Raw genomic sequence first — 57671 nt, forward strand, 5'->3', positions numbered from 1 at the left:
AATGGGTGATTTTGCTGACGTTGTCCTGATGCCAGGGGACCCGCTGCGAGCAAAATTCATCGCAGAAACCTTCCTGCAAGACGTGCGTCAGGTTAACAATGTGCGTGGCATGCTGGGGTTCACCGGTACTTATAAAGGCCGCAAAATCTCGGTAATGGGTCACGGTATGGGTATTCCATCCTGCTCAATCTACGCGAAAGAACTGATCACCGATTTCGGCGTGAAAAAAATCATTCGCGTGGGTTCATGTGGCGCAGTTCGTAACGATGTAAAACTGCGTGACGTTGTGATTGGTATGGGTGCCTGCACCGATTCCAAAGTTAACCGTCTGCGTTTTAAAGATCACGATTATGCGGCTATCGCTGATTTCGATATGGTGCGTAACGCTGTTGACGCCGCTAAAGCCAAAGGCGTTCCAGCACGCGTCGGTAATATTTTCTCCGCTGATTTATTCTATACGCCAGACCCACAAATGTTTGATGTAATGGAAAAATACGGCATTTTGGGCGTGGAAATGGAAGCTGCCGGTATCTACGGCGTAGCGGCAGAATTTGGTGCTAAAGCGCTGACTATCTGTACCGTTTCTGACCATATCCGTACCGGTGAACAAACTACCGCAGAAGAACGCCAAACGACCTTCAACGACATGATTGAAATCGCGTTGGAATCTGTTCTGCTGGGCGATAAAGAGTAATAGCCCGGGCTACAATTTCTTCTGAGCCGCACACTCCGCTGCGGCTCTTTTTTTATCAATACTTTCTGTTTCTTTCTATATGCGTCAACAGGTTCCAGATATCACCCCTGAACATTGGCTACAAGCGCAGCGTTTGGTTGAGATATTTTGGCTTCGAGTGGCTGATCATTCAGCTATCTGTTTGGAATTCAGTGCGATAGCATTGCCAAATGCAGGAAAAGTTGGCTCACTCACGCCACGTATCCAACGCATGGCCTGAACCTACTTTTTGACCTGCGATTCCTCGGTTCTTTCCGTAGATTTGCTGGCAGTTGAATCCGCATTGGATGATTCCCCTGATTCGCTGTCTTCTTCTACCGGCGTATTGGCAGTGAGCAGATAAGGCGATTGCTGCCAGCGGCTACGGCGATGCTGCAATAAGGTTCTGGCCAGAATAATACCGACCGCCAGCGCGACCAGAATCATTAAACGCAGTAAGTTGGTGGTGTTATCCACCTGCTTGGATTCGGTTGCCAGTACGTGGGTATCTAACGTCATGCGCAAAAAGCCGCTAGGCCCGTTCTTGCCGGGAATCATCTCCACAATCTGATGATTGAAATAACTGCCGGGGCGTTTGCCGTCCAGCGCCAACCGGTCACGCACTTTGACTTTTTCGCCAGAATCCGCGACCAAAGTGCCGTCAATCAAATACACACTGGCATCCAGTATGCGACTCGCCTGCGTCAACTGTTTCAGGACTTCATCGACCTTCTGGCTATCCACGTCGTCATTGTTGCTATCCATAATCGGAGACAGGCTAAAAGCCACCTGTTTCGCCAGCGTTTTCGCCAGCTCTTCCACCTGTTCGGAGCGTGCCAACTGGTGGCTGAGGCTGAAATAGGATGCGCCCTGCATAAGCAGTACAAGCAAAGCTAGACAAATCAGTACGATAGCAGTGCGATGCAGTCGAAATTTTAATTTAGCCCGGGCCATGCAGGTTCCTTACGCGTTTTGATGACTTTATGTTGCCAGAAGCAAGGACGATAGGATAGCTTGATGCATCGTTTTTACCCTTCATCTTTCTCGCTGCTGCGGTGTTGGCTGCTTTTGCTCACCCCAGTCGCTTAGTGGGCTAAGCTCCTGAGGATTCGCTCAGTCGCTGCTTGGCCGCAACGAGAAATTATTGGGCTTATATCGCAGCTTTGCTGTGATGTGAGGCTATTGGGTATATATTGCCGATTCTGGGTTTCTACAGGAGCTTTTCATGTCAAATAGTCTGACCTATTGCGATCTCCCCGCGGAGATTTATCAGTGGCCCGGTTTGCCGCTTTCTTTGAGTGGTGACGAGGTTATGCCGCTGGATTATCGTGCGGGCCATACGGGTTGGCTGTTGTACGGCAGAAAGCTGGATAAACAACGTATTACCGATTTTCAACGCCGTTTGGGCGCGGCGATGGTGATTGTCTCCGCTTGGTGCGTCGATGACTATCAGGTGATTCGTCTGGCTGGTAGCCTGACACCGCGGATTAAAACGCTGGCGGACGAAAGCGGGCTCGATGTGGCTCCGCTAGGCGCAATTCCTCATTTGCGTACGCCGGGTTTATTGGTTATGGATATGGATTCCACGGCTATTCAGATCGAATGTATTGATGAAATAGCCAAATTAGCCGGCGTGGGCGACGAAGTGGCCGCTGTAACCGAGCGGGCAATGCAAGGGGAACTCGATTTCTCTGCCAGCCTGCGTCAGCGGGTAGGTACGCTGAAAGGAGCCGATGCCAATATTCTGAAACAGGTACGCGATACTTTGCCGCTGATGCCGGGGTTGGTCACGCTCGTGAAGAAATTACAGGCGCTGAACTGGCATGTGGCTATCGCTTCTGGCGGGTTCACTTATTATGCGGAATATCTGCGGGATAAGCTGCATCTGGACGCGGTAGCCGCCAATGAGCTGGAAATCCGTGACGGCAAACTGACCGGTCAGGTGCTGGGCCCGATTGTCGATGCGCAATACAAAGCCGACACACTGATTAAACTGGCGGAAAAACTGTCTATTCCGATTCAGCAAACCATTGCCATCGGCGACGGTGCCAACGATCTGAAAATGATGCAGGCAGCCGGTTTGGGGTTGGCGTTCCATGCTAAGCCTAAGGTTTATGCTAAAGCGAAAGTGGCGATTCGGCACGGTGATTTGATGAGCGTGCTGTGTATTTTAAGCGGCAGTCTGAAGCACGAAGAACGCTAATTCCCTACGTTTCTGGCGTGCTCGCTCAGTTTGCCGTCACGCCAGTAAACCGTAGGAAAATAGGCGGTTACAACGCTAAAACCTATTGAATTTTAAATTTATTGTTAGATCGTAATACAGAGGAAAAGACGTGGCTAAAGCACCAAAACGCGCATTTGTTTGTAATGAGTGCGGCGCAGATTATCCGCGCTGGCAGGGGCAGTGCAGTGCCTGTAACGCCTGGAATACCATTACCGAAGTGCGTCTGGCTGCGGCAACGCCTTCTTCGCGTAACGATCGCCTCGGTGGCTATGCGGGCGAGGCGGGTATCAGTCGGGTACAAAAGCTGTCAGATATCAGTCTGGAAGCGCTGCCGCGTTTCACCACCGGCTTCCTTGAGTTCGATCGGGTGTTAGGCGGCGGCGTGGTACCCGGCAGTGCCATTCTGATTGGTGGCAACCCCGGCGCGGGGAAAAGTACCCTGCTGTTACAGGTATTGTGCAAGCTATCTGAAGGCATGAAAACCCTGTATGTCACCGGTGAGGAATCGCTACAGCAGGTGGCGATGCGAGCGCATCGACTCGGTTTGCCCACCGGTAATCTGAATATGTTATCGGAAACTAGCATCGAGCAGATTTGCCTGATTGCAGAGCAAGAACAGCCTAAGCTGATGGTGATCGACTCCATTCAGGTGATGCATATGGCCGATATTCAGTCCTCTCCCGGCAGCGTGGCGCAGGTGCGCGAAACCGCCGCTTATCTAACACGTTTTGCTAAAACACGCGGCGTAGCGATAGTGATGGTTGGTCACGTGACTAAAGACGGCTCGCTGGCCGGTCCGAAAGTGTTGGAACACTGTATCGACTGTTCAGTGATGTTGGATGGCGACGGCGATTCCCGCTTCCGTACTCTTCGCAGCCATAAAAACCGCTTTGGTGCGGTGAATGAGTTGGGCGTTTTTGCCATGACGGAACAAGGGCTACGTGAAGTCAGTAATCCATCGGCAATTTTCCTCAGCCGGGGTGATGAAGTCACTGCCGGTAGCTCGGTGATGGTGGTGTGGGAAGGGACACGTCCGCTGTTGGTTGAGATTCAGGCGCTGGTGGATCATTCGATGATGTCGAATCCGCGGCGAGTAGCAGTAGGATTGGAACAGAATCGACTGGCTATCTTGCTGGCGGTTTTACACCGTCACGGCGGCCTGCAAATGTCGGATCAGGATGTTTTCGTTAACGTGGTCGGTGGGGTAAAAGTTACGGAAACCAGCGCCGATTTGGCGTTATTAATGTCATTGGTATCCAGCTTGCGGGATCGGCCCTTACCGCAGGATTTAGTGGTATTTGGCGAAGTCGGGCTGGCCGGTGAGATTCGCCCGGTGCCCAGTGGCCAGGAGCGAATTTCCGAGGCGGCGAAGCACGGTTTTAAGCGAGCCATAGTGCCGCACGCCAACATGCCGAAGAAGCCTCTGCCGAATATGCAGGTATTTGGCGTGAAAAAACTGGCCGACGCGCTGGCGGTTCTAGAGGATCTTTAAGCTGCATTTAGTCGTGTTGTTTGAGCAGCATACTGTGTTATTTTTGTTTAGCGTGCTAAACAGGAGGCAGTATGCTGCAGTTCGATTATTTAAAAACGGCAATCAAACAGAAAGGCTGCACGTTACAGCAAGTGGCCGAAGCCAGTGGCATGACCAAAGGATATTTAAGCCAGCTACTTAACGATAAAATCAAAAGCCCCAGTGCGCAAAAACTTGAAGCCCTGCATCGTTTTCTTGGGTTGGAATTCCCTCGCCGCGAGAAAAAGGTCGGCGTAGTGTTTGGTAAATTTTACCCGCTGCATACCGGCCACATCTATTTGATCCAACGAGCCTGTAGCCAGGTAGATGAACTACATATCATTCTGTGCCACGACGAACCTCGGGATCGGGAACTGTTCGAGAACAGCTCCATGTCACAACAGCCAACGGTTAGTGACCGTTTGCGCTGGCTGCTGCAAACGTTCAAATATCAAAAAAATATCCGCATTCACTCATTTGATGAGCACGGCATCGAACCCTATCCGCACGGGTGGGATGTCTGGAGCCGCGGCGTAAAGGCCTTTATGGCAGAAAAAGGCATAGTGCCAAGCTTTATCTATTCCAGCGAAAGTCAGGATGCGCCGCGCTATCGCGAACAGTTTGGTATCGAAACCATCCTGATCGATCCGCAGCGTTCATTTATGAAGATCAGCGGCCGTCAGATCCGCCGTGATCCTTTCCGTTACTGGGATTATATTCCTACCGAAGTCAAACCCTTCTTTGTCCGTACGGTGGCGATCCTCGGCGGGGAGTCCAGTGGAAAATCGACGCTGGTGAATAAATTAGCCAATATATTCAATACCACCAGCGCCTGGGAGTACGGGCGGGATTACGTATTTTCCCATTTGGGTGGCGATGAGATGGCGTTGCAATACTCAGATTACGACAAAATAGCCTTGGGGCAGGCGCAGTACGTGGATTTCGCGGTGAAATACGCCAATAAGGTTGCATTTATCGATACGGACTTCGTCACGACTCAGGCATTTTGTAAGAAATACGAAGGGCGGGAGCATCCTTTCGTGCAGGCATTGATCGATGAGTATCGCTTCGATCTGGTGATTCTGTTGGAGAATAATACTCCGTGGGTGGCCGACGGTTTACGCAGTCTGGGGAGTACTTCCGATCGGAAATCCTTCCAAAGCCTGCTGGAAGATATGCTGAGAGCCAATAACGTTGAATATGTTCACGTGGAATCGGCAGACTACGACGAGCGCTTCCTGCGCTGCGTTGAATTGGTTCAGCAATTGCTGGCCGCCGATCCACTGCGATTATCCCGCTCACCGATCAGCGAGCGGAACAGTCTGCAGAATGATAATTAATAAGCGATAACCAGCTTGCCCTGCATGCGTCCAGTCAGTACTTTTTGGTGCGCCGCGTGCAGGGTGTCAGTCGTCAGGCCGTGTAAAGTATCACTCAGCGTGCCGCGCAGTTCTCCTGCGTCGACATATTGAGCGACCTGTTTCAATATTTCTCCCTGTTGCGCCATATCCGGCGTGTTGAACATGCTGCGGGTAAACATCAATTCCCAGTGCAGAGCGGCACTTTTCAGTTTCAACGCGCTTTGATCGAGGGGATGAGTATTTTCCACGATGGTGCAAATGTGGCCCATCGGTGCGATGAGGTCGCCGATCGTCGCCCAGTGACCGTCGGTGTCATTCAGGCAGAAAATATAATCCACCTTATCGATCCCATTACTGGCCAGTTCTCCTTTTAGATCGCGATAATCGACGGTGAGATCTGCGCCGCGATCCAGACACCAGCTTGCAGAGACTGGGTTCGAGGCTGTGGCGATCACGTTAACCTGACTACGCAGCGCCGCCAGTGAGATGGCTATCGATCCCACGCCGCCGGCACCGCCAATGATCAACAGGGTTTTCCCCGCTGGCGCTTCCTGAATTTTTAGATGCTCAAATAGCCCTTCCCAGGCGGTCAATGCGGTCAACGGCATGGCAGCGGCTTCTGCCCAGTTCAGGCGATTCGGTTTACGCGCCACGATGCGGGCATCGACCAATTGATGCGTGGCGTTGCTGCCAGGACGCGTCAGATCACCGGCATACCAGACTTCATCTCCAACGCTAAAACCCTGTGTCGAGCTACCTACGCCAATGACTACGCCGCTGGCATCCCAGCCGAGCACTCGCGGCTGCTGTAAGCCATTTTTTTGTAGACCGGCGTGGACTTTGGTATCCACCGGATTAACCGATGCGGCTTTCACTTCCACTAAGAGATCGAAAGCACTGGGCGTTGGCTGATCCCACGGGATCTGAATGAAATCGGCGGGTTTCTGCGGATTAACTGCAATAGCGTAATGAGACATAGCCTAGCTCCTTTTTAGGTAGACCTTGAGTTTAGATCCGATTGACTAGAGTGATAAGATGGACAATCAATAACGCAGTGTTCGTCTATGGTGAACAATTATGTTTAAGCAGCTACAGGATATGGCGCTGTTTGCGCGAGTGGCCGAATGCGGCAGTTTTACCAAGGCGGCGGCCATCGCCGGTTTACCTAAATCCAGCGTCAGTCAGCGGATTAGCCTGTTGGAACACCGGTTGGGTATCCGGTTGCTGAATAGAACCACGCGTCAGATCAGCCTGACGTTCGCCGGTGAACGCTATTTGGTTCACTGTCAGGAAATGCTACAGGCGGCGGAGCGAGCCGATTTAACCCTACAGCGCTTGCTGGATAATCCCAGCGGCCGACTGCGAGTTTCCAGTCCGGCAGGGCTGGCCGCCACTTTGCTGGCGCGGATTGCCACGGATTTTCAACGACAATATCCCGATGTTTCTCTCGAGGTATTGGTCTCCGACGTTAAAGTGGATTTGGTGGAAGAAGGCTTCGATGTGGCGTTGCGCACTGGAAAACCGCAGGATTCTTCATTGATTGGACGCCGCTTGGGCTATGCGCCCCGCAATTTACTGGCTTCTCCTGATTATCTGACTCAATTTCCGCCGATTTTACATCCGCGTCAGTTGGAGGAACATCGTTGGATTACCCACCGCGCTTGGCCAGAACTGGTATTAAATCATCAGGATGAATATTTCCGTTGGCAGTTACCTAAGCTACACGTCACCGATAATTTGCTCTACGCCATTGAGTGCACACTATCGGCGGGTGGAATTACCTTGCTGCCCGCTTTTCTTAGTCGCGAAAAGGTCGCGCAGGGAAAATTAGTGGAAGTGTTGCCGGAATGGCTGGCCGAAGGGAATGAACTGTATTTGGTTTATCCCAGCCGGAAATTAAATTCACCGGCATTGAGCTGTTTTATTGATGTGGTTATGGGGCATCCGGTATTTACCCATTATGCCCAAGGATTAACGTAATATTTTTGGTGCGTTGGCTAAGTGAGAGCATTACTTTGCGGCAGAAGTGGGAAGCGCAACAATATCGTTAAAATCGGTCCCAAACCAATAGACGCCATAATCGCTCCAGTGTGGGCCTTCAATAAAATCCATCAGCGAAACCTGTTCGGTGTAAAAAACCTGACCGGCCTGATTTTCAATTTTAATGTAGCCGCTGTAATGAGAGCCGTCGCCGGGCGAGCCAATAGAGGGAATCAATTGGGTAATCTTATAAAAGCGCATAACGTATTGATGATTGGGACTCCATTCTTCCCTGACCAGAGTGCCTTGTTGCCACCAAAAATAGACTGCTCCACCCAGAATAAACAAAAATAGCGTCCATCGGATTTTGCGGATTCTTATTAATTTTTTCAGTGCTTCAGAGATTGAATATAATTTCATTTGCTATCCATGCGTCAGGCTAAAAAAATACTGCCCACCAAGGTGAGCAGTATTTAGCAGTGAATGACGAATTACTTGGTCATTTTCTTGTACTTAATACGGTGCGGTTCTAAGGCATCAGCGCCCAGCGTCCGCTTTTTCCACTCTTCGTATTCAGTAAAGTTACCTTCGAAGAATTCTACTTTCCCTTCATCCTGATAATCGATGATATGGGTAGCAATACGGTCGAGGAACCAACGGTCATGGGAAATAACCATCGCACAGCCCGGGAATTCCAGTAAGGCGTTTTCCAGTGCGCGCAGGGTTTCAATATCCAGGTCGTTGGTGGGTTCATCGAGCAGCAACATATTGCCGCCAACCTGCAACAATTTTGCCAGATGGATACGACCACGCTCACCGCCGGACAGCTCGCCGATGCGTTTGCCCTGATCGACACCTTTGAAGTTAAAGCGACCAACGTAGGCGCGGCTTGGCAATTCAAAGTTACCGATCTTCATGATGTCCTGACCGCCGGAAACTTCTTCCCACACGGTTTTGCTGTTATCCATGCTGTCGCGGAACTGATCGACAGAGGCTAACTGCACGGTTTCACCCAAGGTTATGGTGCCGGAATCAGGCTGTTCCTGACCGGACAACATACGGAACAACGTAGATTTACCCGCGCCGTTCGGCCCGATAATACCGACGATGGCGCCTTTCGGCAGTGCAAAGGTCAGATCGTCAATCAGCAGGCGGTCGCCATAGGATTTGCTCAGGTTCTGAACTTCCAGCACTTTGTCGCCTAAACGTGGACCAGGTGGAATGAACAACTCGCTGGTTTCGTTACGTTTTTGGTATTCAACGCTGTTAAGTTCTTCAAAGCGAGCCAAACGTGCCTTGCCTTTAGCCTGACGGCCTTTCGGATTCTGACGAACCCATTCCAGCTCTTTCTCGATAGATTTACGACGAGCGGCTTCGGAAGAGGCTTCCTGCGCCAGACGAGCGTCTTTCTGCTCCAGCCATGAGGAGTAGTTGCCTTCCCACGGAATACCTTCGCCGCGGTCAAGTTCGAGAATCCAGCCAGCCACGTTATCCAAGAAGTAACGGTCATGGGTAATCGCCACAACGGTGCCTTCATAGTCGTGCAGGAAGCGCTCCAGCCAAGCCACGGATTCGGCATCCAGGTGGTTGGTTGGTTCGTCCAGCAGCAGCATGTCCGGTTTTTCCAGCAGCAGGCGGCAGATCGCCACGCGACGACGCTCACCACCGGACAGATTGGCAATTTTGGCATCCCAAGGCGGCAGACGCAGCGCATCGGCAGCGCGTTCCAACTGATTATCCAGATTATGGCCATCGTGAGACTGGATAATCGCTTCCAGCTCGCCTTGCTCTTTCGCCAGCTTATCGAAGTCGGCGTCTGGATCGGCATACAGCGCGTAGACTTCGTCCAAACGAGTCAGCGCGCGTTTAACTTCGCTAACGGATTCTTCTACCGCTTCGCGTACCGTTTGTTCCAGATTCAGTTGAGGTTCCTGCGGCAGGTAACCGATTTTCAGGCCTGGTTGAGCGCGCGCTTCGCCTTCGATGTCGGTATCTACACCGGCCATAATGCGCAACAGGGTAGATTTACCGGAACCGTTCAGACCCAATACGCCGATTTTGGCGCCGGGGAAGAAGCTCAGGGAGATGTTTTTCAAAATATGACGCTTCGGCGGAACCACTTTGCCAACGCGATGCATGGTATAGACGTATTGAGCCACGTTGCTCTAGCCTCTCTATATCAGTTTTTATTAGGATGTCTGGTGCGGAGTGTAGCCCGTTTCGATAACGGATCCCATACATCCTTGAAGATAACGGAGTATAACCTTTTTGCGGGAGCGGCGGGCTGACCGCCCCCACAGAATGGGCTTATTCAGGTATCAGGGCGCGGTGACGACCATTGCCACGCGACGGTTTTCGGCTCGGCCTTTGGCCGTGCGGTTATCGGCAACCGGATTTAGCTTACCAAGCCCGCGAACTTCGATATTGGCTTTCGGCATACCGATGGAAGACAGGGTATTTGCGACGGCGCTGGCGCGGCCATAAGACAGTTGGTTATTGTAACTATCTTCACCCATTGAATCGGTGTGTCCGTCCAGACGAATATGGCTGATACCAACGTCCATCAAGGCGTGGCCGATTTTCTCTACGGTTTGCTCTCCCTGAGCATTCAGTTTCCCAACGTTGCTGCTAAATAGCACCTTATCTGACAGGCCAAATTCCCAACCGTTGTCCGTTAGTTTGAATCCCTGTTCCTGTAGAGCCGCTATTTGCTCCGCTGTCAGACCCTGAGGCTTATTCTGACAACCCGCTAGCAGCAATAACCCCAACGCCATCAAGCCAATCCACAGGCTACTCCTCAACTTTTGCATTGTAAGACCTTATTCTTTTACGCTGTGTATGTCAGGCTTTGGGGCAGAATCACCCGGCCGCCTCCATGATAATTGTTCTTCGCCAAATACATGGCCTCATCCGCACGCTGTAACAGTTCTACTGGCGTTTGCGCGTGTTCCGGATAGAACGCAATACCAATACTGATTGATGTTGTGATATCCGTGCCGTCAGGCAGTGTAATTGGGTGAGCCATACAATGAATGATATTGTCCGCGATCGATAATACATCATAGCTATTGCCGATTGACGTCAGTAGCACGGCAAATTCGTCACCGCCCAGACGAGCAACAAAATCAGTTTCACGTAATTGCGAACGGATACGTTCAGCCATGGTGATGAGTACGACGTCACCGGCGGCATGGCCATAATTATCATTAATCTCTTTGAAACTATCGGCATCGAGGAACATCAATGCCACCATATCCTTATCAGCGCATTCATTGAGCGTGCGGTTCAGGCTGACTTCAAAAAAGGCGCGATTGGCAAGCCCGGTCAGGCTGTCATGAGTCGCTCTATGGGTCAGGAAATCATTTTCCTGCGTTAAATGTGCCTGCCAGACTTCCAGCTCTTCCAGCAGCCCATTGAAATCGTTACTTAACTCATTAAGTTCTTTGATATGAGCCGATGGAACTCTTTGGCCAAAGCTACGATGCAGGCTCACATCGTGCGCCACTTCGGTTATACGGTTCAGCGAGCCGACAATTCTGCGGAGCATTCGGCGAGAAAGGAACAGGGCGACTAGCGTGCTGGCAATGATACCGGCTAGCATGGCAATCACCCCGCGCAACAGGAAACTGAGCAGGCTGCCGCCGTGGCCGACAATAATAATGGTACCTATGCGTTCACCGCTGTGCATGATAGGCAGTTCTACCGGGCCACTCAGTGCCCAATGGGCAACGCTTTGCTCCAGCTGGTGGAACGGGCCGTGGGCGGGTAGCGACCAACTGGCTATTAGCTTGCCATTGGCATCAACTATTTTAGCTTCGGCCACTTCTTCGCTGGCTGCAATCAACGCCAACGATTCATTGGCGGCAATATTATCGCCGAAAACTACGGCGGCTTCGGTGGTATAGCTAATTGAGCGGGCGATCAAATGCAGGTTGTGGTCGGCGTAAACACGCAGGGAAAAAATGGCAACCAGAGTAATAAAGATACCAGCCATCCCCACGGCAACCAGAGCCACGGTTAAATGTATGCGTTGAAGTATTTTCCCTAAGCTAGGTAATTTTACACGACGTTTATTTATTCTTTTAATCAGTCTCATAAACCATCAGCCTTCTTACGGGCGAGTTGCAGTACGCTCGGATGAACACGAACTCCTGTACGTGCTAACGCATCCATATTAACCTTAAAAGATGCCTGGTTATCTTCCACTAACAGACAAAAGGCGCTGCCGGTGGCGCATTCAGAATAATCCTCACTGATTGTCAGTATCGGATGACCTTGAGTGCGATTAATTAACTCCAACCGCTGCTCTGCAGTGGCACTTCCCAAATAAATAGCATCGCATTGGCTTGAAATAGCCGGGCTGGCAAACGGGAATCGCTCGACTTTAATTGGATGTTGCGTTGCCATTAACGCCGGGTTAAACAGGCCTTCTGCATAGTTGGTCGGGGCGACAACACATAACCTAATGACCTGCGGAGTCACCGGCCAGCGGGCATAGCTGATAATCCCCAAAACCATTTTGGTTGCGGCATCTGTCCGCGCCTGTATCACGTTCGCATTGGCAGGTTCTTCCGCCGATCTGGCGCCGGTAGAAAATACGAACGTAAATACAATCAATAGATACTGACAAATACGCCCAAAATGCCAGGGAGGCATAACGTATTGATCATTCTTACTGACGCCGTTGATTGCGCAAGTCGAGGTGGTCATTTTTGCGCTTCCTGTGGATCGGCCCCGGAAATATAAACAGGCAACATAGTCAGTGAGAAAAAGTCATTTTATTATCGGCGCTTAGATTTACCGTTTTTATTCTCTCTGATTGTATTACAAGATCACATTGTTGCAATGCTCGTCATGGTATCGGCAGGGCAGGGAATTTTCTTAAATATTTTCATTTCAGGGAAAAACCGCCCGGTTTTAACACCGGGCGGAGAAAGAAAGCGGGAAATGGTCAAACAGACTTTATGGAAGGTTTAAAACGCTGGATAACCCATTTCTCTATTTCAACAATAATGAAGATGGCAAGACCCACCAGTAATGTCAGGCCCCAGTAATAGGCTGGCAGAGGTTCGGTTCCAAAGGCTGTGTTCATAAACGGCAGATAGATAATTGCCAGTTGCAGCAAGATTAGAACGCCGGAAACCAGCCACAGACCTTTGTTAACGAACAACTCTTTGTTCAGCGGGAAGCGATCCGCCACGCGGCAGTTAAACATGTAAATCCACTGCGCGGTAACCAGCGTTTGCATGAGCACTGTACGGATAAATTCGGTGCTGTAACCTCGAGGTTCCAGATAAGCTTCCAGAATAAAGGCACTGATAGCAATCAAAGTACCGACAAAGGCGATACGCCAGATAGCGTGGCCGTCCAGTACATGGCGCGAAGGATCTCGCGGATTGCGGTTCATGATGCCTCTTTCTGCCGGTTCAAATGCCAGACCGAAAGAAAGCGTAGTAGAGGTCGCCATATTCATCCACAGAATTTGCAGCGGCGTTAACGGAATGACCGCCCCGGCAAGAATGGCAAAGATGATTAGCAGCCCCTGCGCCAGGTTGGTTGGCAGGATAAACAGGATGGTTTTCTTCAGGTTATCGTAAACCCGACGCCCTTCTTCTACCGCACTGGCGATGGTGGCGAAGTTATCATCAGAGAGCACCATATCGGCAGCTTCTTTAGTCACTTCGGTTCCTTTGATCCCCATCGCGATACCCACATCCGCCTGTTTCAGCGCCGGTGCATCGTTGACGCCATCGCCGGTCATGCCAACGATTTCACCTTTGGTTTGCAACGCTTTTACCAGACGCAGCTTATGCTCCGGGCTGGTTCGGGCGAAGATATCGTAACGAACCGCGGCTTCGGCCAGTTCCTCATCGTCCATATGTTCCAGCTGACTGCCGGTAATGGAATCCGTGCCGTTGCCTATTCCCAGTATCGCGCCAATTGCCATGGCGGTTTCCTGATGGTCGCCGGTGATCATTTTCACGCGAATACCGGCCTGCTGGCAGGTGGCTATCGCATCAATGGCTTCAGGGCGCGGCGGATCCATCATGCCGGCAATACCGACAAACACCATACCCTGTTGAATATCGGCATGATCCAGGTTGCTAATGCCCTCGTCAGTAGGTCGGAACGCCGCAGCCACCATACGCAAGCCCTGCTTGGCATAGCGAGCCATTTCAGCTTCCCAGTAATCGCGGCGGAACGGAGCGACGCCGTTTGCCGTCAGTTCCTGCTGGCAGAAGGTAAATAGTACGTCCGGCGCGCCGGTCAGGAAGATGCTGTTTTCCGACTGAATCTGATGGCTGGTGGCCATATATTTATAAGCGGAATCAAAAGGAATTTTACCGAGTTGATTAACCTGACCCAGCTCAATGCCGGATTTCGCCGCCAGTACTTTTAGCGCCCCTTCGGTTGGGCCGCCGGTAATCACCCAATGACCCTGATCGTTTTTCTGGATCTGGCTGTCATTACATAAATTCACCGCAGTGATGAATGTTTTCAGCGTTGGGTTTGCAGCTAAATCGGCCTGCTGGTCGCTGCCTTCCTGATAAATATTGCCAACGGGCTCATAGCTTTCACCTTCAACGCGATAGCAATGGTCGGCCAAAATTACCGCTTTCACGGTCATTTCGTTCATTGTCAGGGTGCCGGTTTTATCGGAACACACCACCGTCATTGCACCCAAAGTTTCTACCGTTGGCAGCTTACGGATAATCGCCCGTTTACGCGCCATGGACTGAACGCCCAGCGACAAAATAATTGAGATAATCGCCGGTAAGCCTTCCGGAACCGAGGCCACGGCCAGACTGATCAGCGCCAGCAACAGTTCATCAACCGGCAGGTCGCGTAGGATAAAGGCAAAAACAAACAGTACGGCCATCATCACCAGAATCAGGATGAAGATAGCTTTACCGAGGCGATCCATTTGCTGCAGTAGCGGAGTTCGGGTCGATTCAACGGTAGACATCATCTGGTTGATATGACCCAGCTCGGTGTCACCACCGGTGGCAATAACCACGCCTTTGGCCGTACCGGCGCTAATGGTGGTACCGGAAAACAGCAGATTTTTACGATCGCCAATAACGGATTCGCTTTCTATGACTCCGGTTTGTTTTTCCACCACCGTCGATTCGCCAGTAAGAATAGCTTCTTCGATCTGTAGGTTGTGGCCCTCCAGCAAACGCAGGTCAGCAGGAATTTTGTCACCGGGTTTCAGGGTAACGATATCGCCCGGCACCAGATCTTTTGCATCAATGGTTTGCGTAATGCCATCGCGAATAACCACGGCTTTACTGGAAAGCATGTTCTGAATGCTTTTCAGGGATTTCTCGGCCTTATTTTCCTGAACAAAACCGATCAGGGCGTTAATGACCGCGACGCATAAGATGATTATGGTATCGACGGAATGCCCCATCAGTCCTTTAACCAAGGCTGCGGCGAGCAGGATATAAATCAGAACATCATTAAAATGGGCAAGGAATTGGAGGAGGGGATGCTTGCGTTTCTTTTCTGGCAAGGCATTAGGCCCGTGCTTTTTTAGGCGTTTTGCTGCCTCCTGCTGGCTCAGACCTTCTGTAGTGGTATTGAGCTGCTCTAAGCTCTCATCCGTCGTGAGCTGATACCAGGTTTTGCCCGATGGGGGCGGCGAGGCTGACTTTTGGTTTGGTGTGTTATGCATTGAAGGAACCTTCTCCAAAGAATTAATAAATCTAAAATTAGCCGTCCTTGTGTCCTTTATTTACCGGAAAATAATGCCGGTTTAACGTCAAGCCAAAATACCTTTTGCCTTACGCTGTGAACACCTATAAGTTAATTATTTGATTTTTAAATAAAAATTAAATGCTAATGGGTTGAACAGAAACAGTGAAACAGCATAGTTATAGTGAGGAAGGATAGTAGATAATTATCAGTTTACTGCCTTGATCTGAGATAATAAAAATTAAGTAACAGAATGTTCCTATAGGCGCAGAACCTGAGTTTAGGCGCGATTTTTGCTACTGATATCTCTACAGTTACTTGCGTTATCGCTAAAAAATTTAACACCCAATCTCTCAGCTTCATTGGTAATTTATTTCGTTCAGCGGATAAGATGAATATGAATAGCCACTATTATAAAAAGGTTATTATTCCGTTCGTATTCCTAATTATGTGCTTATCTTCATTAAGCAAAACGTGGATTCTTCATAATAAGAATATCTGCAAAAGTGGGTAAAGACGCTGGAACATAGTGGCATATCGAGCGAAACTCTCAGCCAGCCTGAATTTGAAGCTCTGAACTAATTATGACTATGCTAATCAGAAGATCCGGTGAATATGACGTACAGCCAACAACCAGTGAGGAAACAGTAAGTATGGATAAGTGGCGATACCTGGCGATTGGCGTGTGTCTGGTGACAGCATCAGGAGCGGCGTCAGCAGATTCTCTTGATGCCCAACGGCAGCGCTATCAACAAGTTAAACAGGCGTGGGATAGCAACCAGATGGCAACGGTGGAACAGCTGTTACCAACGCTGCGCGATTATCCTTTGTATCCCTATCTGGAATATCGTCAGTTGACGCAAGATCTCGGCCAGGTCAGCGCGGCACAGATCAGTGATTTCCTTAACCGTAATCCAACGCTGCCGCCAGCGCGTTCGTTATCCTCGCGTTTTGTTAACGAGCTGGCGAACCGTGAAGATTGGCGTGGGTTATTGAGCTTTAGCCCACAGCCACCGAAGCCGGTAGCGGCTCGTTGTAATTATTACTATGCCAAATGGGCGACCGGCGAGCAGCAGGTCGCCTGGGACGGTGCCAGCGAAATCTGGTTGAACGGCCAGTCTTTACCGGGTAGCTGCGACAAGCTGTTTACGGTTTGGCAGCAGGCAGGGCACCAAACACCGCTGGCAACGCTGGCGCGGATGCGTTTGGCGCTCAAGGAAGGGAATGCCAGTCTGGTCAACTTCTTGCTGAAACAATTACCGAGTGATTATCAAACCATGGGGACGGCGCTGGCGAAGTTGCAAAGCGATCCGGCCAGCGTGGAAAGCTTTGCCCGCACCGTAGGGCCGACAGATTTTACCCGTTCTGCCACCATTATTGCTTTTACTCGCTTAGCGCGTCAGGACGTGGAAAACGCCCGCGCCATGATTCCCACGCTGACACGACTACAGAAGATGAGCGAGAAAGATAAACTGGAGCTGGAAGAGGCGGTTGCCTGGCGTTTGATGGGCAATGATGCCACTTACGAGCAGGCGAAATGGCGTGATGAAGTCACGTTGCGCAGCCACGCCACGCCGTTGCTTGAACGCCGTATTCGCATGGCGTTAGGCACCGGTGACCGTAAAGGGTTACAGGCATGGCTGGAGCGTTTACCTGCGGATGCAAAAGATAAAGACGAGTGGCGCTACTGGCGTGCAACCTTGCTGATTGAGCAGGGAAATAAAGCCGAAGGCGAGGCGATACTGCGTGAGTTGACCAAAGCTCGCGGTTTCTACCCAATGGTGGCGGCACAAAAGCTGAATATACCTTATCCAATCATGGTTGAAGTGGCGACCAAACCCGATACCTCATTGGCGGACAGCCCGGAAATTGCTCGGGTTCGCGAACTGATGTACTGGAATATGGATAATCTGGCACGTAACGAATGGAGCTATCTGGTCGCCAGCCGTAGTAAACCGCAGCAGGAAGCTCTGGCGCGCTATGCCTTTAACCAAAAGTGGGCCGATCTGAGCGTACAGGCGACGATAGTGGCGAAACTTTGGGATCATCTGGAAGAGCGCTTCCCTCTGGCCTGGCCGCAAGAATTCCGTCGGGCAACGGAAGGCAAAGGCATTACTCCAAGTTATGCGATGGCTATTGCCCGACAGGAAAGTGCATGGAACCCGAAAGCGCAGTCTCCTGTGGGAGCCGCAGGTTTAATGCAGGTGATGCCACGTACCGCAGATCATACGGTAAAACTGAATAATATCAGCGGCTATGTGAACAGCAGCCAATTGCTCGATCCGGTCACAAATATCGAAATTGGCACCAGCTATCTGGAAGAGGTCTATCAGCAGTTTGGCCGCAACCGGATTCTCGCCAGCGCGGCGTATAACGCCGGGCCATCGCGAGTGAATACCTGGCTTGGAAATAGCGCGGGGCAGATCGATGCCGTTGCTTTCATTGAAAGTATTCCTTTCTCTGAAACGCGCGGCTATGTCAAAAACGTCTTGGCTTACGACGCTTTCTATCGTCACTTTATGCACCGTCCGGCAAAGGTGCTGAGTGATGCGGAGTGGCAGAGGCGTTATTGATTTTTGCCAGTTTATGCTATGCTGCTGTACTAGTTAAATAGTATGGCAGCATACCATGACCGAAAATGTCGTAATCGATCCCGCTCTTTCCGCTGAAGATAACCAGAACTGGTTAAGCTTTATTGCGCTGCTGCAACAGGCCGTTGCGCAAGATCTTCACCAACCGTTGTTGCAACTGATGCTGACGCCCGATGAGCGTGCGGCTTTGGGGACGCGCGTGCGTATTATTCAGGAGTTAATGCGTGGTGAATTGAGTCAGCGGGAACTGAAGAACCAACTCGGCGCCGGTATTGCTACCATTACCCGAGGTTCTAATAGCCTGAAAGCCTCGCCACCGCAGCTGAAAAGCTGGTTGGAAGCGCAATTACTCAATAACGAATCGTCGTCGCAATCCTGAAACGATTGAAACGTCAGGTAAAGATTGAGCCTTTGCCTGACGCTCTATTGCCTAATCAGCTTTCCAGATAGACCGAGTTATGGAAAGGAACTAAAGCAAGTACTAACGCTTGATGGTAAACGCTGGTGCGTGACAGTTTACCATCGGTAAAGACTCCAATCGCACCACCCTGACGTTTCACTTCCGCATTACCTGTCAAAAGTGCCATTTCGTCGCCTAGTTCACGACCTTGATTAATTCCTTGTAATATAATTTGCGGTAGCATCAAACTGGCTGAGCGGGATTCTCCCCGCTGCTGCAAGTGTTCAACGACTATCCAGGCAAAGGTCATATTATCTTCGATACCGGCTTCGACCCCGACCCAAAAATCTGCTTCCGGCTTTATCTGACGTGCTGCGGCGACCCGCTGGCGTGCTCCGGTGCGGGTTTCGTCACTGCCAATTGGCTGGAGGGATACGCCGCTATCGACGTTGATACCTTCGATATGGCAGGCGTCTGCGCCAAAAACATCGTTGAAGGCGAGAGTGATAGCCCTGATCTTTGCAGGGTTGGTAGTTGCGGCAACAACATGGTACATAATGAGCTTAAGTATCCTTTAGCTAATTTTACGCAGTATAACGGAAATCAGACATGTTACAGGTATATCTCGTTCGTCATGGCGAAACCGAATGGAACGCGGCCCGCCGTATTCAAGGGCAATCAGACAGCCCGCTGACCGCAATCGGTGAACATCAGGCTCGTCTGGTCGCACGTCGGGTGAGCAGTGAAGGTATCACCCACGTCATCACCAGCGATTTGGGACGTACGCGACGCACGGCAGAAATCATTGCCGATGCCTGTGGCTGTGACGTTATTGTTGAGCCGCGTCTGCGTGAATTGAATATGGGCGTGTTGGAGGAGCGTGGCATCGACGGCTTAAACGCGCAGGAAGAACGGTGGCGCAAGCAGATGGTCGATGGTACTCCTGATGGGCGTATTCCTCAGGGTGAATCCATGGCTGAACTGGCGGCCCGTATGCGTGGGGCTTTGGAAAGCTGCCTTGAGCTACCTCCGGGCAGCAAACCGTTGTTGGTTAGCCACGGTATCGCGTTAGGTTGCCTGCTCAGCACTATTTTGGGGTTGCCGCCCCATGCTGAGCGACGCTTGCGTTTGCGCAATTGTTCGCTATCCCGCGTGGATTATCAGCAAAGTCCGTGGTTGGCATCAGGTTGGATAGTTGAGACCGCGGGCGATATCACGCATCTGGATATGCCCGCGTTGGACGAATTACAGCGTTAACGTCGGATAGGAATCAGATATTCGCAGTGTAACACCTTCGGAGGCTGGTCTTGTGGCCGGCCCTGAGGGAAGAAACGTTCGATATCATAGCCTTTGCGGCGAGTCATCTCCGACAGCGGCAGGCAGGTACCATACAGTGTCAGAATAAAGTCCTGTAGCCCTTCCGCCGGCCCTTCATAGATAAACTTAACGTATTCACCGCCCTGCAAAATAACCGGCTGGCCTTCAGTTACGTTGGCTGGAGTATGTTGAGGCTCAATGGCCGTGGTGTAGAATATCTCCTGCTCATCATCTTTTTCCTGATTTGGCCGGGAATGATGCAAGCCGTACAGTACCGGCGGCAGCTTATCCGCACCGCCAAGATATTGATGCCAGAAATGAGAGCGCAACTCGGTTCGGAACGTGGAAATTTGTTCCAGCGTGCATGAATAGCTTTGGGTTAAACCAACCAAATGCTGTTCTGGCAAGGTAATAAACTCGGCCTGAGGCAGGGTATAAGACCCCAACCGAATAGGCGGGCAGATGCCTAAGGAATGCCAGTCTTCCGCTCGACGATAGAGCGCAGGCGTTTGCGCAAACTGTTTTTTGAATGCGCGAGTAAAGGTTTGCTGGGAGTCGAAACGGTATTGCAGTGCAATATCCAGAATGGGCCGACTGGTTAGACGCAGCGCAACCGCAGCTTTAGATAGTCTTCTTGCTCGGATATAGGCACCAATAGCGTTACCGGTGACGTCTTTAAACATCCGTTGCAAATGCCATTTAGAGTAGCCTGCCTTGGCGGCGACATTGTCCAGTGATAAAGGCTGGTCTAAATGACTTTCTAGCCAGCTAAGCAGATCACGAATGATACTGGCTTGATCCATAGATCTTCCTCATAAAGCGGCCTGGATTAAAGTAATAGCTTGAGAGCTGAAAATTAGCTCCGCCGCATAGTAGCAATTTTTTTTGTCTCAGACTGCTTAAGATTTTTATTAGCAACTGTGCTAAATAATGTTGTTAAGCTGGCGAAAGCTTATTTCCAATGAATATCTTATTATCAGTACAAAAATTTAACTTTGCGTAATCTATCGGGTGTAATGGAGTAAGTGTATGAAAAAAAATTGGATATTGCTTTGCGGACTACTTTCTTTTGGCGCCATGAGCGTGCATGCGGAAGAGGTTGGCTCGGTGGATACGGTATTTAAGCTGTTTGGCCCTGACCATAAAATCGTCATTGAAGCCTTCGATGATCCTGATGTTAAAAATGTAACTTGTTATATCAGCCGTGCAAAAACCGGTGGAATCAAGGGCGGATTAGGGCTGGCAGAGGATACTGCCGATGCGGCTATCTCCTGTCAGCAGGTCGGACCGATTGAGTTATCAGAGAAAATCAAGAAAGGAAAATCTAAAGGGGAGGTGGTCTTCCAGAAACGCACTTCGCTTATTTTCAAAAAGCTTCAGGTCGTTCGTTTCTACGATGCAAATCGTAACGCTCTGGTGTATCTGACTTATTCTGACAAAGTCGTTGATGGTTCACCGAAGAATGCTATCAGCGCCGTGCCGATTATTCCTTGGACGCACGCCAACCCATAACGAAGAATTATAAGCAAAAAAAAGCCAGCACTTCAGCGCTGGCTTTTTTATAAAGTTGATAACCGGTTGATTACTCTTCCAGATCGCCACAGAAACGATAACCTTCGCCATGGATAGTAGCGATGATTTCTGGCGTATCCGGAGTGGATTCGAAATGTTTACGAATCCGGCGGATGGTAACGTCAACCGTACGGTCATGAGGTTTCAGCTCGCGGCCGGTCATTTTCTTCAGCAATTCGCCACGGGATTGAATTTTCCCTGGGTTTTCGCAGAAGTGCAGCATGGCGCGGAATTCACTGCGTGGCAGTTTATAGTGTTCGCCAGCAGGGCTGATCAGTGAGCGGCTATTGATGTCCAGCTCCCAACCGTTAAATTTATAGCTTTCAACCAGACGACGCTCTTCGCCCACGCTACCCAGATTCATGGTGCGTGACAGCAAGTTACGTGCACGAATAGTTAATTCGCGCGGATTGAAAGGCTTGGTGATGTAGTCATCAGCACCGATTTCCAGACCGAGAATCTTATCCACTTCATTATCGCGGCCAGTCAGGAACATCAGCGCAACGCTTGCCTGTTCACGAAGTTCCCGAGCCAACAATAAACCATTCTTGCCTGGCAGATTGATGTCCATGATAACCAGGTTGATATCATTCTCAGACAGAATGTGATGCATTTCAGCGCCATCATTGGCTTCATGAACTACGTAGCCTTCCGCCTCGAAAATGCTCTTCAGGGTGTTACGAGTGACTATCTCGTCTTCTACGATCAGAATGTGCGGGGTCTGCATGTTTGCTACCTAAAATTGCCAACAAAATAGAAATAGGAAGTACAGAAGTCTTTGTTACATAGGAATTTTTATTGACTTGTAACTCGTCATCCTATTTATCACATGACTAAAGTACGTAAACGCGTTCTTGATGCACTTTCCATCAACGTCAACAACATCGCTAGCTTGGTCGGGGTGTTACTCCCTACAGCCCCAAAGGTGACAAAAGCGGCGCATATCCTAACCCTATTAACAGCAACATAACAGTGTGAGCCGAATCTACCACCCAACAAAACTACGCTTTGTTGACATATATCAAATTCAATTGTAGCACGTTAACACTTTTGTGAAAAACACTTACAAGAATACCAGCTTAAGTGATAGTTGGTTAAAATAACTGATCGTTTCAGTGTATTTAATATTAAAAAAATCGGTTTATGTATAGGTGAATAATTTAATTTGTAATGCATTGATTTTTATTGTTTAAAATCAACATATTCTGAGTATCAGCCGTCAGTCATGATTTTCAACGTTGGGCCTCTCTTTCACTCAATAGATAAGATAAATTACCGTAAATGTTATATAAATGTAAACGGCCCGTCCGTTATATTTACATCAGCAGCGTTGCGGTGAAAAACAGCTTATTCACGTCCCATGCTCCCCAGGGAGGTCACCCGTAGCCAAACGTCCTTATTGCCTCGCTTTTTCCCCCTTTGGCTCTATAGGAACGAAAGAAGGAACGAAACACGCTTTCTCATTATTTGACGAAATGTCACCGTCGGCTCGCACAGAAAACAGAAAAAATGCTGCTGTACATACTAGGGATAAAATTCGCCTGCCTGGCTATATATTCCTTAATTTGTGATTTTATCGGTTTTTACTGCTTTTAATTTCTTTTTTATAGAATTTAAATTCTTTGATACCGATGCTTAATTCCGCGAGCCAGTTAACAAAAAAGTTTGACTTGGGTCGACTATTGCTTTAACCAATAGAGGGACAGCTTCAATTATGAAATGAGACAGACAGAAAACATGCGATTCATCAGCCTGACTACAACGATTATTACCACCACCGAAACCACAGGTTACGGGGCGGGCTGACGCGTACAGGAAACACAGAAAAAAGCCCGCATCTAAACAGTGCGGGCTTTTTTTTCGGCATAAATTCAGGAGAGAATCAGAAATGCGAGTGCTGAAATTTGGCGGGACCTCAGTTGCAAATGCGGAAAGATTTTTGCGCGTTGCCGATATTATCGAAAACAATGCGCGTCAGGGACAGGTCGCGACCGTACTGTCTGCGCCAGCTAAAATCACCAATCATTTGGTTGCGATGATTGATAAGACCGTGGCGGGGCAGGACATCTCTCCTACCATGAGCGATGCCGAAGCTATCTTTGCCGATCTGTTACGCGGCCTGTCAGAAGCGCAACCGGGTTTTGCCTATGATCGTTTAAAGGCTCTGGTTTCCCATGAATTTGCGCAACTGAAACAAGTGCTGCACGGAATTTCCCTGTTGGGGCAATGTCCGGACAGCATTAATGCGGCGATTATCTGCCGTGGCGAGAAGCTATCCATCGCGATGATGGAAGCGGTATTTCAGGCCAAAGGTTACCCGGTGACGGTAATCAACCCGGTTGAGAAACTGTTGGCGCAGGGCCACTATCTGGAATCTACCGTTGATATTGCCGAATCTACTCGGCGCATCGCCGCCAGTGCGATTCCAAACGACCATATCATCCTGATGGCCGGTTTCACCGCCGGTAACGATAAAGGGGAACTGGTGGTTTTGGGGCGTAACGGCTCTGATTATTCCGCCGCGGTTCTGGCCGCCTGTTTACGCGCAGACTGTTGCGAGATATGGACTGACGTCGACGGTGTGTACACTTGCGATCCGCGCACCGTGCCCGACGCCAGATTGCTCAAGTCGATGTCTTACCAAGAGGCGATGGAACTGTCCTATTTTGGCGCCAAAGTTCTCCACCCCCGCACCATCGCTCCGATTGCCCAGTTCCAGATTCCCTGTCTGATAAAAAATACCTCTAACCCGCAAGCTCCCGGCACTTTAATCGGTGGCGATAACAGCGATGACGCTTATCCGGTGAAAGGTATTACTAACCTGAATAATATGGCGATGATTAACGTCTCAGGGCCAGGAATGAAAGGCATGGTCGGCATGGCAGCGCGGGTCTTTGCCGTGATGTCACGCAGCGGAATTTCCGTGGTGTTAATCACTCAATCCTCTTCTGAATACAGCATCAGTTTCTGCGTACCTCAGGGCGAGCTGGCGCGTGCTCGCAGGGCGCTGGAGGAGGAGTTTTACCTCGAATTAAAAGATGGTGTACTCGACCCGCTGGACGTCATGGAGCGGCTGGCGATTATCTCCGTTGTCGGCGATGGTATGCGTACTTTGCGCGGTATTTCAGCGCGCTTCTTCTCCGCGCTGGCGCGAGCCAATATCAATATTATCGCTATTGCACAAGGTTCTTCCGAACGATCCATTTCCGTGGTGGTGAATAATGATTCTGTGACCACCGGCGTGCGGGTTTGCCACCAAATGCTGTTTAATACCGATCAGGTTATTGAAGTGTTTGTGATTGGCGCAGGCGGCGTCGGCAGTGCGTTGATCGAGCAGATCCACCGTCAGCAGCCTTGGCTGAAGCAAAAGCATATTGATTTACGCGTCTGCGGGATTGCCAATTCTAAAGCGTTGCTGACCAATGTCCACGGCATTGATTTGGCGAACTGGCAGGAGCAACTGGGCGCGGCTCAGGAGCCTTTCAACCTGAGCCGTTTGATTCGTCTGGTTAAGGAGTATCATTTACTGAATCCGGTTATTGTGGACTGTACTTCCAGTCAGGCCGTGGCCGATCAGTATGCCGATTTCTTGTCCGATGGTTTCCACATCGTGACGCCGAATAAGAAAGCCAACACCTCATCGATGAATTATTACCGCCAGCTCCGTGCTGCTGCGGCTAAATCCAGCCGTAAATTCCTGTACGACACCAATGTGGGCGCAGGCCTGCCGGTTATCGAGAATCTGCAAAACCTATTGAACGCCGGTGATGAGCTGGTGCATTTCTCCGGCATCCTTTCCGGTTCGCTGTCCTTTATCTTCGGTAAACTGGATGAAGGCATGTCGTTATCAGAAGCTACGCTGCAAGCCAAAGCTTTAGGTTATACCGAGCCCGATCCGCGCGATGATCTCTCCGGGATGGATGTTGCTCGTAAGCTATTGATTTTGGCTCGAGAAGCGGGTTACAAATTAGAACTGGCTGACATTGAAGTTGAATCCGTATTGCCACCATCTTTCGATGCCAGCGGCAATGTGGAAAGCTTCCTGAAACACCTGCCATCGCTAGACGCAGAGTTCGCTCGTCGGGTCGCTGATGCAACCGCGCAGGGCAAAGTGTTGCGCTATGTCGGCGTGATTGAAGACGGCCGCTGTCAGGTTCGTATGGATGCGGTCGATGACAACGATCCGTTGTATAAAGTCAAAAATGGTGAGAATGCGCTAGCCTTCTACACTCGTTACTACCAGCCAATTCCTTTGGTCTTACGTGGTTACGGTGCGGGTAACGATGTTACCGCAGCTGGCGTATTTGCCGATTTGTTACGCACATTATCCTGGAAGCTGGGAGTTTAATTATGGTTAAGGTCTATGCTCCGGCATCGATTGGCAATGTTAGCGTCGGTTTTGACGTGCTGGGTGCGGCGGTTTCACCCGTGGATGGCTCCTTGCTCGGCGATTGCGTTAGCGTAACGGCAGCAGACAGTTTCAGTTTGCAGAATGAAGGGCGCTTCTTCAGTAAGCTGCCTGTCGATCCAAAAGAGAATATCGTTTATCAGTGCTGGCAGCGTTTTTGTCAGGAAATAGGCAAGGAGATCCCGGTCTCAATGCGGTTGGAAAAAAATATGCCGATAGGTTCCGGCTTGGGCTCCAGCGCCTGTTCGGTCGTCGCCGGTTTAATGGCGATGAACGAATTTTGCGGCCAGCCACTGGATAAGGTCACTCTGCTTGGTCTGATGGGCGAGCTGGAAGGGCGGGTGTCCGGCAGCGTGCATTTCGATAACGTAGCGCCTTGCTATCTGGGGGGGCTACAGCTGATTTTGGAGCAAGCGGATTGCATTAGTCAGTCGGTGCCCGGCTTTGACGATTGGCTGTGGGTGATGGCTTATCCGGGAATTAAAGTTTCTACCGCTGAAGCGCGGGCGATTTTGCCTGCACAATATCGTCGGCAGGATTGCATCAGCCACGGGCGTAATCTGGCCGGTTTTATCCACGCCAGCCACACGCAGCAGCCTCTGTTAGCCGCTAAACTGATGAAAGATGTCATTGCGGAACCTTATCGTACGCAACTGCTGCCGGGCTTTGCCGCAGCGCGTCAGGCCGCACAGGATATTGGTGCACTGGCCTGCGGAATTTCCGGTTCCGGCCCAACCCTGTTTGCGGTGTGCAACGAAAGCGCCACCGCGCAACGCATGGCGGATTGGCTGCAAAAAAACTACCTGCAAAACGACGAAGGTTTTGTTCATATTTGCCGTCTGGATACCGCAGGCGCACGACTATTGGGATAACGCATGAAACTCTACAACCTTAAAGATCATAATGAGCAGGTCAGCTTTGCGCAGGCCATCAAGCAAGGCTTGGGTAAGAATCAGGGGCTGTTTTTTCCGCTGGAATTGCCAGAGTTTGAACTGACCGAAATTGATAACTTGCTAGATCAGGATTTTGTGACTCGCAGCAGCCGCATTTTATCCGCTTTTATCGGCGACGAAATAGCTCCTGAAACCCTGACCAAACGCGTTAAAGCCGCTTTTGAATTCCCGGCGCCAGTGGCTCCGGTCGAAAACGATGTCTCGATTCTGGAGCTTTTCCACGGCCCAACTTTGGCATTCAAAGACTTCGGCGCGCGCTTTATGGCGCAGATGCTGGCAGAAGTAGCCGGTGAGCAGCCCGTTACCATTTTGACCGCCACGTCTGGCGACACCGGTGCAGCGGTAGCTCATGCATTCTACGGTTTGAAAAACGTGCGAGTGGTGATTCTGTACCCGCGCGGTAAAATTAGCCCGTTGCAGGAAAAACTGTTCTGCACCTTGGGTGGTAACATTCATACCGTTGCTATCGAGGGTGATTTCGATGCCTGTCAGGCGCTGGTAAAACAGTCCTTTGATGACGAAGAGTTAAAACAAGAACTGCACCTTAACTCTGCTAACTCAATTAATATCAGCCGCTTGCTGGCTCAAATCTGTTACTACTTCGAGGCCGTGGCGCAGCTGCCGCAGGAAGCGCGTAACCAATTGGTGATTTCGGTACCGAGCGGTAACTTCGGCGATTTGACCGCAGGTCTGCTGGCGAAGTCTTTGGGGTTGCCGGTGAAACGCTTTATCGCCGCGACTAACGCTAATGACACTGTACCGCGCTTCCTGGTTAACGGTCAGTGGCAGCCTAAGGCTACCGTAGCAACTTTATCCAACGCGATGGACGTCAGCCAGCCGAATAACTGGCCGCGAGTAGAAGAGCTGTTCCGCCGTAAGATTTGGCAGTTGAAAGAACTGGGTCATGCAGCCATTAGCGATGAAGTGACCAAAGAAACCATGCGGGAACTGGCTGAAATGGGCTATATCTCTGAACCTCACGCCGCCATTGCTTACCGCGCGTTGCGCGATCAGCTGCAAGACGGCGAGTTCGGCCTGTTCCTCGGGACAGCGCATCCGGCGAAGTTTAAAGAGAGCGTAGAAGCGATTCTGGCGCAGGAATTACCGTTGCCGAAAGAGTTGGCTGTCAGAGCATCAATGCCATTGTTATCTCGTGATTTACCGGCAGATTACGATCAACTGCGCGCGTTCCTGATGGCATTACCGAAATAAGCTAGCGCGTTTTGCAAAATACAGCGAACTAACTAAAGCAGGAAAGGGCCGATTGGCCCTTTTCTATATGACTTTTATATATAAATAGTACATCAATCAGCTTAGTGCTGCTCGGGTCGTTTAAAGACCAGCTCGTTTTTCGCCGAGAGTCCCGAATCGAACTGATAGCCTTCCAGATTGAAATCCACCAATTGCTCGGTTTTACTCAACCGGTTCTGAATGATAAAGCGGCTCATCAACCCGCGGGCTTTTTTGGCGTAGAAACTGATAATTTTGTATTTACCGTTTTTCTCATCCAGGAATACCGGTTTGATGAGCGTACCGTTCAGTTTAGCCGGCTTTATTGCTTTAAAGTATTCATCCGAAGCCAGGTTAATCAGTACGTTATCGCCTTGCTGTTCCATCGCCTGATTCAGTTTCTCGGTCAGGGTATTCCCCCAAAAGGCGTATAAGTCCTTACCCTGTGAGTTAGCCAGTTTGGTGCCCATTTCCAGACGGTATGGCTGCATAAGATCCAACGGACGCAACAGGCCGTATAACCCGGAAAGCATACGCAAGTGCTTCTGAGCAAAGGCAAAATCTTCTTCGCTGAAATCCTGCGCCTGCATACCGGTGTAAACATCGCCTTTAAACGCTAGAATCGCCTGACGGGCATTTGCCGGCGTGAATTTCGGCTGCCATTCGCTAAAACGGGCGGCATTTAATCCAGCCAATTTATCGCTGATTTTCATCAGGCTGGCAATCTGGGGCGGAGTCAGTTCACGGCAAATCTCAATCAGAGCCTGAGACTGATCCAACAACTCGGGCTGAGTGTAGGTTTGGGTAGCCAATGGGCTTTGAAAATCGAGAGTTTTAGCCGGAGAGATAATAATAAGCATGACGACATCCTGTTTATCCAGATTGGCACACTGTAGCAAAAAGCGAGCGGTAACCAAACGAAGAATGGTCAATTGCTAAGATAGGAAGCATCGCGTGGCTAAATCGTCTCAGCATCATGATAATGAACCAAGTTGTTATTAATCCACGGGGTTCAACGCCTTTTCGCAGGCGAAAACGGTTGCTCGGAGAAGTCGGCGCGACCGGTGTTTTTTTAAACAGTTGAACTGCCTTGCACCGGGGCTTCTGCGTGTTATTATCAAGAAAAGGCTGGGTTGCAGAATGCCAAAAGTTCATGCACAAACGATGAGAAACGACAACATGACCGATAAACTTACTTCCCTACGTCAATTGACTACCGTTGTAGCTGACACCGGGGACATTGCGGCGATGAAACTGTATCAGCCGCAAGATGCCACGACTAACCCCTCTCTGATCCTGAACGCGGCTCAAATTCCTGAATACCGTAAATTGATTGACGACGCTATCGCCTGGGCTCGCGAGCAAAGCAGTGATAAAGCGCAGCAAGTCATCGATGCGGGTGACAAGCTGGCCGTTAACATCGGTCTGGAAATTCTGAAGCTGATCCCAGGCCGTATTTCTACCGAAGTTGATGCGCGTCTGTCTTACGACACCGTTGCCAGCGTAGCAAAAGCCAAACGCCTGATTAAAATGTACGGTGATGCGGGCATCAGCAAAGACCGTATCCTGATCAAGCTGGCTTCTACCTGGCAGGGCATCCGCGCCGCCGAGCAGTTAGAGAAAGAAGGCATCAACTGTAACCTGACTCTGCTGTTCTCCTTCGCTCAGGCGCGTGCTTGTGCTGAAGCGGGCGTATATCTGATTTCTCCGTTTGTTGGTCGTATTCTGGACTGGTACAAAGCGAACGGCGACAAGAAAGAGTTCGCACCAAACGAAGATCCGGGCGTGATTTCCGTTAAAGAAATCTACCAGTATTACAAAAAACACGGCTACAAAACCGTGGTGATGGGCGCAAGCTTCCGTAATATTGGTGAAATCATCGAACTGGCTGGCTGTGACCGTCTGACCATCGCTCCAACTCTGCTGAAAGAGTTGGCGGAAAGCGAAGGCCCACTGGAGCGTAAACTGTCTTACACCGGCAACATTGCCGCTGCGCCAGCGCCGCTGACTGAGGCTGAGTTCTACTGGGAACACAACCAAGACCCAATGGCCGTTGAGAAACTGACTGACGGTATCCGCAAGTTTGCTGTCGATCAGGGCAAACTTGAGAAGATGATTGCCGATCTGCTGTAATTTTATACCGGCAGGCAACATTGAACGAAAAAGGTGGCGTAAGCCGCCTTTTTTACGTCTGAAGCTCGCCTATTTCTGCTCTGTGACGGAACAAAACTATACTTGATTCTGTGAGTTGAGAGGGTTGAGGTAATAGCGTCGCGTAGTATCATCCCGCCCACAGAGAAAGATTTTTTCATTGAGGTCGTTGTATGCATACATTGCGTGTAGGTTTAGTGTCCATTTCCGATCGGGCATCCAATGGGATTTATCAGGATAAAGGCCTGCCAGCGTTGGAAGACTGGTTAAAAAGTGCCTTAACGAGTGAATTTACCCTCGAAACCCGTTTAATCCCCGATGAGCAAACGCTGATAGAGCAAACCCTGTGTGAGCTGGTGGATGAAATGGGCTGCCATTTGGTGTTGACCACCGGCGGAACGGGCCCGGCGCGTCGCGATGTGACGCCGGATGCGACTCTGGCCATCGCCGATCGTCAAATGCCCGGTTTCGGCGAGCAAATGCGCCAAATCAGTCTACACTTTGTTCCCACAGCGATTTTATCCCGCCAGGTTGGCGTGATTCGCAAACAGGCGCTGATACTGAATTTGCCCGGCCAGCCTAAGGCGATAAAAGAAACGCTGGAAGGAGTAAAAGACGCGGAAGGCAACGTGTTGGTTCATGGGATTTTTGCCAGTGTCCCATATTGCATTCAATTGTTGGATGGCCCGTACATTGAAACCAACAGTCAGGTGGTAGCAGCATTCCGTCCTAAAAGTGCCTTACGTGATACAAAAATCTAAATTCATATAGTTTCTGACATAAGATACCATTCTAAGCATGTGAGGATTTTTGTACGGTATAGTAATTTTTACTTTACAAAGAGTTGTAATATTTTTAACTCAATACTCTGGCTTATCACGGTGTCTTATGGATCAACAGCACAATCGCCGATTGAATCGGCAAGATTATAAAACTCTGACGTTAGCCGCTTTGGGCGGAGCTTTAGAGTTTTATGACTTCATTATCTACGTATTTTTTGCCGCGATTATCGGTGAACTCTTCTTCCCTCCCGATATGCCTGAGTGGCTACGTCAGGTGCAGACCTTTGGTATTTTCGCCGCCGGTTATCTGGCGCGACCATTGGGCGGCATTATCATGGCGCACTTCGGCGATTTGGTTGGTCGTAAGAAGATGTTTAGCCTGAGTATTCTGTTAATGGCTTTGCCGACGCTGGCCATTGGTCTGCTACCAACTTATGCCACTATCGGTATTGCCGCACCGTTGTTACTGCTGCTGATGCGCGTATTGCAAGGCGCGGCTATCGGTGGAGAAGTTCCGGGCGCCTGGGTATTTGTGGCCGAGCATGTACCGCGTAAACGCGTTGGTTTTGCCTGCGGCACCTTAACCGCCGGGTTGACGGCGGGCATTCTGCTAGGCTCTCTGGTGGCTGCGGGGATGAAAACCACCATAAGCACCGAGGCAATGATGAACGGCGGCTGGCGTATTCCATTCTTCCTCGGCGGTATTTTCGGCCTGTTCGCTATGTATCTTCGCCGCTGGTTACAGGAAACGCCGATCTTTAAAGAGATGCAGGCGCAGAAAGCGCTGGCAGAGGGTTTGCCCTTGAAATCGGTCGTGGTTAACCATAAAAAAGAAATCGTGGTTTCGATGCTGCTGACCTGGGTGCTGTCCGCTGGAATCGTGGTGGTTATCCTGTTGACGCCAACCTATCTGGAAAAACAGTACGGCGTGATGTCGGCGCTGGCGATGCAGGCGAATAGCGTGGCGATTGTGGCGCTGGTCTGCGGCTGCATACTCTCTGGGCTGGCCATTGATCGCTTTGGCGCGAGTAAAACCTTTATCGTCGGCAGCGTGTTACTGGCGGTAGCGACTTGGTCGTTTTATCAGGCTGATTTAACCGATCCTGTCAAGCTGTTCACTCATTATACCTTTGCTGGATTTAGCGTGGGGATTGTCGGTGCGGTACCTTATGTGATGGTCCGGGCTTTTCCGGCAGAAATCCGGTTTACTGGAATTTCATTTTCCTACAATGTGGCATACGCCATTTTTGGCGGGTTGACACCTATTTTGGTCACGTTATTGATGAAAGTTACGCCTATGGCACCTGCCTATTATATGTTGCTGTTATCAGTGGTCGGGTTCCTGTTGGGGATATATTTACGTAATGATATTAATAGTGATCTGAATGTACAGTTGTCAAAGAGGGTTCTGGCTGAGTAGATAACCGCCAATTAGATGATTATTCTAAATAAATAGCCCATACATCATGGGCTATTTTTAACTCGTATAATTTAAAATTCGTGCTTGAAATTAAAACCAACTTTTTGCTTAACACGAGCTGAGGGTTGCGAAATAACTTCAGAAAATAATGTTCTAGCGCCTTGTTGTTGTAAATATCTTGCCAGCGCTCTAACCGCTGCGGTCCCCGCTCCTCTGACTGTACCGTCGCGATCGGGAAATAGGACATAATCTGGTAGTGTTGCTGATGCAACCAGTTCAACTTCATCTTTGCTGTTAAAACGGTCGGCAAGAACAACCGCGATAATTTTTCCCTGTAGTTTGACTACCACATAGATTTCACCGGGGCGTTGAAGCCTTAATCTACGATGGATAATACCTGTAACGATATGCCCAGCATGGAGGAGTCTACTGAGGGCGCTGTTATTTTCATTTGCGCCGGAATCCGCGCCGAAATCCGCGTTGGAATCTGCACTGGAATCCGCACTGGAACCTTTGATATCTTGTTCGATATGCGTTCCTTGGTACTGCATCCCCCATTGCGCGATAGTTTCACTCAGCTTTTTACGCATGGCTCGAGCATTCTTAACTTCACTATCTGAAAGCTTTTCTTCTTCTTCCGGTGTTAGCGTTGGGATTATCTCTATTTCGAATTCAGTATCATTTTGCACAACGGGCTCACCCTGCGAAATTATTATTGGAGGCGTATCTCTATAGACAAATGTCTCTAGTAATAGCTCGTAAATACCTAAGGGTAATAGCTCTATCTGAGAGGGCGACTCATCAGAAGAAGAAGAGAAACTATAATTTAAGTAATTGAGTTGAGCATAGTCAAATGCTGTTTTAATATGATCAAGCGTATTTTCTGTGTTTTTCTCAGCTATTTTTTCTTTTATAGACTGAACTAATCGATTCCCTGTCTCTTTATTTTCTACTGTAACACCTATATTTCCTGTCCGGATGATGGAATCTAGGATTCTGCCAAAAAATGCGGCATTCCAAGTTTCGGGACTATGACCGAATAATAAGGTGAAGTCAGTCATAATATCCAGCGTCCATTCAATACAGTGAGGTCTTATTTGACGTGTTTGACGAGAATTAAGTAGAGAGTAAAGAGACACTCTACAGGCTTTTGCTACAGCAGGAAGACTCAGTGCCTGACCATGTTGATTGGTGTCGATATAAGTTAATGTCATATAATGATCAAAAATTTCTTGTATTTGTAACGCTGGTGTTCTTGACGGCTTTTTCTTCAGTGGACTACTGCTTCCAGCAATATGTAAAGTTTTACCTTGTGTATTACTGCTAAAATATTTATCTGCACGGAATACAATACCATCCAATTGTTGACATGTATCTTGCATTAGATAGTTATAGATATTTAAAAAAGGAGTAAAGGCGCATAGTATTTTACTGGTTTGTGCCACATCTCTTTTTTCCAAATACTTATCACCTGTATCTGCGGTGAGTATAGATTTTGCGAGAACTAAAGGATTATCTTTATTGTGGTTGGTTATGATTATTTCTGTATCTGTATCTGTATCTGTATCTGTATCTGTATCTGTATCTGTATCTGTATCTGTAAATGATGAAGCATCATTATCCCAACCAAAAGAAATAATGGGAGAAATATCTACTAGATTACTCTCCAACATTTGCATGTATTGAAGTTGTATTGTGTCTTTTTTTATTTGTATAATAAAAGCTAAGTTATCGATATTGTTGTAGTGATCAAAATAAAACTTATTTTTCATTTTTCGATCAGAAAACATAACGCCCCTGTTACTTATGCTAATATTCGGGCCACCAGAAATTTTGATGCTATACTTATCGCCTCCATTCGTACCTTTACTATCAAACTCTAGTAGAACCTGTTTGTTTTGTAAGCGTTCATCAGTCCAGTATTGACCAAATGCTTTAGTGATGTTTATTTTATAGTTATTTATAACAACACATCGTTGATCACAATTAATACCTTCTTTTTCTGATGCTTTAATGCTAGTGATGACATTGCTCATTTCCAGCGCTTGTAAATCGCTGTCATTGACGCTCTCTGTTAACCCGAAAAAAGGAGGATTGTAATTATCATTCTTATATACAGTTGCGAGCATACCAGGCGGAATGCTGATGGATTTTATTCTATCATTAGGAATAGGTAATTCTTTTTGTCCAGATTCAATAATGATTTCTGGATCGCTATATAAATCTATTTTCTGATGTGATGCTAAACAAGTACTTTCACCTTGAAAATCATCCTCTGTATAAAAACAGATTGCAGGTTCTACCTGATATGAGCCTATTTTATTATATAATTCTAATGCTATTAACTCAGGTAGATTAATATCATGTTTCACTCTTGTTTTTGTACCAGAGAAATTAATGCCACTATAAAGGGTGAGCACCATACCTGGTGGGATAGAAATTGATGCTATCTCATTATCAAAGCCATCATTATAAATAGAGCCTGATTCCCTTTCTGCGGAGCAAAATGATTCCCCTTCAAATTTGTCGAGTTCATAAAAACAGACTTTTGTTTCGTCTGAATAGGATGGTTGCGATATTATTAATATGATGCTTGCTAATAGTCTTGTAACTATACGCATAGGCTCTCCCTTTGATGTTATTGATTTTTATGTTTCATATCATCGACAGGGTTTCAATACTATATGATGCGTATTTTCTTTGCTTTATCTATTTTTATTTCTCTATTTTATTATTTAGCAGTGCTAATTTGAGATTTATGTAATTTAGATTTAAATATAAAAAAGTAAAAATAAAAAAACTCCGAATATAAACATTCAGAGTTTTTGGGATATGAATTTTCAAGCAAACTGTAATTAAACTATCGGTTGCTTAGGCAAAGTCTAGCGTGGTTCGCCAATCGGTAACACTGTGCGACCATATTGTTCGTTCAATACTTCAGCCATTGCCAGATAAATCGCGCTGGCACCGCAGATGATGCCTTCAAAACCAGCGAACACCAGCAGCGAGTGATTACCGGTAAAGTTACCGATAGCCAACAGGGCAAACAGCAGTGTCAGGCTGGCAAACACGAATTGAAGCGCGCGGTTGGCTGGCAAGGTGCCGAAGAACATAAACAGGGTAAAGATGCCCCAGATCCCGAGGTAAACGCCAAGGAACTGTGCGTCAGTGGCTTCTGCCATACCCATTTTAGGAAGCATCAGCAAGCCGACCAGACTCAGCCAGAATGCGCCGTAAGAAGTAAATGCAGTCGCGGCAAAGGTATTCCCTTTTTTATATTCCAGCAGACCAGCCAGAATTTGTGCCAAACCGCCGTAAAAAATCCCCATGCTCAGGATAACGGAAGTCAGGGGGAAGAAGCCCGCGTTGTGCAGGTTGAGCAAGACGGTGGTCATCCCAAAGCCCATCAGGCCTAGCGGGCCAGGATTCGCCAACTTGTTGGTGTTCATAAGTCCTCTGCAATAACAGATTGCTAAAAAAATGGATAAATATCCGAATAAGTATAAATCGCCTGAATGAGTAAAAAGTCGTCTATTCCCTCAGTGCGCGCGGCATCATAATGATCTGTTCGACCGGAAACAATGATCTTGAGTGCGATAAAAAGTAATTTTTTTTCATCTCCCCCCTTGATGATGGTTTTCATGGCCCCATCTTATTCCCAACCGCAGTGACTAATCGTGGTTAGCGGAAAATTGTCAGTAAATATTTGGCAGTTGAAAATTAGAAATCCGCCCATATATAGATTAGTAACTTGACCGATTATGACTTTTTTCGTGGAGGCGTTTTAGATGGGTAAAATTATTGGTATCGACTTGGGTACTACCAACTCTTGTGTAGCAATTATGGATGGTACAAAAGCACGCGTGCTGGAAAACAGCGAAGGCGACCGCACAACGCCTTCTATCATCGCGTATACCCAAGATGGTGAAACTCTGGTTGGTCAACCTGCTAAGCGTCAGGCTGTTACTAACCCACAGAACACCCTGTTTGCAATCAAGCGTTTGATTGGTCGTCGTTTCCAGGACGAAGAAGCACAGCGTGATAAAGACATCATGCCGTACAAAATCGTTGCTGCTGATAACGGCGATGCATGGCTGGAAGTGAAAGGCCAGAAAATTGCACCACCGCAGATCTCTGCTGAAGTGCTGAAGAAAATGAAGAAAACGGCTGAAGATTATCTGGGCGAGCCAGTAACTGAAGCGGTTATTACTGTACCTGCATACTTCAACGATGCTCAGCGCCAGGCAACTAAAGATGCTGGCCGTATCGCGGGTCTGGAAGTGAAACGTATCATCAACGAACCAACCGCAGCGGCACTGGCCTACGGTCTGGATAAAGAAGTTGGCAACCGTACTATCGCGGTTTACGACTTGGGTGGTGGTACTTTCGATATCTCCATCATCGAAATTGATGAAGTTGACGGCGAAAAAACCTTCGAAGTTCTGGCAACCAACGGTGATACCCACCTGGGTGGTGAAGACTTTGATAGCCGCCTGATCAACTACCTGGTTGAAGAATTCAAGAAAGACCAAGGTATGGATCTGCGTACCGATCCGTTGGCGATGCAACGTCTGAAAGAAGCAGCAGAAAAAGCGAAAATTGAACTGTCTTCTGCACAACAGACTGATGTTAACTTGCCATACATCACCGCTGATGGCAGTGGTCCAAAACACATGAACATCAAAGTGACTCGTGCAAAACTGGAGTCACTGGTAGAAGACTTGGTTAACCGTTCTATGGAACCGCTGAAAGTGGCTCTGAAAGACGCAGGTCTGTCTGTATCTGACATTCAGGACGTTATCCTGGTCGGTGGTCAGACTCGTATGCCAATGGTTCAGAAGAAAGTTGCTGACTTCTTCGGTAAAGAACCACGTAAAGACGTGAACCCGGATGAAGCCGTTGCTATCGGTGCAGCAGTTCAGGGCGGCGTTCTGTCTGGTGAAGTAAAAGATGTGTTGCTGTTGGACGTTACTCCATTGTCTCTGGGTATCGAAACAATGGGTGGTGTGATGACTCCGCTTATCACTAAAAACACCACCATCCCTACTAAGCACAGCCAGGTGTTCTCTACTGCAGAAGACAATCAGTCTGCGGTAACCATCCATGTGCTGCAGGGTGAGCGTAAACGTGCGCAGGACAACAAGTCTCTGGGGCAGTTTAACCTGGATGGCATTCAGGCCGCGCCTCGCGGTATGGCACAAATCGAAGTTACCTTCGATATCGATGCCGACGGTATCTTGCATGTGTCTGCGAAAGACAAAAATACCGGTCGCGAGCAGAAGATCACCATTAAGGCATCTTCAGGTCTGAACGAGGAAGAAATCCAAAAAATGGTACGCGATGCGGAAGCTAACGCTGAAGCAGACCGTAAGTTTGAAGAGCTGGTTCAGACTCGCAACCAGGCTGACCACCTGATTCATGGCACTCGTAAACAGTTGGAAGAAGCTGGCGACAAACTGCCAGCAGAAGACAAAACTGCCATTGAAGATGCACTGAAAGCGCTGGAAGCAGCGGTTAAAGGCGAAGACAAAGCGGAAATCGAAGCGAAAACTCAGGCACTGGTCCAGGTTTCTGGCAAGTTGCTGGAAATGGCACAGCAGCAGCAGGCGGCAGCCGGCGAAGCGGGCGATGCCAGCGCGAAGAAAGAAGACGACGTTGTTGACGCCGAATTCGAAGAAGTAAAAGACAAAAAATAATAGCCCTTAAGCGGGCACAGCAGTGGTAAGAGATACTGTTGCTGGAAACCAGCACGGGCGTCGAGGAAACTCTACGCCCGTGCACGCATGTTAAGGGTAGGAAAAACAGAATGGCGAAGAGAGACTATTACGAGATTTTAGGCGTCCCCAAGACGGCGGATGAGCGTGAAATCAAAAAGGCCTATAAGCGCCTGGCGATGAAATTCCATCCGGATCGTAATCAGGAACAGGACGCCGAAGGTAAATTCAAAGAAGTTAAAGAAGCCTACGAAATCCTGACCGATGCGCAAAAGCGCGCTGCTTACGATCAATATGGCCATGCGGCTTTTGAACAGGGCGGTATGGGCGGCGGCGGCGGATTTGGCGGCGGCGCTGATTTTAGCGATATCTTTGGCGATGTATTTGGTGACATTTTTGGCGGCGGTCGTCGTCAGCAGCGCGCCAGTCGTGGTTCCGACCTGCGTTACAATATGGATTTGACGTTAGAAGAAGCGGTTCGTGGTGTAACCAAAGAAATCCGCATTCCAACGTTAGACGAGTGTGATGTTTGCCACGGCAGCGGAGCAAAACCAGGCAGTTCTCCGATCACTTGTCCGACTTGCCATGGTGCAGGTCAGGTACAGATGCGTCAAGGCTTCTTCACCGTGCAACAGGCGTGTCCTCATTGCCACGGCCGGGGCCAAATTATCAAAGATCCGTGCAACAAATGTCATGGTCATGGCCGCGTTGAAAAATCCAAAACCCTTTCGGTTAAGATCCCGGCGGGTGTGGATACCGGCGACCGTATCCGTTTAGCGGGCGAAGGTGAAGCTGGTGAACACGGCGCACCATCAGGCGATTTGTACGTTCAGGTTCAGGTGAAAGCTCACCCGATCTTCGAGCGTGAAGGCAATAATCTGTATTGCGAAGTGCCAATTAACTTTGCAATGGCAGCGCTGGGCGGTGAAATTGAAGTACCGACGCTGGATGGCCGGGTTAAACTGAAGGTTCCTGCGGAAACGCAAACCGGTAAATTATTCCGTATGCGCGGTAAAGGCGTTAAATCAGTTCGCGGGGGCAGCCAGGGTGACTTGCTGTGCCGTGTAGTCGTTGAAACGCCGGTAAGTTTGAGCGAGAAACAGAAACAGTTACTGCGTGAACTAGAAGAAAGTTTCGGTGGTGCAGCGGGCGAGAAAAACAGCCCACGCTCTAAAAGCTTCCTCGACGGTGTGAAAAAATTCTTTGATGATTTGACCCGTTAATCATAGAACCTATGATTAGGTAGTGGAAACTAAATCCCTGGTATATACCGGGGATTTTTTTCGCCAATACTAGCAGCTGCAACGTGATGTTAATCATTAATTGCTCGGTTTATCCGAGTGTTTAATGCAATAAAAACGACTATTTTCGAGTTAATAATTAGCCTAGAATTTGTAAATTATTTGCCAATCTCTTTGGTTGGTTTCTCTGTCCGATGTAGGGAGTATTCATTGTGACAAATATTATTCGCCAATTCTTACGACTAGAAGCGGCCGGGGGCATGATTTTGATCGTGGCCGCGGTGGTTGCTTTACTGATGGCTAACAGCCCACTACAGGGTATTTATCAAACGTTCTTAGACATTCCGGTCGCGGTAAAAATTGCGTCATTGGATATCAGTAAACCGCTATTGCTGTGGATTAATGATGGTTTAATGGCCATCTTCTTTTTGGTCGTTGGGCTGGAAGTTAAGCGCGAACTGATGGAAGGTTCTTTGGCTGGCCGTGATAAAGCGGTATTTCCGGCTATCGCGGCATTAGGCGGGATGTTGGCTCCGGCGTTGATTTATCTGTTATTTAACGGTGCAGATGAAGTTACCCGTCAGGGGTGGGCTATTCCAGCGGCAACGGATATTGCCTTTGCGCTCGGTGTGATGGCGCTATTGGGTAACCGCGTTCCAACCAGTTTGAAAGTGTTTTTACTGGCGCTGGCGATTATTGACGATCTGGGCGTCATTATTATCATCGCATTTTTTTATACTCAGGATGTTTCTCTGGCCGCATTGGGCGCGGCAGCCGCAGCGATTGCGCTCTTGGCTTATATGAACTGGCGCGGAGTCGGGAAAACCTCGGTTTATCTACTTGTCGGCCTGATTCTGTGGGTGAGTATTCTGAAATCCGGAGTTCATGCGACGCTGGCCGGTGTGATTGTCGGCTTTATGATTCCGTTGCATACCAAAGATAAGTCTTCACCTTCCGAATCTTTAGAGCACGGGCTGCATCCGTGGGTGGCTTATCTGATTTTACCGCTGTTTGCTTTCGCTAACGCGGGCGTATCTCTTGAAGGCGTTTCGCTTGCGGGACTGACGTCGTTGCTACCTTTGGGGATTGCCAGCGGGCTGTTTATTGGTAAGCCGTTGGGGATTTTCCTCTTCAGTTGGGTCGCGGTGAAGGTTGGCATCGCCAAACTGCCGGAATCCATTAACTTTAAACAGATTTTTGCAGTGTCAGTGCTGTGCGGTATCGGTTTTACTATGTCTATCTTCATTGCTTCACTGGCGTTCGAAGGTGGAAGCGAAGCTTTGAGCACTTACTCTCGCTTAGGTATATTGCTGGGTTCTACAGCCGCAGCGATTGTGGGATACACACTGCTACGCTTGGTTTTACCGAACAAAACGCCGGCCGTTACCGCAAAATAATTGTCGTAAATCATTAGAAGGAATAGGCCGAACTGCCGATGTAGTGCTCTTTTACAACGTCGGCAGTTTTGCTTGATGGGTTCCCGAGATCGCATTATGTTTTGATCTCAGAACAAAGGAAGTTGATCGCTCGGGAAATTGATCACCCTATCGGGCGATACGTTAAGGAGATCACTGCATGCGAATGTCACATATCAATTTTAACCACCTCTACTATTTTTGGCAGGTGTGTAAGGAAGGCTCGGTAGTTGGAGCGGCGGAAGCATTGTTTCTCACGCCACAGACCATTACTGGTCAGATTAAAGCCTTGGAAGAACGCTTGGGCGGGAAACTATTTAAACGCCAAGGGCGCGGGCTGGTACCTTCAGAGTTAGGCCAGTTGGTTTTTCGTTACGCCGATAAAATGTTCATGCTTAGCCATGAAATGCTGGATATCGTTAATTACCGTAAAGAATCTAACCTGCTGTTTGACGTCGGCGTGGCCGATGCGTTATCCAAACGATTGGTTAGCCGAGTATTAGAAACCGCCGTGGTGGATAACGAGCAGATACATTTACGCTGCTTCGAATCTACCCACGAAATGTTGTTAGAGCAGTTAAGTCAGCACAAGCTGGATATGATCTTGTCTGACTGTCCGGTAGATTCCAGCCAACAAGAAGGGCTGTTTTCCGTTAAGCTGGGCGAGTGCAGCGTGAGTTTTTATTGCCGTCAGCCAATACCGGAAGCGCCTTTTCCTGCGTGTTTGCAGGAGCGTCGTTTGTTAATCCCAGGTCGCCGTTCTATGCTTGGGCGCAAGTTACTGAACTGGATAAACAGCAAAGGAATTCAGGTTGAGATTCTGGGCGAGTTTGATGATGCCGCATTGATGAAGGCGTTTGGGGTCTATCACAATGCAATTTTTGTCGCGCCATCTATGTATGCCGATGATATCTTTTCAAATGAACAGGTTGTGGAAATCGGGCGTTTAGATAATGTGCATGAAGAATATTACGTTATCTTTGCAGAACGAATGATTCAGCATCCTGCGGTACAGCGTGTGTGTAATAAAGATTTCACGTCATTATTTAACAGTTGAAAGCTCAGTGGTTAAAGTTTAATCGCTGGGCATTTAATAGCCGAAAGTTTGACTGTTGATGATTTAACCGCTGAAAGTCGGTTTGATAGATAAGAACGTAGTCAGCAAAGAGGATGCTCTATCAGATTATCGGGTAGGATAAACTGGTAGGGCGACCTAAGATTTGAATCTGTGACCAAATTGCAGATATAAAAAAACCGGCCTAGGCCGGTCTTTTTACAAGCAGTCAACTTAATGCATTACTGCATTGCGTTGATTTGCGCTGTCAGGTTTGACTTATGACGCGCTGCTTTGTTTTTGTGGATCAGACCTTTACAGGACTGACGATCCACAATTGGTTGCATTTCATTAAATGCTTTTTGCGCCGCGTCTTTATCGCCAGCTGCAATTGCCGCATATACCTTCTTAATGAAGGTACGCACCATTGAGCGACGGCTAGCGTTATGCTTGCGGCGTTTCTCAGACTGTACGGCGCGTTTCTTAGCTGATTTGATATTAGCCAAGGTCCAACTCCCAAATATATTCTATTGAGGACAATTCAAAGGCCGAGGAATATGCCCTTTTTGCCTTCGTTTGTCAATGGATTTGTGCAAATAAGCGCCGTTTGTACGGGCGGCACTTGCTACGTTGTGATGGAGCGGGATTTTACCAGCTTCGAGCGGTGGAATACAGTCTTTCGAAAGAAAATTCCACCGGCCTCACCTATTAAGCCTTCGGCGATGGTTTTTGCAAAAGTCTTAACGGGGGGTCTGTATCCAACTGCTCGCGCATTCTACAGGATAAACTGGCGTAAAAGTGTTTTAACTGCGTATTATCGGTAAATTGCTATGACTATTGGAGTAAAGGTGCCAATCGCGGGTTAACCTTAACCGCTGTACAAGGTATAATCCGGCGATTTCCACTGTTTTGAGCCAGCTATGGAGCTAATTCGCGGTATACATAATATCCGGGCACGCCACCATGGTTGCGTGCTAACTATCGGTAATTTCGACGGTGTCCATCGTGGGCATCTGGCATTACTGGAGCAACTCAAGCGCGAAGGTCAGCGCTTAGGGCTACCGGTAATGGTGATGATATTTGAGCCGCAGCCTTTGGAACTATTCGCAGCGGAAAAAGCACCGGCCCGGTTAACGCGTTTACGTGATAAAGCCAAATATTTGGCACAGGCCGGCGTTGACTACTTATTGTGCGTTAAATTTGAACCGCGTTTTGCTGCCAATATGGCCCAGACCTTTGTGGCTCAGTTACTGGTAGAAAAGCTCGGCGTTAAGTTTCTGGCGGTTGGGGATGATTTTCGCTTTGGCGCCGGGCGTCAGGGGGATTTCCGACTGTTGCAGCAGGCTGGTGCCGAGTACGGTTTCGATGTTATCAGCACCGACAGTTTCTGTGACGGTGGCTTACGCATTAGCAGCACGGCGATTCGTCAGGCGCTGCATGATGACGATTTGTCACTGGCAGAAACGTTGCTTGGGCACCCTTACAGCATTTCTGGACGGGTTGTTCATGGTGATGAGCTGGGGCGAACCATTGGTTTTCCTACGGCGAATTTACCGTTAAAACGTTTAGTCGCTCCGGTCAAAGGAGTGTACGCGGTTGAAGTGTATGGCTTGGATCCAGAGCCGTTACCCGGCGTTGCCAATATCGGCACGCGGCCGACCGTTGCCGGCATTCGCCAGCAGCTGGAGGTTCATCTGCTTGATGTAACTATGGATCTTTATGGGCGCCACATTGATGTGGTGCTGCGCGCAAAATTGCGTGATGAACAGCGGTTTGCTTCCCTCGATGCTTTGAAGCAGCAAATCGCCAATGATGTGGTGACGGCCCGAAATTTCTTCGGGCTAAAGACACCGGTTTAATATTTCTAGCCGAAAACGGAACCGAGAATCTAATGAGTGACTACAAGAATACCCTGAACTTGCCGGAAACAGGGTTCCCGATGCGCGGCGATCTGGCAAAACGCGAACCTGAGATGCTGAAACGTTGGTATGAGCAGGATTTGTACGGGAAAATTCGTGCGGCCAAGAAAGGTAAAAAGTCCTTTATTTTGCACGATGGCCCTCCGTACGCGAACGGCAATATTCATATTGGTCACTCGGTTAATAAAATTCTCAAAGACATTATTATTAAATCGAAAGGTATGGCCGGCTTTGACTCGCCTTATATTCCAGGCTGGGACTGCCACGGTCTGCCTATCGAATTGAAAGTTGAGCAACTGATTGGTAAACCGGGTGAAAAAGTCACCGCGGCCGAGTTCCGTGCGGCCTGTCGTAAGTACGCGACAGAGCAGGTAGAAGGCCAGAAAAAGGACTTTATCCGTCTGGGCGTGTTGGGTGACTGGGATCATCCTTACCTGACGATGGACTTCAAAACTGAAGCCAACATCATTCGCGCACTGGGTAAAATCATCGATAACGGCCATCTGCACAAAGGTGCTAAGCCGGTGCACTGGTGTACCGACTGTGGTTCATCTTTGGCCGAAGCGGAAGTGGAATATTACGATAAGACTTCTCCGTCTATCGACGTGCGCTTTAACGCCGCTGATGCAGCCACCGTTGCCGCGAAATTTGGCGTTTCTGACGTTACCGGCCCGATTTCTCTGGTGATCTGGACAACCACGCCGTGGACTCTGCCAGCTAACCGCGCGATTTCACTGAATCCAGAATTTGTGTATCAGCTGGTGAAAGTGGGCGACGAGAATTTGATTCTGGCTGCCGATCTGGTGGAAAGCGTGATGAAACGCGCCGGAATCATCGAGTGGACTGTGTTGGGCAACTGCCAGGGCGCGGATCTCGAGCTGCTGCGTTTCCGTCATCCGTTCCTGGATTTCGACGTGCCGGCAATTTTGGGCGATCACGTGACTCTGGATGCCGGTACCGGTGCGGTTCATACCGCTCCTGGCCACGGCCCAGACGACTTTGTAATCGGTCAGAAATACGGTTTGGAAGTGGCGAATCCGGTAGGGCCAAACGGCTGCTACCTCACCGGCACTTACCCAATGCTGGACGGCGTATTTGTTTTCAAAGCTAACGATATGATCGTTGAGCTACTGCGTGAGAAAGGCGCTTTGCTGCACGTAGAGAAAATGTCTCACAGCTACCCGTGCTGCTGGCGTCACAAAACGCCGATTATCTTCCGCGCGACGCCACAATGGTTCATCAGCATGGATCAGAAAGGTCTGCGTAAGCAGTCGTTGGAAGAAATCAAAGACGTGCAGTGGATTCCAGATTGGGGTCAAGCGCGTATTGAGACCATGGTTGCCAACCGTCCTGACTGGTGTATTTCCCGTCAGCGCACCTGGGGCGTGCCGATGTCTCTGTTTGTACACAAAGAAACTGAAGCCCTACATCCGCGCAGCACTGAGCTGATGGAAGAAGTGGCGAAGCGTGTAGAGCAGGATGGCATTCAGGCGTGGTGGGATCTGGATCCCGCGGAAATTCTGGGTGCGGACGCCGACGATTACATGAAAGTACCAGACACGCTGGACGTTTGGTTTGACTCAGGTTCAACCCATTCTTCAGTGGTTGACGTGCGTCCTGAATTTAACGGCTATGCTCCGGATATGTATCTGGAAGGTTCTGACCAGCATCGCGGCTGGTTTATGTCATCACTGATGATTGCAACTGCAATCAAAGGCAAAGCGCCTTACCGCCAGGTGCTGACTCACGGTTTCACCGTTGATGGCCAGGGCCGCAAAATGTCCAAATCCATCGGTAATACCGTCAGCCCACAGGATGTGATGAACAAATTGGGTGGCGACATCCTGCGTCTGTGGGTGGCTTCGACGGATTACACCGGCGAAATCGCCGTGTCAGATGAAATTCTGAAGCGCTCTGCCGATTCTTATCGTCGTATCCGTAACACCGCGCGCTTCCTACTGGCTAACCTGAACGGTTTCGATCCGGTTCAGCACATGGTTCAGCCGGAAGATATGGTGGTACTGGATCGCTGGGCGGTAGGTCGCGCGCAGGCGGCGCAGGCTGGCATCATCGAAGCTTACGAAAATTATGATTTCCATCTGGTTGTCCAGCGTCTGATGCAGTTCTGTTCGGTCGAAATGGGCTCGTTCTATCTGGATATCATTAAAGACCGTCAGTACACGGCGAAAGGCGACAGCGTTGCCCGCCGTAGCTGCCAAAGCGCGTTGTTCCATATCGCCGAAGCGCTGGTGCGCTGGATGGCGCCGATCATGTCCTTTACTGCCGACGAGATCTGGAACCAACTGCCGGGCGAGCGTCCAGAGTATGTCTTCACTGAAGAATGGTATCAGGGGCTGTTTGGCCTGACCGGCACTGAAAGCATGAACGACAGCTTCTGGGACGAACTGCTGAAAGTCCGTGGCGAAGTGAATAAGGTTCTGGAACAGGCTCGTAGCGATAAGCGCATCGGTGGCTCTCTGGAAGCGGATGTGACTCTGTTTGCCGAACCTGAACTGGCGGCGCGTCTGAACAGCCTGCAAGATGAGCTGCGTTTTGTATTGCTGACTTCCGGCGCTCACGTAGCGGATTACGCTGCAGCAGGGGATGATGCACAGCAAAGTGAACTCATCAGCGGCCTGAAAATCACCTTCAAGAAAGCCGATGGCGAGAAATGCCCGCGTTGCTGGCACTACACGCAGGATATCGGTCTGGTAGCGGAACACGCAGATTTATGTGGTCGCTGTGTTACTAACGTGGCCGGTGACGGCGAAGAGCGTAAGTTTGCCTAATGAGTAAGCCGATTTGTTCGACCGGATTGCGCTGGCTGTGGCTGGCGGTATTGGTGGTGGCATTGGATTTGGGGAGCAAGCAGTGGGTGATGACTCACCTTGCGTTGGGAGAGTCGATCCCTCTGATCCCTTTCTTTAATATGACCTATGCACAAAATCCGGGGGCGGCGTTTAGCTTCCTGGCGGATAAAGATGGCTGGCAGCGCTGGTTCTTTGCGCTGATCGCCGTCGGTATATCGGTGACGCTGGCGGTACTGATGTACCGCTCCAGCGGCAAACAACGTCTGATAAACTGTGCTTATGCGCTGATTATCGGCGGTGCCTTAGGCAATTTATTTGATCGTATGGTACATGGCGTCGTTATCGATTTTATTCATTTCTACGTTAATGACTGGCATTTTCCGATCTTCAATCTGGCCGACACGGCTATTTGTATCGGTGCAGCGCTAGTGGTATTTGAAGGGTTTTTAAGCCCTTCAGAAAAAGCCGCACCAAAGAAAGGTGAGTAATATGTCAGACCGGGTACAGGATAACAGTGCCGTTTTGGTGCATTTTACGCTGAAACTGGAAGATGGCTCTACGGCTGAATCCACGCGCACACACGGTAAGCCTGCGCTATTTCGCTTAGGCGATGGCAGCTTATCCGATCAGTTGGAAGAAGAGCTGCTTGGCCTACAGATTGGTGACAAGCATGCCTTTACTTTGCCACCGGAAGCGGCGTTCGGTCTGGAAAACCCGGATCTGATTCAATACTTTAGTCGACGTGATTTTGCTCAAACCGGCTTGCCGGATGCGGGCACTATCATGCTGTTTACCACCCGAGACGGCAGTGAAATGCCGGGCGTGGTGCGTGAAGTGGCTGAAGAATCCGTCACCGTTGATTTCAATCATCCGTTGGCCGGTCAATCTATCAGCTTTGATATAGAAGTGCTGGAGATTGATCCTCAACAGGAGGAATCTCATGCAAATACTGCTGGCTAATCCACGAGGCTTTTGCGCCGGAGTCGATAGAGCTATCAGCATTGTAGAACGCGCGTTGGAGATGTACGGCGCGCCGATCTATGTTCGTCATGAAGTGGTGCATAATCGCTACGTGGTGGATAGCCTGCGCCAGCGCGGAGCGATCTTTATCGAGGAAATATCGGAAGTGCCAGATGGCTCTATTCTGATATTTTCTGCCCATGGCGTTTCCCAGGCCGTTCGGGCAGAAGCCCGCTCGCGCCAGTTGACGATGCTGTTTGATGCGACCTGTCCGTTAGTGACCAAGGTTCATATGGAAGTGGCTCGTGCCAGCCGTAAGGGCAAAGAGGCGATTCTGATTGGACATGCGGGCCACCCGGAAGTGGAAGGCACCATGGGGCAATACAGTAACCCGGAAGGGGGAATGTATCTGGTTGAATCGCCAGCGGACGTGTGGACGCTGGAAGTAAAAAACGAAGATAATCTGTGCTTTATGACGCAAACCACTTTGTCGGTTGATGATACGTCTGAAGTGATAGATGCGCTGCATAAACGCTTCCCTAAGATTATCGGTCCGCGTAAAGATGATATTTGCTACGCTACCACTAACCGACAGGAAGCGGTGCGCAATCTGGCGGATAAAGCGGACGTGGTTTTGGTCGTCGGCTCGAAAAACTCGTCTAACTCGAACCGTTTAGCCGAACTGGCACAACGGATGGGCAAAGCGGCTTATCTCATTGGCTCTGCTGATGATATACAAGAAATTTGGCTGAACAATGTTTCCTGCATCGGTGTGACTGCTGGAGCCTCAGCGCCGGATATTCTGGTACGGCAAGTCATTGCTCGCCTGCAAGATCTGGGGGCGGGTCACTCGATTGAACTGAGTGGCAGGGAAGAGAATATTGTTTTCGAAGTGCCAAAAGAGCTTAGGGTTAACGTAAAGCAGGTCGACTAAGTTAGCCGAATATAAAAAAGCAGCCTTGGGGCTGCTTTTTTTATGGCAAAAGAAAACCCAAGGTAACGGTTTGGATACAGTAATGTTAAATGAGTTTCTTCTGGCTACTCCTTGAAAATGCATGAATATGCGTAAAGATGCAGCGCTGAAAATTTGCCCGTTTTCGGTTTGTTATGCAGAAATTGAGAGAATTCCATCTGATTATCCGATGCGCCGGCGCTTTTTACCTGCAATAGATGAGTAATTAAGTGCTTTCACTGATAAAAATGAGCGGATATCATTTTTTTCTAATACAGCTTAAATAGTCTGGCAGACTCAGTGACAGACCGCTAATCTGAACCCTGATCAGGGCTGATATAAAACAACAAGAGGATTTATGACTGATTCAGCAATTCGTGTCGCTATTGTCGGTGCCGGTGGCCGTATGGGGCGACAATTGATTCAGGCCGTGCATCAAATTCCTGGAGTAACTCTGGGTGCTGCGCTGGAGCGCAAAGGTTCGTCACTGGTAGGCACTGATGCCGGCGAACTGGCCGGTATAGGGTTGCTAAATATCAAGGTGGCAGATGATGTTGCCGAAGCAATAAACAGCTTTGATATCCTTGTGGACTTTACTCGTCCAGAAGGCTCGTTGGCGCATTTGGCTCTGTGCCGCCAGCACGGAAAAGGTATGGTTATTGGTACGACTGGCTTTGATGAAGCTGGCAAAGCTGCGATTAGCGCCGCGGCGGCAGATATTGCGATTGTTTTTGCGGCCAATTTTAGCGTAGGCGTCAATCTGGTCCTCAAGCTGTTAGAGAAGGCCGCTAAAGTCATGGGTGACTACGCCGATATCGAAATTATTGAAGCTCACCACCGCCATAAAGTCGATGCGCCTTCGGGCACTGCGTTGGCGATGGGAGAAGCGATTGCGGAAACGTTAGGGCGCGATTTAAAAGACTGCGCCGTTTATAGTCGCGAAGGTTATACCGGCGAGCGTAAGGAAGGGACTATCGGTTTTGCTACCGTCCGTGCGGGGGATATTGTGGGTGAGCATACTGCGATGTTTGCAGATATTGGCGAACGGGTTGAGATCACCCATAAAGCGACCAGTCGTATGACTTTTGCTAATGGAGCAATTAAATCCGCAATCTGGCTATCAACTCAGGATAAAGGATTGTTTGATATGCGAGATGTCTTGGGTTTAAACGATTTATAATATGTAATGTACCGCTGTGATGTGGTTATTCCTATCATAACTATCTGATAGTAGAGCGATATTTTTATCGCTCTTTTTTATTTTGTTATTTTAAGTGTTAAGTGGTTATTTTATTATTAGATGGCTGTTTTTGTGTTTTTTAATGTGTTTTTCAGCGTTTTATTGAAATTTTACGACTCCTATCATTGCCAATTTGCCTTTTCTCTCTCCGAATACGTTAAAATTCACTCTATCACCCTCGCAACCGTTTACTATGTTAACTTAGTTTGTATTTTTGCCGCCATAAACCCACTATTTTGGCGAGATGGGCAAAAAACAAAGAAAAAATGGTACTTTGGCTAGACAAGAGCCTAGCTCATCATTAAAATGCGCCCAATTTGCCAAAAATTAGCTTTGAGGGCGGTTTTTGCATTGATTTAGATCGTTAATTCTGAATTAATATGCAGATAATGTGACTGTTTATTCCTTGGAGGGTGTTTTGATTAAGTCAGCGCTATTGGTTCTCGAAGACGGAACCCAATTTCACGGTCGGGCCATCGGGGCAGAAGGTTCGGCAGTGGGGGAAGTGGTCTTCAATACGTCGATGACCGGTTATCAAGAAATCCTCACTGATCCTTCCTATTCCCGCCAGATCGTTACTCTTACTTATCCCCATATCGGCAATGTCGGCACCAACGCCGCCGATGAAGAATCCTCCGCAGTACACGCCCAAGGTCTTGTTATCCGCGACCTGCCACTGATTGCCAGCAACTACCGTAATGAAGAAGGCTTATCCGAATATCTCAAACGCCACAACATCGTTGCGATTGCAGATATCGATACCCGTAAGCTGACTCGTTTACTGCGTGAGAAAGGCGCTCAGAACGGTTGCATCATCGCTGGCGACCTGACGGATGCGGCTGTGGCACTGGAAAAAGCTAAAGCTTTCCCCGGTCTGAAAGGGATGGATTTAGCAAAAGAGGTCACGACCAAAGAAGCTTACACCTGGCTGCAGGGGAGCTGGACGCTGGAAGGCGAACTACCGGCGGCGAAAAAAGCTGAAGAATTACCTTTCCATGTAGTGGCTTACGATTATGGCGTAAAGCGTAATATTCTGCGTATGCTGGTGGATCGTGGCTGCCGTCTGACGGTTGTTCCAGCACAGACTCCGGCGGAAGACGTGCTGAAGCTGAATCCAGACGGGATCTTCCTGTCCAACGGCCCGGGCGATCCGGAACCCTGCGACTACGCCATTACCGCGATTAAACGTTTTCTCGAAACCGATATTCCAGTCTTTGGAATCTGTTTAGGTCACCAACTGCTGGCACTGGCCAGCGGCGCAAAAACGGTAAAAATGAAGTTTGGCCACCACGGCGGCAACCATCCGGTGAAAGATTTGGATGGCAACTGCGTGATGATTACCGCACAAAACCACGGCTTCGCGGTGGATGAAACCTCATTACCTGCCACTTTACGTACAACCCACACTTCGTTATTCGATGGTTCTCTGCAAGGTATCCATCGTACTGATAAAGCAGCGTTCAGCTTCCAGGGGCACCCTGAAGCGAGCCCGGGGCCACATGATGCCGCTCCGCTGTTTGACCACTTTATCGAACTGATTGAAGCCTACCGCGCATCATCATCAGCAAGCACTAATAGCAAGTAATCAGGAGCTAAGACCATGCCAAAACGTACAGATATAAAAAGCATCCTGATTCTCGGCGCTGGCCCGATTGTTATCGGACAGGCCTGTGAGTTCGATTATTCAGGTGCTCAAGCCTGTAAAGCCCTGCGTGAAGAAGGTTATCGGGTTATTTTGGTGAACTCCAACCCGGCAACCATCATGACCGATCCGGAAATGGCCGATGCGACCTACATCGAGCCGATTCACTGGGAAGTGGTTCGCAAAATCATTGAAAAAGAACGTCCAGACGCAGTATTACCAACCATGGGCGGCCAAACCGCGCTGAACTGTGCGTTGGAACTGGAACGTCAGGGCGTGCTGGCCGAGTTTGGCGTGACCATGATTGGTGCCACCGCCGACGCCATTGATAAAGCAGAAGACCGCCGTCGCTTTGATATCGCGATGAAGAAAATCGGTCTGGATACGGCGCGCTCCGGCATCGCTCACAATATGGAAGAAGCGCTGGCCGTTGCGGCTGACGTGGGTTTCCCTTGCATCATTCGTCCGTCCTTCACCATGGGAGGCACCGGCGGCGGTATTGCCTACAACCGTGAAGAGTTCGAAGAAATCTGCGAGCGCGGTCTGGATTTGTCTCCAACTAAAGAACTGTTGATTGACGAATCTCTGATCGGCTGGAAAGAGTACGAGATGGAAGTGGTGCGTGATAAAAACGACAACTGCATCATCGTCTGTTCCATCGAAAACTTCGACGCTATGGGGATCCACACCGGTGACTCCATCACCGTTGCGCCAGCGCAGACTCTGACGGATAAAGAATATCAAATCATGCGTAACGCCTCGATGGCGGTACTGCGTGAAATCGGCGTGGAAACCGGCGGCTCCAACGTTCAGTTCTCGGTTAACCCAAAAACTGGCCGTCTGATTGTTATTGAGATGAACCCGCGCGTATCCCGCTCTTCGGCGCTGGCATCCAAAGCAACTGGTTTCCCGATTGCCAAGATTGCCGCCAAGCTGGCGGTAGGTTACACGCTGGATGAACTGACCAACGATATCACCGGTGGCCGTACTCCGGCGTCATTTGAGCCCTCCATCGATTACGTTGTGACCAAAATCCCTCGCTTTAATTTCGAGAAATTTGCCGGTGCCAACGACCGCCTGACGACCCAAATGAAATCGGTCGGCGAAGTGATGGCGATTGGCCGTACTCAGCAAGAATCCTTGCAGAAAGCCTTACGTGGTCTGGAAGTGGGCGCGACCGGCTTTGATCCAAAAGTCAGCCTGGACGATCCGGAAGCGCTGACCAAGATTCGCCGCGAGCTGAAAGACGCTGGCGCAGAGCGTATCTGGTACATCGCCGATGCGTTCCGCGCCGGTATGTCCGTAGACGGCGTTTTCAACCTGACCAACGTTGACCGCTGGTTCCTGGTGCAGATTGAAGAACTGGTTCGTCTGGAAGAGAAAGTAGCTGAATGCGGTATCAACGGCTTGAATTATGAATTCCTGCGCCAGTTGAAGCGTAAAGGTTTTGCTGATGCGCGTCTGGCTAAACTGGTTGGCGTAGCCGAAAGCGAAGTGCGCAAGCTACGCTACAAATTTGACCTGCATCCGGTTTACAAACGTGTGGATACCTGTGCGGCAGAATTCTCTACTGATACAGCCTATATGTACTCAACCTATGAGGAAGAGTGCGAATCTAACCCAACCAGCGATCGTCCGAAAATCATGGTGTTGGGCGGTGGTCCTAACCGTATCGGTCAGGGGATTGAATTCGATTATTGTTGCGTTCACGCCTCGCTGGCGCTGCGTGAAGACGGTTACGAAACCATCATGGTGAACTGTAACCCTGAAACGGTTTCCACGGATTACGATACTTCTGACCGTCTGTACTTCGAGTCAGTGACGCTGGAAGACGTGCTGGAAATCGTACGTATTGAGAAGCCACAGGGTGTTATCGTACAGTACGGCGGCCAGACTCCGCTGAAACTGGCTCGCGAACTGGAAGCTGCCGGCGTTCCTGTTATCGGTACCAGCCCTGATGCCATTGACCGCGCAGAAGACCGTGAGCGTTTTCAGCAGGCGGTGAATCGTCTGGGTCTCAAGCAACCGGCTAACGCCACCGTTGCCACTATCGAACAAGCGGTAGATAAGGCTAGCGGCTTGGGTTATCCGTTGGTGGTGCGTCCTTCCTATGTACTGGGTGGCCGCGCAATGGAAATCGTCTATGACGAAACCGACCTGCGCCGTTACTTCCAGAATGCGGTGAGCGTGTCTAACGATGCACCAGTATTACTGGATCGTTTCCTCGATGACGCGGTGGAAGTGGATGTGGACGCGATTTGCGACGGTGAGCGTGTGCTGATCGGCGGAATTATGGAGCATATCGAGCAGGCAGGGGTTCACTCCGGTGACTCAGCTTGTTCATTGCCAGCCTACACGCTAAGCAAAGAAATTCAGGATGTTATGCGTCAGCAGGTTGAGAAGCTGGCGTTTGAACTGTGCGTTCGCGGTTTGATGAACGTCCAGTTCGCGGTGAAGAACAACGAAGTTTATCTGATTGAAGTGAACCCACGCGCTGCTCGTACCGTACCTTTCGTTTCTAAAGCCACCGGTATGCCATTAGCGAAGATTGCCGCTCGAGTTATGGCTGGCAAATCACTGGCAGAGCAAGGGATAACCGAAGAAATCATCCCGCCATATTACTCGGTAAAAGAAGTGGTACTGCCGTTTAATAAGTTCCCTGGCGTTGACCCGATTCTTGGGCCAGAAATGCGTTCAACCGGTGAAGTTATGGGCGTTGGCCGTACCTTCGCAGAAGCATTCTCGAAGGCGATGCTGGGCAGCCAGTCCGGTATGAAGAAAAGTGGTCGTGCGCTGTTGTCGGTGCGCGAAGGGGATAAAGCTCGCGTGGTTGATTTGGCTGCCAAGCTGCTGAAACAAGGCTTCGAACTGGATGCAACCCATGGTACTGCGGTGGTGTTAGGGGAAGCGGGCATAAATCCACGTTTGGTCAACAAGGTACATGAAGGCCGTCCTCACATTCAGGATCGTATTAAGAATGGCGAGTACACCTACATTGTCAATACCACGGCGGGACGTCAGGCTATCGAAGACTCCAAGCTGATTCGTCGCAGTGCCTTACAGTATAAAGTGCACTATGACACCACGTTAAACGGTGGTTTCGCGACGGCAATGGCGCTGAATGCGGATCCAACCGAGCAAGTGATTTCAGTGCAGGAAATGCATGCCAAGATTAAGCAAATGAAAGGTTAATCTGGGTAAGCGCAAAATTGAAAGGCGATGGAAACATCGCCTTTTTTGTGACTGAAACAAAGTGAATCAACTCAGGGCGACTTTAATACCCAGACCAATCAGTAAACCGCCGAGAACCTTATCCACCAGTTTTTGTGCTTTCGCCAGCCCGCGCCGAACCGGAGCGCTTTGGATCAAAATGACCAGTATTGGCCACCAAACTACTGCTAATCCCAATATGATCGAGGCGTACCACAGTTTTTCGCCGATACCGGAGTTAATCTGAAGTATCTGGGTGAATACCGCGAGAAAGAATAGCGTTGCTTTGGGATTTAGCAGGTTGCAAAGGTAGCCCTGCAGAAAGGCATTCTTCATCTTGATAGTTTGTTGTGGCAAATGGCTGATATTCATTTTGCTTTCTCCGCGTGAGAGAAGCGCCTGAATACCTACCCAAATTAGGTAGACAGCACCGGCATATTTCAGGAAATTAAATAACCACGGGGTAGTGGTAATAACCACCGCCAGGCCTGCTACGCAGTAAGACATGTGAGTCGCCACGCCGCAAATAACGCCAAATGCGGTCATCATGGCGGCAGAACGACGATAGCGAGCGGCATTTTTTATGACCAGAAAGAAATCAGGGCCGGGAGAAAGCATCCCCAAAGTAGCGATAGTGGCAACAAATAATGAAGTTTCGAGCATCAGGGAATTCCGCAATGTAGCAGGGTAATAGGTGAATAATAGCGCTGTCCCAGTTCCCTGACATCACCTTAATGGGTAAGAAATTAAAATCAACGTTTCACTCTTTTGACAGGTATCGATACAGAATGATGAGCCAGGAGAATGCAATTTGTCAGGGTATACCCCATCAGCAGCAGCGGGAGATTACCCGGCTATGTATACAATGTGCCCTGTTATTGTTACAGCATGGCGCAGAAAGCATGTTGGTAGAACAACTCTCCGCTCGTCTGGGGATTGCCTTGGGAATGGATAGCGTTGAAAGCTCGATCTCTGCTAACGCGGTGGTATTAACGACTATTAGCCAAGGGAACTGCCTGACCTCGACCCGAAAAAATACCGATCGCGGCATTAATATGCAGGTTGTGACCGAAGTACAGCATATTGTTATTTTAGCTGAACACCGTTTGCTGGATGCTCAGGATGTTGCAAAACGCTTAGATCATATTCGGCCACTACGTTATCCACGTTGGCTGGTGGTAGCGATGGTCGCTTTGTCCTGCGGGTGCTTTAGTATGCTAAACGGCGGCGGTTGGGATGCCTTTTCTATCACTTTTATCGCCAGCGGCGTGTCGATGTTTGTGCGGCAAAGTTTGACAGCTCGTCATATGAATCCTCTGATTAACTTCTGTATTACGGCATTCGTTGCGACTTCGGCATCAGGTTTGCTGATGCGCTTACCTCAGTTTGAACAGGCTTCCAGCGTAGCAATGGCCGCCAGCGTTTTACTGTTGGTTCCCGGATTCCCGCTGATTAATGCGGTCGCGGATATGTTTAAAGGCCATGTGAATACCGGACTGGCTCGTTGGGCAATGGCCAGCCTGTTGACGTTATCGACCTGTATTGGCGTGGTGATCGCCATGGCACTGTGGGGGCTGCGGGGATGGGCATGAGTTTATTATGGGCTTTGCTGCAAGATATGGCGCTGGCGGCCATTCCGGCATTGGGTTTTGCGATGGTGTTTAACGTTCCGATTCGGGCATTACGTTATTGCGCACTGTTGGGCGCTATCGGTCACGGTTCGCGTATGCTGATGATGCATTTTGGTATGAATATCGAATTGGCGTCGCTGGTGGCTTCAATCCTGATAGGCGTGATTGGTATTAGCTGGTCGCGCTGGCTACTCGCGCACCCGAAGGTATTTACGGTCGCTGCGGTTATCCCGATGTTTCCCGGTATTTCTGCCTATACTGCGATGATCTCGGTGGTAGAAATATCCCATTTGGGATACACCGAGGAGTTGATGTCAACGATGGTTACCAATTTCTTAAAAGCTTCATTTATTGTTGGCGCACTATCGATAGGTTTATCCTTGCCAGGATTATGGCTTTATCGTAAGCGCCCGAGTGTATAGGCTTTTTTTCCGAGGTCAGCAGTCCCATCGCTAAGAGCTGTCTTATATGTGCTGTTAGCCTGATTATGACTATCGACGGCTGATAAGGCTTTACGTATAGTGTGAGCAATTTTTCGGGACTGGCTAACTTAGCCTACAGGGTTTAATAATGATTATCAGCCTGATCGCTGCACTTGCGGCAGATCGTGTTATTGGTATGGAAAATGCCATGCCGTGGCACCTACCGGCTGATTTGGCGTGGTTTAAACGTAACACGCTGAACAAACCGGTAATTATGGGTCGCAAAACGTTTGAATCTATTGGTCGTCCACTTCCTGGCCGTCTGAATATCGTTATCAGCAGCCAGTCGGGCACCGACAGCCGCGTCAGCTGGGCAACTTCAATCGACGAAGCGCTGGCTTTAGCCGGTGACGTTGAAGAAGTGATGGTTATGGGCGGAGGGCGGGTATATAGCCAGTTCCTCGATCGCGCACATCGCTTGTACCTGACACACATCGATGCTGAAGTTGGGGGCGATACACATTTCCCTGACTATGAACCTGATGAATGGGAATCTTCATTCAGTGAGTTCCACGATGCAGATGAAGCTAATTCACATAGCTATTGCTTTGAGATATTAGAGCGTCGCTAGTTTTTACCGAACTGGATTAATTCAATAGGAGGCCTATATGGCCTCCTTTTTTTATCAAAAAATGCCTGTCTATTATTATGGTTCTCGTTATTAAATTAGAAAATGCCAGAGTTCAATCTGGTTGATATATTTATTTTTCCTTTCAATGCTAATTCTTACTTTATATAAATGGGAGTGTTAAATGCGAAAAATAAATATGGTAACGATTCTACCTATTATTCTATATAGCCACCTGTTATCAGCCTCTGTCAATCATTGCCCAGAGCCGAGTGAAATTGATGGGGCTAATGGTATGGGGTTATATTTTACGGCAAATAGTCAGTGGCTTGGAGTATCTCAAGGCGCTGAGAATAATGGAAAAGTTTCTCATTTTTTACGGGCTACCTACCATCCTTATAATAGTAACGCTGAGACTATAGGTATTTTAACTAGCTGTAGCTATGCCCTTGAATCTGGAACTATAGATATGCATATGAAAGATTATGAGTCGATAAAAAACGGTGGCTTTTTTGTTTCTCTGA

General features: G+C 49.2%; 51 protein-coding genes and 1 other annotated feature (2 of these 52 cut by a window edge). Of the genes, 34 read left to right on the top strand and 17 right to left on the bottom strand.

Translation table 11 applies throughout. The features are described from left to right. Together deoD and ACQ4OC_RS07350 are read left to right on the top strand one after the other, a co-directional pair. Positions 1-694, top strand: partial view of a purine-nucleoside phosphorylase gene (deoD, locus tag ACQ4OC_RS07345; protein WP_049599015.1) — the 3' portion only. Its footprint begins 26 nt before the window's first position; the window shows 694 of its 720 coding nt (coding positions 27-720); the start codon falls outside the window, past its left edge; its stop codon occupies positions 692-694. A 79-nt stretch (positions 695-773) separates the two neighbouring features. Further along, entirely contained in the window at positions 774-953 is a 180-nt protein-coding gene (locus tag ACQ4OC_RS07350; protein WP_430971051.1) for a hypothetical protein, read from the top strand. A 2-nt stretch (positions 954-955) separates the two neighbouring features. Here the strand turns inward: ACQ4OC_RS07350 and ACQ4OC_RS07355 are convergent, their stop codons facing one another. Then, entirely contained in the window at positions 956-1666 is a 711-nt protein-coding gene (locus ACQ4OC_RS07355; RefSeq protein ID WP_064516292.1) for a YtjB family periplasmic protein, read from the bottom strand. A 271-nt stretch (positions 1667-1937) separates the two neighbouring features. Here ACQ4OC_RS07355 and serB point away from each other — a divergent pair, with 271 nt between their 5' ends. The 3 genes from serB to nadR all read left to right on the top strand — a co-directional run bounded on the left by serB (position 1938) and on the right by nadR (position 5786). Then, positions 1938-2915, top strand: coding sequence for a phosphoserine phosphatase (gene serB / locus ACQ4OC_RS07360; protein ID WP_049599009.1), 978 nt, complete (start codon positions 1938-1940; stop codon positions 2913-2915). Between the two features lie 130 nt (positions 2916-3045). Next, complete coding sequence (gene radA / locus ACQ4OC_RS07365; protein WP_049599006.1) at positions 3046-4428, top strand: DNA repair protein RadA; 1383 nt, start codon at positions 3046-3048, stop codon at positions 4426-4428. Between the two features lie 71 nt (positions 4429-4499). Beyond that, on the top strand, positions 4500-5786 hold the full coding sequence (nadR, locus tag ACQ4OC_RS07370; RefSeq protein ID WP_064516294.1) for a multifunctional transcriptional regulator/nicotinamide-nucleotide adenylyltransferase/ribosylnicotinamide kinase NadR: 1287 nt from the start codon (positions 4500-4502) through the stop codon (positions 5784-5786). Here nadR and ACQ4OC_RS07375 read toward each other — a convergent pair. Beyond that, positions 5783-6784 carry a zinc-binding alcohol dehydrogenase family protein gene (locus ACQ4OC_RS07375; protein ID WP_064516296.1) on the bottom strand — a complete coding sequence of 334 codons (1002 nt, stop codon included), beginning with the start codon at positions 6782-6784 and terminating at the stop codon, positions 5783-5785. The two genes, nadR and ACQ4OC_RS07375, sit on opposite strands and share 4 nt — an antisense overlap. Positions 6785-6884: 100 nt before the next feature. On the opposite strand from ACQ4OC_RS07375, the gene ACQ4OC_RS07380 reads away from it, so the two are divergent. Beyond that, complete coding sequence (locus tag ACQ4OC_RS07380; protein WP_064516298.1) at positions 6885-7787, top strand: LysR family transcriptional regulator; 903 nt, start codon at positions 6885-6887, stop codon at positions 7785-7787. A 30-nt stretch (positions 7788-7817) separates the two neighbouring features. On the opposite strand, the gene ACQ4OC_RS07385 is transcribed toward ACQ4OC_RS07380, so the two are convergent. The 6 genes from ACQ4OC_RS07385 to ACQ4OC_RS07410 form a co-directional block, all read right to left on the bottom strand. Then, a complete protein-coding gene (locus ACQ4OC_RS07385) occupies positions 7818-8207 on the bottom strand; it encodes a hypothetical protein (RefSeq protein ID WP_430971052.1) in 390 nt (129 codons plus the stop codon). A 71-nt stretch (positions 8208-8278) separates the two neighbouring features. Beyond that, positions 8279-9946 (bottom strand): energy-dependent translational throttle protein EttA, encoded by a 1668-nt coding sequence (ettA, locus tag ACQ4OC_RS07390; protein WP_049598991.1) that lies wholly within the window; start codon positions 9944-9946, stop codon positions 8279-8281. A 159-nt stretch (positions 9947-10105) separates the two neighbouring features. Further along, a complete protein-coding gene (locus ACQ4OC_RS07395) occupies positions 10106-10597 on the bottom strand; it encodes an OmpA family protein (RefSeq protein ID WP_430971053.1) in 492 nt (163 codons plus the stop codon). A gap of 17 nt (positions 10598-10614) precedes the next feature. Then, positions 10615-11883 (bottom strand): diguanylate cyclase domain-containing protein, encoded by a 1269-nt coding sequence (locus ACQ4OC_RS07400; protein WP_064516303.1) that lies wholly within the window; start codon positions 11881-11883, stop codon positions 10615-10617. Beyond that, complete coding sequence (locus ACQ4OC_RS07405; protein ID WP_064516305.1) at positions 11880-12497, bottom strand: YfiR family protein; 618 nt, start codon at positions 12495-12497, stop codon at positions 11880-11882. Before ACQ4OC_RS07405 ends, ACQ4OC_RS07400 begins: the two co-directional genes overlap by 4 nt. A gap of 241 nt (positions 12498-12738) precedes the next feature. Continuing rightward, the gene (locus tag ACQ4OC_RS07410; protein ID WP_430971055.1) at positions 12739-15465 is read right to left on the bottom strand and encodes a cation-transporting P-type ATPase; all 2727 of its coding nucleotides are present in this window, start codon (positions 15463-15465) and stop codon (positions 12739-12741) included. Positions 15466-16138: 673 nt separating this feature from the next. Between ACQ4OC_RS07410 and sltY the strand changes: the two genes are divergently transcribed. Together sltY and trpR are read left to right on the top strand one after the other, a co-directional pair. Then, complete coding sequence (sltY, locus tag ACQ4OC_RS07415) at positions 16139-18058, top strand: murein transglycosylase (RefSeq protein WP_120805184.1); 1920 nt, start codon at positions 16139-16141, stop codon at positions 18056-18058. 55 nt (positions 18059-18113) lie between these two features. Further along, positions 18114-18455 (top strand): trp operon repressor, encoded by a 342-nt coding sequence (trpR, locus tag ACQ4OC_RS07420; protein WP_064516310.1) that lies wholly within the window; start codon positions 18114-18116, stop codon positions 18453-18455. 55 nt (positions 18456-18510) lie between these two features. Here trpR and yjjX read toward each other — a convergent pair whose 3' ends face one another. Then, entirely contained in the window at positions 18511-19032 is a 522-nt protein-coding gene (gene yjjX / locus ACQ4OC_RS07425; RefSeq protein ID WP_064516312.1) for an inosine/xanthosine triphosphatase, read from the bottom strand. Between the two features lie 53 nt (positions 19033-19085). Between yjjX and gpmB the strand changes: the two genes are divergently transcribed. Beyond that, positions 19086-19733 carry a 2,3-diphosphoglycerate-dependent phosphoglycerate mutase GpmB gene (gpmB, locus tag ACQ4OC_RS07430; protein WP_064516313.1) on the top strand — a complete coding sequence of 216 codons (648 nt, stop codon included), beginning with the start codon at positions 19086-19088 and terminating at the stop codon, positions 19731-19733. Here the strand turns inward: gpmB and robA are convergent. After that, positions 19730-20596 (bottom strand): MDR efflux pump AcrAB transcriptional activator RobA, encoded by an 867-nt coding sequence (gene robA / locus ACQ4OC_RS07435; RefSeq protein WP_064516315.1) that lies wholly within the window; start codon positions 20594-20596, stop codon positions 19730-19732. The genes gpmB and robA overlap by 4 nt on opposite strands. Positions 20597-20822: 226 nt before the next feature. Here robA and creA point away from each other — a divergent pair, with 226 nt between their 5' ends. Further along, positions 20823-21305, top strand: coding sequence for a protein CreA (gene creA, locus ACQ4OC_RS07440; RefSeq protein ID WP_064516317.1), 483 nt, complete (start codon positions 20823-20825; stop codon positions 21303-21305). A gap of 70 nt (positions 21306-21375) precedes the next feature. Here creA and arcA read toward each other — a convergent pair whose 3' ends face one another. Continuing rightward, positions 21376-22092 (bottom strand): two-component system response regulator ArcA, encoded by a 717-nt coding sequence (arcA, locus tag ACQ4OC_RS07445; RefSeq protein WP_004706052.1) that lies wholly within the window; start codon positions 22090-22092, stop codon positions 21376-21378. 102 nt (positions 22093-22194) lie between these two features. Here arcA and ACQ4OC_RS07450 point away from each other — a divergent pair, with 102 nt between their 5' ends. The 5 genes from ACQ4OC_RS07450 to thrC all read left to right on the top strand — a co-directional run bounded on the left by ACQ4OC_RS07450 (position 22195) and on the right by thrC (position 27938). Further along, positions 22195-22335: a hypothetical protein gene (locus ACQ4OC_RS07450; RefSeq protein WP_235600971.1), complete on the top strand. Its 141-nt coding sequence runs from the start codon at positions 22195-22197 to the stop codon at positions 22333-22335. 767 nt (positions 22336-23102) lie between these two features. Next, positions 23103-23171: a thr operon leader peptide gene (thrL, locus tag ACQ4OC_RS07455; RefSeq protein WP_120805398.1), complete on the top strand. Its 69-nt coding sequence runs from the start codon at positions 23103-23105 to the stop codon at positions 23169-23171. Next, positions 23110-23227: a sequence feature (Thr leader region), on the top strand. It overlaps the preceding gene by 62 nt. Positions 23228-23253: 26 nt before the next feature. Next, positions 23254-25713, top strand: coding sequence for a bifunctional aspartate kinase/homoserine dehydrogenase I (gene thrA / locus ACQ4OC_RS07460; protein WP_064516319.1), 2460 nt, complete (start codon positions 23254-23256; stop codon positions 25711-25713). Between the two features lie 2 nt (positions 25714-25715). Further along, the gene (thrB, locus tag ACQ4OC_RS07465) at positions 25716-26645 is read left to right on the top strand and encodes a homoserine kinase (protein ID WP_064516321.1); all 930 of its coding nucleotides are present in this window, start codon (positions 25716-25718) and stop codon (positions 26643-26645) included. A 3-nt stretch (positions 26646-26648) separates the two neighbouring features. Beyond that, complete coding sequence (gene thrC / locus ACQ4OC_RS07470; RefSeq protein WP_064516323.1) at positions 26649-27938, top strand: threonine synthase; 1290 nt, start codon at positions 26649-26651, stop codon at positions 27936-27938. A 101-nt stretch (positions 27939-28039) separates the two neighbouring features. Here the strand turns inward: thrC and yaaA are convergent, their stop codons facing one another. Then, positions 28040-28816: a peroxide stress protein YaaA gene (gene yaaA / locus ACQ4OC_RS07475; protein ID WP_064516325.1), complete on the bottom strand. Its 777-nt coding sequence runs from the start codon at positions 28814-28816 to the stop codon at positions 28040-28042. A gap of 319 nt (positions 28817-29135) precedes the next feature. Here yaaA and tal point away from each other — a divergent pair, with 319 nt between their 5' ends. The 3 genes from tal (at position 29136) to ACQ4OC_RS07490 (ending at position 32309) form a co-directional block, all read left to right on the top strand. Further along, the gene (tal, locus tag ACQ4OC_RS07480; RefSeq protein WP_064516327.1) at positions 29136-30089 is read left to right on the top strand and encodes a transaldolase; all 954 of its coding nucleotides are present in this window, start codon (positions 29136-29138) and stop codon (positions 30087-30089) included. Positions 30090-30280: 191 nt separating this feature from the next. Continuing rightward, on the top strand, positions 30281-30868 hold the full coding sequence (gene mog / locus ACQ4OC_RS07485; RefSeq protein ID WP_064516329.1) for a molybdopterin adenylyltransferase: 588 nt from the start codon (positions 30281-30283) through the stop codon (positions 30866-30868). Positions 30869-30995: 127 nt separating this feature from the next. Then, entirely contained in the window at positions 30996-32309 is a 1314-nt protein-coding gene (locus ACQ4OC_RS07490) for an MFS transporter (RefSeq protein WP_064516331.1), read from the top strand. Between the two features lie 71 nt (positions 32310-32380). Here ACQ4OC_RS07490 and ACQ4OC_RS07495 read toward each other — a convergent pair whose 3' ends face one another. The 3 genes from ACQ4OC_RS07495 to ACQ4OC_RS07505 all read right to left on the bottom strand — a co-directional run bounded on the left by ACQ4OC_RS07495 (position 32381) and on the right by ACQ4OC_RS07505 (position 35952). Further along, on the bottom strand, positions 32381-34930 hold the full coding sequence (locus ACQ4OC_RS07495) for a GNAT family N-acetyltransferase (protein ID WP_430971056.1): 2550 nt from the start codon (positions 34928-34930) through the stop codon (positions 32381-32383). 261 nt (positions 34931-35191) lie between these two features. Then, a complete protein-coding gene (gene satP / locus ACQ4OC_RS07500) occupies positions 35192-35758 on the bottom strand; it encodes an acetate uptake transporter (RefSeq protein WP_004721110.1) in 567 nt (188 codons plus the stop codon). Positions 35759-35781: 23 nt separating this feature from the next. After that, on the bottom strand, positions 35782-35952 hold the full coding sequence (locus ACQ4OC_RS07505) for a hypothetical protein (protein WP_158513766.1): 171 nt from the start codon (positions 35950-35952) through the stop codon (positions 35782-35784). A gap of 145 nt (positions 35953-36097) precedes the next feature. On the opposite strand from ACQ4OC_RS07505, the gene dnaK reads away from it, so the two are divergent. The 4 genes from dnaK to nhaR all read left to right on the top strand — a co-directional run bounded on the left by dnaK (position 36098) and on the right by nhaR (position 41736). Continuing rightward, the gene (gene dnaK / locus ACQ4OC_RS07510; protein WP_120805192.1) at positions 36098-38005 is read left to right on the top strand and encodes a molecular chaperone DnaK; all 1908 of its coding nucleotides are present in this window, start codon (positions 36098-36100) and stop codon (positions 38003-38005) included. A gap of 110 nt (positions 38006-38115) precedes the next feature. Then, complete coding sequence (dnaJ, locus tag ACQ4OC_RS07515) at positions 38116-39246, top strand: molecular chaperone DnaJ (RefSeq protein WP_064516337.1); 1131 nt, start codon at positions 38116-38118, stop codon at positions 39244-39246. Positions 39247-39476: 230 nt separating this feature from the next. After that, a complete protein-coding gene (nhaA, locus tag ACQ4OC_RS07520; RefSeq protein ID WP_064516339.1) occupies positions 39477-40661 on the top strand; it encodes a Na+/H+ antiporter NhaA in 1185 nt (394 codons plus the stop codon). A gap of 178 nt (positions 40662-40839) precedes the next feature. Next, positions 40840-41736: a transcriptional activator NhaR gene (gene nhaR, locus ACQ4OC_RS07525; protein ID WP_049598937.1), complete on the top strand. Its 897-nt coding sequence runs from the start codon at positions 40840-40842 to the stop codon at positions 41734-41736. A 239-nt stretch (positions 41737-41975) separates the two neighbouring features. On the opposite strand, the gene rpsT is transcribed toward nhaR, so the two are convergent. Beyond that, entirely contained in the window at positions 41976-42239 is a 264-nt protein-coding gene (rpsT, locus tag ACQ4OC_RS07530) for a 30S ribosomal protein S20 (RefSeq protein ID WP_049598935.1), read from the bottom strand. A gap of 414 nt (positions 42240-42653) precedes the next feature. On the opposite strand from rpsT, the gene ribF reads away from it, so the two are divergent. From ribF to carB, 8 genes are all read left to right on the top strand, one after another. Continuing rightward, complete coding sequence (gene ribF, locus ACQ4OC_RS07535; RefSeq protein ID WP_064516341.1) at positions 42654-43592, top strand: bifunctional riboflavin kinase/FAD synthetase; 939 nt, start codon at positions 42654-42656, stop codon at positions 43590-43592. Positions 43593-43624: 32 nt separating this feature from the next. Further along, positions 43625-46441 carry an isoleucine--tRNA ligase gene (gene ileS, locus ACQ4OC_RS07540; RefSeq protein ID WP_064516343.1) on the top strand — a complete coding sequence of 939 codons (2817 nt, stop codon included), beginning with the start codon at positions 43625-43627 and terminating at the stop codon, positions 46439-46441. After that, the gene (gene lspA / locus ACQ4OC_RS07545) at positions 46441-46950 is read left to right on the top strand and encodes a signal peptidase II (RefSeq protein ID WP_064516345.1); all 510 of its coding nucleotides are present in this window, start codon (positions 46441-46443) and stop codon (positions 46948-46950) included. The genes ileS and lspA overlap by 1 nt, the downstream gene beginning before the upstream one ends. 1 nt (position 46951) lies before the next feature. Then, positions 46952-47422: an FKBP-type peptidyl-prolyl cis-trans isomerase gene (gene fkpB, locus ACQ4OC_RS07550; protein WP_064516347.1), complete on the top strand. Its 471-nt coding sequence runs from the start codon at positions 46952-46954 to the stop codon at positions 47420-47422. Beyond that, positions 47403-48356 carry a 4-hydroxy-3-methylbut-2-enyl diphosphate reductase gene (gene ispH / locus ACQ4OC_RS07555; protein ID WP_064516348.1) on the top strand — a complete coding sequence of 318 codons (954 nt, stop codon included), beginning with the start codon at positions 47403-47405 and terminating at the stop codon, positions 48354-48356. Before fkpB ends, ispH begins: the two co-directional genes overlap by 20 nt. Before the next feature lie 376 nt (positions 48357-48732). After that, positions 48733-49554 (top strand): 4-hydroxy-tetrahydrodipicolinate reductase, encoded by an 822-nt coding sequence (gene dapB, locus ACQ4OC_RS07560; RefSeq protein ID WP_064516350.1) that lies wholly within the window; start codon positions 48733-48735, stop codon positions 49552-49554. Between the two features lie 478 nt (positions 49555-50032). Beyond that, complete coding sequence (carA, locus tag ACQ4OC_RS07565; protein ID WP_120805198.1) at positions 50033-51199, top strand: glutamine-hydrolyzing carbamoyl-phosphate synthase small subunit; 1167 nt, start codon at positions 50033-50035, stop codon at positions 51197-51199. Between the two features lie 15 nt (positions 51200-51214). Continuing rightward, positions 51215-54448, top strand: coding sequence for a carbamoyl-phosphate synthase large subunit (carB, locus tag ACQ4OC_RS07570; RefSeq protein WP_120805200.1), 3234 nt, complete (start codon positions 51215-51217; stop codon positions 54446-54448). Positions 54449-54514: 66 nt separating this feature from the next. Here carB and ACQ4OC_RS07575 read toward each other — a convergent pair whose 3' ends face one another. Continuing rightward, the gene (locus ACQ4OC_RS07575; protein WP_064516356.1) at positions 54515-55129 is read right to left on the bottom strand and encodes a LysE family translocator; all 615 of its coding nucleotides are present in this window, start codon (positions 55127-55129) and stop codon (positions 54515-54517) included. 128 nt (positions 55130-55257) lie between these two features. Between ACQ4OC_RS07575 and ACQ4OC_RS07580 the strand changes: the two genes are divergently transcribed. From ACQ4OC_RS07580 to ACQ4OC_RS07595, 4 genes are all read left to right on the top strand, one after another. After that, the gene (locus tag ACQ4OC_RS07580) at positions 55258-56058 is read left to right on the top strand and encodes a threonine/serine ThrE exporter family protein (RefSeq protein ID WP_064518439.1); all 801 of its coding nucleotides are present in this window, start codon (positions 55258-55260) and stop codon (positions 56056-56058) included. Next, positions 56055-56519, top strand: coding sequence for a threonine/serine exporter (locus tag ACQ4OC_RS07585; RefSeq protein ID WP_064516358.1), 465 nt, complete (start codon positions 56055-56057; stop codon positions 56517-56519). Before ACQ4OC_RS07580 ends, ACQ4OC_RS07585 begins: the two co-directional genes overlap by 4 nt. A gap of 148 nt (positions 56520-56667) precedes the next feature. Continuing rightward, positions 56668-57150: a type 3 dihydrofolate reductase gene (folA, locus tag ACQ4OC_RS07590; protein WP_064516360.1), complete on the top strand. Its 483-nt coding sequence runs from the start codon at positions 56668-56670 to the stop codon at positions 57148-57150. A 181-nt stretch (positions 57151-57331) separates the two neighbouring features. Next, positions 57332-57671: the 5' portion of a DUF3757 domain-containing protein gene (locus ACQ4OC_RS07595; RefSeq protein WP_430971057.1), read on the top strand. 143 nt of this gene lie beyond the right edge of the window; 340 of the gene's 483 nt are visible here — the first part of the coding sequence; its start codon is at positions 57332-57334; its stop codon lies beyond the right edge, outside the window.

The sequence above is a fragment of the Yersinia sp. J1 genome, assembly GCF_050586585.1.
GTDB classification, from domain to species: Bacteria; Pseudomonadota; Gammaproteobacteria; order Enterobacterales; family Enterobacteriaceae; genus Yersinia; species Yersinia entomophaga.

Excerpts from the sequence above, each read along its gene's own strand:
- ACQ4OC_RS07355 (WP_064516292.1), bottom strand. The coding sequence starts at position 1,666 with ATGGCCCGGGCTAAATTAAAATTTCGACTGCATCGCACTGCTATCGTA.
- gpmB (WP_064516313.1), top strand. The coding sequence starts at position 19,086 with ATGTTACAGGTATATCTCGTTCGTCATGGCGAAACCGAATGGAACGCG.
- ACQ4OC_RS07490 (WP_064516331.1), top strand. The coding sequence starts at position 30,996 with ATGGATCAACAGCACAATCGCCGATTGAATCGGCAAGATTATAAAACT.
- ACQ4OC_RS07385 (WP_430971052.1), bottom strand. The coding sequence starts at position 8,207 with ATGAAATTATATTCAATCTCTGAAGCACTGAAAAAATTAATAAGAATC.
- creA (WP_064516317.1), top strand. The coding sequence starts at position 20,823 with ATGAAAAAAAATTGGATATTGCTTTGCGGACTACTTTCTTTTGGCGCC.
- ACQ4OC_RS07380 (WP_064516298.1), top strand. The coding sequence starts at position 6,885 with ATGTTTAAGCAGCTACAGGATATGGCGCTGTTTGCGCGAGTGGCCGAA.
- ACQ4OC_RS07505 (WP_158513766.1), bottom strand. The coding sequence starts at position 35,952 with ATGAAAACCATCATCAAGGGGGGAGATGAAAAAAAATTACTTTTTATC.
- ACQ4OC_RS07395 (WP_430971053.1), bottom strand. The coding sequence starts at position 10,597 with ATGCAAAAGTTGAGGAGTAGCCTGTGGATTGGCTTGATGGCGTTGGGG.
- thrC (WP_064516323.1), top strand. The coding sequence starts at position 26,649 with ATGAAACTCTACAACCTTAAAGATCATAATGAGCAGGTCAGCTTTGCG.
- thrA (WP_064516319.1), top strand. The coding sequence starts at position 23,254 with ATGCGAGTGCTGAAATTTGGCGGGACCTCAGTTGCAAATGCGGAAAGA.
- ACQ4OC_RS07350 (WP_430971051.1), top strand. The coding sequence starts at position 774 with ATGCGTCAACAGGTTCCAGATATCACCCCTGAACATTGGCTACAAGCG.
- dapB (WP_064516350.1), top strand. The coding sequence starts at position 48,733 with ATGACTGATTCAGCAATTCGTGTCGCTATTGTCGGTGCCGGTGGCCGT.
- tal (WP_064516327.1), top strand. The coding sequence starts at position 29,136 with ATGACCGATAAACTTACTTCCCTACGTCAATTGACTACCGTTGTAGCT.
- nadR (WP_064516294.1), top strand. The coding sequence starts at position 4,500 with ATGCTGCAGTTCGATTATTTAAAAACGGCAATCAAACAGAAAGGCTGC.
- ispH (WP_064516348.1), top strand. The coding sequence starts at position 47,403 with ATGCAAATACTGCTGGCTAATCCACGAGGCTTTTGCGCCGGAGTCGAT.
- nhaR (WP_049598937.1), top strand. The coding sequence starts at position 40,840 with ATGCGAATGTCACATATCAATTTTAACCACCTCTACTATTTTTGGCAG.
- dnaJ (WP_064516337.1), top strand. The coding sequence starts at position 38,116 with ATGGCGAAGAGAGACTATTACGAGATTTTAGGCGTCCCCAAGACGGCG.
- dnaK (WP_120805192.1), top strand. The coding sequence starts at position 36,098 with ATGGGTAAAATTATTGGTATCGACTTGGGTACTACCAACTCTTGTGTA.
- ACQ4OC_RS07450 (WP_235600971.1), top strand. The coding sequence starts at position 22,195 with ATGACTAAAGTACGTAAACGCGTTCTTGATGCACTTTCCATCAACGTC.
- ACQ4OC_RS07580 (WP_064518439.1), top strand. The coding sequence starts at position 55,258 with ATGAGCCAGGAGAATGCAATTTGTCAGGGTATACCCCATCAGCAGCAG.
- serB (WP_049599009.1), top strand. The coding sequence starts at position 1,938 with ATGTCAAATAGTCTGACCTATTGCGATCTCCCCGCGGAGATTTATCAG.
- folA (WP_064516360.1), top strand. The coding sequence starts at position 56,668 with ATGATTATCAGCCTGATCGCTGCACTTGCGGCAGATCGTGTTATTGGT.
- sltY (WP_120805184.1), top strand. The coding sequence starts at position 16,139 with ATGGATAAGTGGCGATACCTGGCGATTGGCGTGTGTCTGGTGACAGCA.
- trpR (WP_064516310.1), top strand. The coding sequence starts at position 18,114 with ATGACCGAAAATGTCGTAATCGATCCCGCTCTTTCCGCTGAAGATAAC.
- carB (WP_120805200.1), top strand. The coding sequence starts at position 51,215 with ATGCCAAAACGTACAGATATAAAAAGCATCCTGATTCTCGGCGCTGGC.
- robA (WP_064516315.1), bottom strand. The coding sequence starts at position 20,596 with ATGGATCAAGCCAGTATCATTCGTGATCTGCTTAGCTGGCTAGAAAGT.
- arcA (WP_004706052.1), bottom strand. The coding sequence starts at position 22,092 with ATGCAGACCCCGCACATTCTGATCGTAGAAGACGAGATAGTCACTCGT.
- ACQ4OC_RS07400 (WP_064516303.1), bottom strand. The coding sequence starts at position 11,883 with ATGAGACTGATTAAAAGAATAAATAAACGTCGTGTAAAATTACCTAGC.
- mog (WP_064516329.1), top strand. The coding sequence starts at position 30,281 with ATGCATACATTGCGTGTAGGTTTAGTGTCCATTTCCGATCGGGCATCC.
- yjjX (WP_064516312.1), bottom strand. The coding sequence starts at position 19,032 with ATGTACCATGTTGTTGCCGCAACTACCAACCCTGCAAAGATCAGGGCT.
- ACQ4OC_RS07585 (WP_064516358.1), top strand. The coding sequence starts at position 56,055 with ATGAGTTTATTATGGGCTTTGCTGCAAGATATGGCGCTGGCGGCCATT.
- ACQ4OC_RS07405 (WP_064516305.1), bottom strand. The coding sequence starts at position 12,497 with ATGACCACCTCGACTTGCGCAATCAACGGCGTCAGTAAGAATGATCAA.
- yaaA (WP_064516325.1), bottom strand. The coding sequence starts at position 28,816 with ATGCTTATTATTATCTCTCCGGCTAAAACTCTCGATTTTCAAAGCCCA.
- ACQ4OC_RS07575 (WP_064516356.1), bottom strand. The coding sequence starts at position 55,129 with ATGCTCGAAACTTCATTATTTGTTGCCACTATCGCTACTTTGGGGATG.
- ACQ4OC_RS07495 (WP_430971056.1), bottom strand. The coding sequence starts at position 34,930 with ATGCGTATAGTTACAAGACTATTAGCAAGCATCATATTAATAATATCG.
- fkpB (WP_064516347.1), top strand. The coding sequence starts at position 46,952 with ATGTCAGACCGGGTACAGGATAACAGTGCCGTTTTGGTGCATTTTACG.
- lspA (WP_064516345.1), top strand. The coding sequence starts at position 46,441 with ATGAGTAAGCCGATTTGTTCGACCGGATTGCGCTGGCTGTGGCTGGCG.
- ribF (WP_064516341.1), top strand. The coding sequence starts at position 42,654 with ATGGAGCTAATTCGCGGTATACATAATATCCGGGCACGCCACCATGGT.
- satP (WP_004721110.1), bottom strand. The coding sequence starts at position 35,758 with ATGAACACCAACAAGTTGGCGAATCCTGGCCCGCTAGGCCTGATGGGC.
- ACQ4OC_RS07375 (WP_064516296.1), bottom strand. The coding sequence starts at position 6,784 with ATGTCTCATTACGCTATTGCAGTTAATCCGCAGAAACCCGCCGATTTC.
- ileS (WP_064516343.1), top strand. The coding sequence starts at position 43,625 with ATGAGTGACTACAAGAATACCCTGAACTTGCCGGAAACAGGGTTCCCG.
- ACQ4OC_RS07410 (WP_430971055.1), bottom strand. The coding sequence starts at position 15,465 with ATGCATAACACACCAAACCAAAAGTCAGCCTCGCCGCCCCCATCGGGC.
- thrB (WP_064516321.1), top strand. The coding sequence starts at position 25,716 with ATGGTTAAGGTCTATGCTCCGGCATCGATTGGCAATGTTAGCGTCGGT.